Below are 56,654 nucleotides of genomic sequence, written 5' to 3'. Positions count from 1 at the left end.
GGACGGTCGAACGCCTGACGGCGGCGGCGTTCGGGCAGCGGCGCAAGATGCTGCGGCAGTCGCTGAAATCGGTGCCGGGCGCGGTCGAGGCGCTGGTCGGCCTCGGGATCGACCCGACCCGGCGGGCGGAGACCCTGCCGGTCGCGGACTTCGTGGCGCTGGCGCGGGTACTCGACGGTGCCTCGGCGTGAGCTTTTAAGTTTAGGGCCTACCCCACCCGTTTGGTTCGAGCCTGTCGAGAACTCGGCGCGGAGTTCTCGACAGGCTCGAACCAAACGGGTCAGCGTATGGGTAGACGGTCACATTAAGGTTTGACGGTCGCCGCTTCCTTGCTCTTCGGCGGGACGACGGTGGTGGCCTGCGCCATGGCAACGGCCGGCGGCGGGCCCTTGGTGATCGCCGCAGCGAGCGTCGTGGCCGGCGCACAGGGGGCGGCCTTGCAAATCGTCCGGATCTTGGCGAGGTTCAGCTTGGCGCGTTCGACGGCACCCTTCTGGACCATCGCCTCGCCCTGCCCGCCCAGCGCGGTGACGTCGTTCGGTTCGAGCACGAGCGCCTCGCGGTAGAGGCGGATCGCCTTGCCGGGCAGCGCCTGCGCCTGCGCGACGCGGGCGAGTGCCACATAGGCGCCGCGGTTGCGCGGGTCGACGGCGAGTGCAGTTTCGATCAGGTCGCTTGCGCCGGTCAGGTTGCCCGCCCGCCGTGCCGCTTCGCCGGCCTGCATCAGCGCGATGGAGCGCGGGTTGATCTGATCGTCGGGCTTCTGGCCGGATCCCATGCTGGACACCAGGCCGAGGACGACCGCCAGGGCAATGGCAGGGCCGGAGAAACGCATGAGGATATCCTTAAAACTGGCGCGTCGTGACGCTAGCACGGCGCCCGGGCTCTCGCGACGAAAAATCCGTCGGTGCCGTCGTGCAGCGGCGTCAGGCGGCGGCCTTTCCCGTGCGCCACGCCCGCAGGGATCGTGACCGGATCGACCGTCCACTTCGGGTGGCGGGTCAGGAACGCATCGAAGCCCCCCGCCCCCTCGTCGTCGATGAGCGAGCAGACCGCATAGACCAAGGCACCGCCTGGTTTGACCATCGATGCCGCGATGTCGAGGACATGCTGTTGAAGCATGACAAGCTTCTCGACCCGCGCCCGCGTCAGCCGCCAGCGCGCCTCCGGATTGCGCCGCCACGTGCCGGTGCCGGAACAGGGTGCATCGACCAGCACGATATCGGCCTGCTTGACGAAGTCCGCCAGCGCCTCGCGCTCCCGATCCGGATCGAGCAGCTTGGGTTCGACGATGGTCACCCCGGCCCGCACGGCGCGCGGGGCAAGGTTGCCGAGCCGGCGACGGTCGGTGTCGCAGGCGATCAGCCGGCCGTCATTTTTCATCGCCGCGGCCAGCGCCAGTGTCTTGCCGCCCGCACCCGCGCAGAGGTCGATCACCATCATGCCGGCACGCGCCTCGCAGGCCAGCGCGAGCAGCTGGCTGCCCTCGTCCTGAACCTCGATACGCCCTTCGGCATAGGCCGTTAGAGCTTCAAGTTGCGTCCCTTCCGGCATGCGCAGCCCATCCGGCGCGTGCGGTGTCGGTTCCGCGCCGGGAAGTTCGGCGAGCATGGTCTCGCGGTCGGTCTTGAGCCGGTTCACACGCAGGTCGAGCGGCGCGCGGCCGAGCAGCGCCTGCTGTTCCGCGCTGTCGAGCGTATCGAGCTTGGCGACGAGCCAGGCTGGCGCGACACCAGCGCGGGCGACGAGTTCACCGGGATCGATCGTAGCCGGAGCGTGATCGCTGCCGTCGAACAGGTCGCGGATCTCGGGTTGGTCGACCGCAAGACCCAGCATCGCGGCGCGACCCGACACCGGACGCTCGCCCGCGCGGCGGATCGCGGCGTAGACGAGGTCGCGGACGGCGCGACGGTCCTTCGACCCGGCGTAGCGCCGCGTCTTGAAGTAGCGCGCGATCAGCGTGTCGGCGGCGGCTCCCCCCGCCCCGGCCGCCGCGATGGTCTCGTTCAGCAGGTCGATCGCGGCCTGGACGCGCGCGGCGGGGGTCACCGATCAGCCCCGGGTCGGATAATTGGGTGCTTCGCGCGTGATCGCGACGTCGTGGACATGGCTTTCGCGAAGCCCGGCGTTGCTGATCCGCACGAACTTGGCCTTCTTCAGGTCGGCCAGCGTCTGCGACCCGGTATAGCCCATCGCCGCCTTCACGCCGCCGACCAGCTGGTGAATCACGTCACGCGCAGGACCCTTGAACGGGACCTGCCCTTCGATCCCTTCGGGAACAAGCTTCAGCGAGTCCTTGATTTCCTGCTGGAAATAGCGATCCGCCGAACCGCGTGCCATGGCGCCGACCGACCCCATGCCGCGGTAGGATTTGTAGGCCCGGCCCTGGAACAGGAACGTCTCGCCCGGCGCTTCCTCGGTCCCGGCTAGCAGCGATCCGATCATGACGCAGCTTGCCCCGGCGGCAAGCGCCTTGGCGACGTCGCCCGAGGTGCGCAGGCCACCGTCGGCGATCACCGGAACGTCGGACTTGGCGGCTTCCTCCGCCGCCTCCTTGATGGCGGTCAGCTGGGGCACGCCCACGCCGGCGACGATCCGCGTGGTGCAGATCGATCCGGGGCCGATGCCGACCTTGACGGCGTCCGCACCGGCATCGATCAGCGCGCGGGTCGCCTCGGCCGTGGCGACGTTGCCGGCGACGATCTGAACGTTGTTGGAAATCGCCCGCACGCGTTCCACCGCGCGACTTACTTCGCGGTTATGGCCGTGTGCGGTATCGATGACGATCAGGTCGCAACCCGCGTCGATCAACGCCTGCGTCCGTTCCCAGCCCAGGTCGCCGACCGTAGTTGCGGCGGCGACGCGCAGGCGGCCCGCTTCGTCCTTCGTCGCGGTGGGATAGGTGACGGCCTTCTCGATATCCTTGACGGTAATCAGGCCGACGCAGCGATATTCCTCGTCCACGACGAGCAGCTTCTCGATCCGGCGCTGGTGCAGCAGGCGGCGGGCGCCTTCCTGGTCGACGTCGGCCGGCACGACCGCGAGGTTGTCGTGCGTCATGAGCTCAGACACGGGCTGGTTCGGGTTCTCCGCGAAACGCACGTCGCGGTTGGTCAGGATGCCGACCAGGCGACCGGATGCCTCGACCACCGGGATGCCGGAGATCCGGTGCCGCGCCATCAGCGCCTGCGCGTCGGCCAGCGTCGCATCGGGCGCGATCGTGATCGGGTTGACGACCATGCCGCTTTCGAAGCGCTTGACCTGCCGCACGGCCGCCGCCTGTTCCGCGACGGTCAGGTTACGGTGGAGCACGCCCAGGCCGCCGAGCTGCGCCATGACGATCGCCATGTCGGCTTCGGTCACGGTATCCATCGCGGCGGACATCATCGGGATGTTGAGCGCGATCGACCGCGTCACCTGCGTACTGGTGTCGGCCTGCCCCGGCATCACGTCCGACGCGGCCGGGCGGAGCAGAACATCGTCGAAGGTGAGGCCGAGCGGGATATCCATCATGATCCTGGAGCAAGGGGAGTCGGGTGCGACCCTATAGGGCGAATGGCGGGGAGAGACCAGAGCGCGGGCACCGTGCCGTAGCGACACGCGGCAGGATGGGCATCGTCAGCGTGCCGGATAGGCGGCTGGATCGACGAGCGTGCGCGCCACCGCGACCGTCAGATCGGCATCCTCCGCCGCCCCGCCGAGGACGACGGACTTCCCCGGCGCGTCCGCAGGTCCGTGATAGACGCTGCCAAGGAAAGCCTCCAACCGTTTCAGATCACTGAATGATCCGCCAATCATGACCGCCGGCACACCGCGCCGGACCAGTACCGCGCCGTCCTGCCGATCGGTGAAGGCGTTCGCCTCCAGATCGGTGTCGACCTTCCGGCCCAGTCGGCGGGCGGCGCGATCGACGACGCGGTCGAGCCGGGTCAGGCCGCGCCCAACGATCGCCACGGGAAGGCCGCGCGGGGCGATTGCGACGGTGTCGACATTGATCGCCGCGACCACATCGGTCAGCGGAACCGTCGGTGCATCCGCCCATGCCTCCATGCCCAGCAAGCCCAGTTCCTCGGCGGTGGTGGCGATGAAGACCTCGTCCCGCACCGGCTTGGCACCGGTGCCGAGTTCGCGCGCGGTTTCGATCATGCTGGCGATGCCGCTGGCGTTGTCGACCGCGCCGTTGCAGATCCGGTCCGTGGCGCCTTCCGGGCGGCAGATGCCGAGATGGTCCCAATGTCCGGTGAACAGGACCGCCTGCCCCATCGCGGCGGTGCCGGCGCGGCGGCCGATGACGTTCCACGAGGTGAACGGACGGATCGTCGTTTCGACCGTGAGGCTCATCCGTCCCGGCAACGGGACCGTGCGGAAACCGGCAGTATCGGTGGCGGCGAGCAGCGCGTCGGCGTTCGGGGCCAATCGCCGAAACGCGGCCTGGCTCATCGTGCCCTGCACGGACGGGCGGCGCACGGTCGCCAAGGTCGTGGCCGGGCGGGTCCGCTGTGCGGTCTGATCGGCCCATGGTGTGGTTGCGGACGTCACGGTCAGGATGGCCGCCACACCGCGCGCCTGCAACGTGGCAATGCGCTCCGCCGTGCGCGGGGCCTGAGCCATGCCGGCGGGTGTCCCGCTGCGGATCACGACCACCGCCCCTGTCAGGGCGACGCCGGCCAGGTCGTCGCGACCCTGTCCGACGATGCCGTAGCCCGCGAAGACAATCGGGGCGTTCGCGATCCGGACCTGCGGATCGAGTCCGGTCGCGGTCACCTCGGCTTCGTGCCGCGTCCCGACGCGCATGTCCGTCGTGACGGGCGTCCGTTCGGTGAAGGCGATGGCTTGGTACCAGCCGCCGTCCGCGGCGCCCGGGGTCAGGCCGGCGTCGCGGAATGCGCCGGCGATGTAAGTGACGGCCTTGATCGCACCGGGCGTTCCGGGCTTCCGCCCCTCATAGGCGTCGCTCGCCAGCACATCGATATGGCGGGCCAGCGCGGCCTCGCGGATCGGCGCGGTGATCGACGGTGTCGAAACGACAAGCAGCGGAAGCAGGAGAGCGGTGCGGAGATGATTCATACAGCCCGATATCAAGCGACCGACCGGCTGCAAAGCGGGCGCCGCTTTTCATTTGTCGCCGACCACCGGGAGGTCGAGACTGAGACGCTAACGGGGATGGGGTTGGATATGGCGGCGATTGTTTTCGGGGTGTTCGCATTATTGGTCGTCGTCTTCATCGGCGCGGGTGTCACGGTGGTCCGGCAGGGCTACCAATATACGATCGAGCGGTTCGGCCGCTTCACGGCCGTCGCCCGGCCCGGCTTCACCTTCATCGTCCCGTTCGTCGACAGGATCGGTCGCAAGGTCAACATGATGGAGCAGGTTCTGGACATTCCAGGGCAGGAAATCATCACGCGCGACAATGCGATGGTGTCGGTCGACGGCGTCGTGTTCTTCCAGGTGCTGGACGCGGCGAAGGCTGCCTATGAGGTGAGCGAACTGTATGTCGCGATCATGCAGCTGACGACCACCAACCTGCGCACCGTGATGGGATCGATGGATCTTGACGAGACGCTGTCCAAGCGTGACGAGATCAATGCACGGTTGCTGTCGGTCGTCGATCACGCGACCAATGCGTGGGGGATCAAGATCACACGGGTCGAGGTGAAGGACATCCGCCCGCCGGCCGACATCGTGAACGCCATGGGGCGGCAGATGAAGGCGGAACGCGAGAAGCGCGCCCAGATCCTGGAAGCGGAGGGCAGCCGCGCGTCGGAGATCCTGCGTGCCGAGGGGCAGAAGCAGTCGCAGATCCTGGAGGCCGAGGGCCGGCGCGAAGCCGCGTTCCGCGACGCCGAGGGCCGCGAGCGCGAAGCAGAGGCGGAAGCGCGTGCCACCGAGACGGTGTCGACAGCGATCGGCACGGGCGGAACACAGGCGATCAACTATTTCGTCGCGCAGAAATATGTCGAGGCGATCGGCAAGTTCGCGACCAGCCCGAACGCGAAGACGATCCTGTTCCCGGTCGAGGCGACGCAGTTGATGGGCACTCTTGGCGGCATCGGCGAACTGACCCGCGAGATCATGGGCGACCGCGATCGTCCGCGGCCGGAAGCGCCGCTGAAACCGCGGGCGTCGGATAATGCCGCGCCGTCGGTGCCGCGCGTCACCGGTCCGGAGAGCTGAGGCATGCCGACGATCGATCCGGAAATGCTGTGGATCGTGCTGGGACTGGTACTGGCGATCGCCGAGATTGCGCTGCCCGGCATCTTCCTGATCTGGCTGGGGATTGCGGCGCTGCTGACCGGGTTGGCGACTTTGGCGACCGGCATGGCGCTGGCCGCACAACTGGGCACGTTCGCGGTCGCGGCGCTGGCAACGGTGCAGGCCGGGCGCAGCGTGATCAAACGGAATCCGCCAAAAAGCGCCGATCCGTTGCTGAACGACCGGCTGGCGCGGCTGGTGGGCGAACAGGTGGTCGTCGTCGAGGCGATCGAGGACGGTCTTGGGCGTGTCCGGGTCGGCGACGGAGTGTGGACAGCGTGCGGGCCGGACACGCCAGCCGGCACGCGCATGCATGTGATCGGGCATGACCAGGGGCGACTGGTGGTGGCGCGGTCTGGGTGAGGCCGGGCAAGCTTTCGTTCGCGGCTCTAACCGTGGGCGATGGTGCGTCCCGACCAACCAGGTTTGGCGGCCTGAGCATGTTGCCGAACGCTCCGGGTAGAGTATCCCCAACGCACGACCACCTGAAAAAATCGTCGTTCGAGAATGGCTGATCTAGTCAGCAGCGTGCCGGGACAACGGCGACCGCTCTGCTGTGACAACGGCGGAACAGCCGGCTTGGACATTTGCAGGACATATCGTCCCGCCAAAGCTCTATCTCGATGATGACGGGAGTGGCAACCAATGACCGTCCGCTGCTGCGCGGGGCGCGTCGTGCGGACATGCGGGACCGCATGTTCGGCCATCGACGGGCGTGGCCGCATGGGCGGCGAACGGTCGGTTGGGCAACTCTCCTGCACATGAGCCTGGCTCGTCCCGGCTGGGGGATCGGCTTGCTTCCTGTGTATCCGGCGATAGCGCAAGCGCGCCATGGCGGCAATATCACCGACAGCGTTGACAGGACTGGCCGTGCGTCCGCGTTGCCCTTATCCAGCCTATCCGCTAACCGGTGGCCTTGCCGGATGTGGAGGAAAGGCCCGGGATGTCCGCTTCCATCGCGCTCGTCGACGACGATCGCAACATACTGGCGTCCGTATCGATCGCACTGCAATCCGAAGGGTTCGCGGTGCGCGTCTATTCGGACGGCGACACCGCGTTGAAGGCGCTGATCGACTCGCCGCCCGACCTGGCCGTGCTCGACATCAAGATGCCGCGGATGGACGGGATGGAGCTGCTCCGTCGGCTGCGCGAGAAGAGTGCCGTGCCGGTCATCTTCCTGACATCGAAGGACGACGAGCTGGACGAAGCGCTCGGCTTGGCGATGGGCGCCGACGACTACATCACGAAACCGTTCTCACAGCGGCTGCTGATCGCCCGCATCCGCGCGATCCTGCGCCGATCCGAGGCCCGCGCCGTGCCCGATGCCGAAGGCGAGCCCGCTCCGGCCGCCGAGCGTATCGTACGCGGCCGGCTAACGATGGATCCCGCCCGGCACCGCGTCCAATGGGCGGGCGCGGAGGTCGTGCTGACCGTCACCGAGTTCCTGATCCTCGAGGCGCTGGCGCAGCGCCCCGGGTTCGTGAAGTCGCGCGACGCGTTGATGGACACGGCGTATCAGGACGACGTCTATGTCGACGATCGTACGATCGACAGCCACATCAAGCGCCTGCGCCGCAAGTTCCGGCAGGTGGACGGTGAATTCAAGGCGATCGAGACGCTGTACGGCGTCGGCTATCGTTTTTCCGAGGAATAGGATGTCGACATTCCGGCCCCGCGGCAAAAGCACGGGCAATCACGAACTGGACCGCGACCTGGCGCTTGCCTGGTCCGGGCGCTGGACGCTGGTCACGCGCATCCTGGCGGTCAACATCTTCGCGCTGGCGTTGCTGGCGGGCGGCTTCTTCTATCTCGACAGCTACCGGTCGCGGCTGATCGATCAGCGGATCGATCAATCGACGGTGCAGGCTACGCTGATCGGTGAGGCGATCGACGCCGCGCGGCCAACCGATCGTTCCGCCCTGATCGCGCGGCTGGGCCAGTCGACGAAGCTGCGGTTGCGGCTGTACGGCCCCGACGGGCGGTTGATGGACGATAGCTGGCGGCACGAGGCGCCGACCTACGAACTGCGCGATCCGTCGACCGAGGGCTGGCGGCGGCAGGTGGCGCGCGCGCTGGATCGCGGCGTCGACATGGTCGTGGGCGCGGACGTGCCGGAGATGTTCGTGGAGCCCGAGTACGACCGCGCCGCCGCCTGGCCAGAGGTCCGCGCCGTGCTGGCCGGTGACCTGGTGGAGGCGCATGTACGGCGGGCACCGGACCGGACGCTGGTCGTGTCGGTGGCGAGCCCGCTGCCGATGCGCGGCCGCGGCGTACTGTTCATCACCGGCAATGCGCGCGACATCACGCGCATCGTGCGGGAGGAACGGCTGCGGCTGGGCATCGTCCTGGCGGTTGTCATCCTCACGTCGATCGTCTTGTCCGTGTTCCTGGCGCGGACGATCGCGCGGCCGCTCCGCCACCTCGCCATTGCGGCGCAGCGCGTGCGGCTCGGCCGGTCACGCGAGGTGCAGGTGCCCCGCCTGCCAAGCCGTCGCGACGAGATCGGTATGCTGGCGCGTGCGTTGTCCGACATGACTCAGGCGCTGCGCCAACGGATCGACGCGACCGAGGCCTTCGCCGCAGACGTGACGCATGAGTTGAAGAACCCGCTCGCCTCGCTCCGGTCGGCGATCGACAGCCTGGACGTGGTGACCGACGTGGAGTTGCGCGCCCGGCTGATCGCGATCGTCCATGACGATGTCCGTCGGCTGGACCGGCTGATCACCGACATCTCGGAGGCATCACGCGTCGACTCCGAACTGGCGCGCGCGAAGTTCGAGTTCGTCGATCTGGGCACCATGATCGAAGGTCTGACCCGGTCACGCGAAGATCGCGGGATCGACGGCGGCGTGCGGATCGCCTTTGCCCGCCCGCACCGCGGCAGCGCCGTTGTGCTGGGCGATGGATCGCGGCTGACGCGTGTGGTCGAGAACCTGATCGACAATGCCGTGTCCTTCTCACCGCGCGACGGGCTCGTGCAGATCGGCGCGACGCGGATCGGCGACCGGGTGACGGTCTGGGTGGAGGACGAAGGACCGGGCGTCCCAGCCGCATCGCGCGAGGATATCTTCCGGCGTTTCCACTCGGTGCGGCCGGAGGGCGAGACGTTCGGACGGCACAGCGGCCTTGGGCTTGCGATCGCCAAGGCGACCGTCGAGGGGCATCAGGGCTGGATCACGGTGCGCGACCGCGACAGTGGGGCGAGCGGCGCGCGGTTCGTCATCGACTTGCCGGCCGCGGAGCTGTGAATCAGGCAGACAGCGAAACCGTTCACGCGACCGCGGTAGCGCGGGATGGGCGGGCGGTCCTGCTGTTCGGACGGTCGGGCGCCGGCAAGTCTGACCTTGCGTTGCGGCTGATCGATCGCGGGTGGGTGCTGGTCAGCGACGACTATACGGCGGTCCGGCGCGAGCGCGGTGTGGCGGTGGCGGAGCCGCCCGTAACGATTGCGGGTCGGATCGAGGTGCGCGGTGTCGGGATCATGGAGATGCCGCACGTCGCGTCGGTGCCGGTGGCGTTGATCTGCGATCTCGACGCGGTGGTCGAACGCATGCCGGACAGCGCCGAGCGGGCGGTGGCGGGTGTCGCCCTGCCCTACATCGCGCTTGCCGCATTCGAAGCCTCCGCGCCGATCAAACTCGAACTCGCGCTCGCAAGGATATCGTCATGACCGAACCGAGCCGCATCATCCTGGTCACCGGCATGTCGGGGGCGGGCAAGACGACCGCGCTCAAGACGTTCGAGGACATGGGCTGGGAAACGGTCGACAATTTCCCGCTGGCGCTGCTCGATCGGCTGCTCGGGGCGCCCAGTGCGCCGGGCGCGGAGGATGAGGACCGACCGCTGGCGATCGGCATCGACATGCGGACGCGCGGGTTCGACGCGGATCAGATCGTTGCGCGGATCGCCCGGTTGCGGGTTGAGCGCGGCGGCACCGCGGAGATCCTGTTCCTCGATTGCGGCGGGCCGGAGCTGGTCCGGCGCTTTTCAGAGACGCGGCGGCGACATCCGCTGGCGCTCGACCGGCCGGCGGCGGACGGCATCCTGCGCGAACGTGATCTGATCGCGGCGGTTCGGCGCGGGGCGGATCACCTGATCGACACGACCGAGCTGTCGACCAACGCGTTGCAGGCCGAGGTCCGCGGGCGGTTCGGCGCGACGGACGAGACGCCGACGCTGACCGTCATGTCGTTCGGTTTTTCGCGCGGGGTGCCGCGCAACGCCGACCTGCTGTTCGACATGCGGTTCCTGCGCAACCCGCATTGGGACCGCGCGCTGCGTCCGATGACCGGGCAGGACCAGCCGGTGATCGACCATATCGCCGGCGATCCGGCCTATGCCGACGTGGTCGGGCGGATTGAGGATCTGCTGCTCACGCTGTTGCCGCGATACCATGCGGAGGGAAAATCCTACGTCACGGTGGCATTCGGATGCACCGGGGGGCGTCACCGCTCGGTTCACGTGGCCGAACGGGTCGGCCAGCGGTTGCACGATGCTGGCTTTTCGCCCACGGTTCTGCACCGAGACCTGGGCGATGCCGCCCGTGAGTCCGCTGGCGACGGGGCTGCGAAGAAGGCATGATGCGACAATGATCGGACTGGTTCTGGTGACGCACGGCCGGCTGGCCGCGGAGTTCGTGACGGCGATGGAGCATGTCGTCGGGCCGCAGGAAGCGATCGTGCCGATCTGCATCGGGCCGGACGACGACATGGAGGCCCGCCGCGCGGACATTGCGCTTGCCGTGGCGGAGGTCGATCGCGGCAAGGGTGTCATCCTGCTGACGGATCTGTTCGGCGGCACGCCGTCGAACCTGGCGATTTCGCTGATGGAGCCGGGCCGGGTCGAGGTGATCGCAGGCGTCAACCTGCCGATGCTGATCCGGCTGGAGGGCGCGCGCAAGACGTTGAAGGTTCAGCCTGCCGTCGCCGCCGCGCGCGATGCCGGCCGCAAATATATCTCGGTCGCGTCCGAGGTCCTGGGGGTCGCGGCGGCATGAGCGACTGCACGCGCACCGTCCAGGTCACCAACCGTCGCGGTCTGCACGCGAGGGCCAGCGCCAAGTTCGTGACGCTCGCCAGCCAGCAGGAAGCGGCGATCAAGGTCGAGAAGGACGGGTCGAGCGTGACCGGTACGTCGATCATGGGGCTGATGATGCTTGGCGCCGCGATGGGCGACAGCGTGACGATCTCCGCCGAGGGACCGGGTGCGGAACGCTCGCTGGATCTGCTGGTGGCGCTGGTCGAGAACAAGTTCGGCGAGGACTGAGACTGGGTTCGAGCGGGCAACGAGTCCTTTAAAAAGCCCCAGCCTGGGCTGATCCAAGCCCCGCGGCGTTTGGTTCGAGCCTGTCGAGAACCCTCCGCTGAGTTTTCGACAGGCTCGAACCAAACGGATTTGGGGGCGGTTTGATCGAAGGTCATCCAACCGAGTATGCCTGGCACGGCTAAGCCGAGCCGCCGCCGTTCTAAGGGCTGACGAGCGAACACCGCCAGCAAGCCCCACCGAAAGCCTCCACCATGCCCCGCACAATAACCGCCTTCTCCAATCCCCTCATCAAGCGCGTGCGATCGTTGCGTGAGAAGAAGGGCCGGCGGCTGGAGCGACTGTTCCTGGCGGAGGGACTGCGCATCCTGACCGAAGCGCGCGAGATGGGACGCGTGCCGAATTGGGTGTTCTACGCGCCGGAGGGGGCGACGCATCCGCTGGTCGATGCATTGATCGCCGCGGTCGAAGGCGCGGGCGGCGAGGCGATCCAGACCGATCGCGACATCCTGTCCAAGCTGAGCGGCAAGGACAATCCGCAGGCGGTGCTGGGGGTGTTCGATGAGCCCGCGACAGACCTCGACCGGATCGATCGCGGGTCGGCGGACCTGTGGATCGTGGCGCAGGCGCTCCGCGATCCCGGCAATATCGGCACGATCCTCAGGACTGGCGACGCGGTGGGAGCCGGCGGGCTGATCCTCATCGACGATTGCGCGGATCCCTTCTCGGTCGAGGCGGTGCGTGCGTCGATGGGCGCGATCTTCACGCAGAAGCTGGCGACCGCGCGCTGGCCGGACTTCCTGACCTGGCTCCGCGCCGGCCCCGGCCACCTCGTCGCGACCGCGCTGGACGGCGCGGTCGATTACCAGTCGCCGACCTACCCGACCCCCTGCTTCCTGATGGTCGGCAACGAATCGCAGGGTCTGCCCGCCGACTATGCCGCCGCCGCCGACCTCCGCGTGAAGATCCCGATGCTGGGCAAGGCGGACAGCCTGAACGCGGCCGTCGCGACTGCGGTGGCCGCATACGAGATCCGCAACCAGTGGCGGCGCGGCTGAGCCTCTACTCCGCCGCCTCGCTGTAGCGTGGGAGGGCCTCGACCGGGACCGAATCCTCGATCGCCTTCGATCCGGTTTCGATGTTCAGGTCGCGGAACTTGCGACCGGTGACGAGCACGCGGCCTTCGAACGAACTGACGAACTTGTTATAGTTGTTGACCGCAGTCGACAGCCCGCCGCCGACCGTCTTTAGGTGACCGGCCGCCACGGCCAGCCGGTCGTACATCTCCTTGCCCAGCTCGCCGATCTGCTGCGCTTCGGCCGCCAGCTTCTCCTGCCGCCAGACGGCCGACACGGTCCGGGCGATCGCGATCAGGTTGGTCGGCGTGGCGAGCAGCACGCGCTTGTCGAACGCGAAGTCCCAGAGCGTCGGGTCGTGTTCAAGCGCGGCGGTCAGGAAATGCTCGCCCGGCACGAACATGATGACATAGTCGGGCGCGTCGCTGAACTGCGACCAATAGGCCTTGTTGCCCAGCCCGTTAACGTGCGCGCGCATCGACGCGGCGTGTGCCGCAAGGCCCAGCGTGCGTTCGCGGTCATCGACCGCGCCGAACGCGTCCTGATAGGCGTTCAGCGATACCTTCGCATCGATCACCAGCGCCCGGCCGCCCGGCACGCGGACGATCGCGTCGGGGCGCATGCGGCCGCCCTCCCCTTCGCCGTCGGCGATGCTGACCTCCATCTGGAAGTCTGTATGTTCGGCGAGGCCGCAGCTTTCGAGCACGTTGCGGAGTTGCTGTTCGCCCCAGCGGCCGCGCGCCTTGGGGGCGGAGCGGAGCGAGTTGACGAGCTTGGCCGCCTCGCTGCGCACCGCGTCCTGCCCGTCGCGCATCGATGCGATCAGGCCGGTCAGCGTGCCATATTCCTGCCGTCGGTCCTGTTCGACCTTGGTCACGGTCTCCTCATAGCGTTGCAACCGCTCGCGGACCGGTTGCAGCAGTGCCTTCAGCTCGACGCCGCTCTTCTCCTCCGACTGGCGGAACCGCGCGTCGGCGCGTTCTAAGAACACCTTCTGCGCGTCGCCCAGCGCTTTGCCAGCCAGTTCGCCGAAGCGGGCGTCGAGCCGCGCTTCGAGTTCGCCAAGCCGGGCGGTCTGCTCTTCGTAAGCACGCGCCCGTTCCGCCTCGCCGCGGACGAAGGCGGCGCGTTCACCGGCCAGCGTCTCGACGCGCTGTACCGCCTCGGCCAGCCGTGCCTCGAGCGTCGGGACGCGCGAAGCGGTCGCTTCGGCGGTCGCCAGCGCCTGCCGCGCGTCGTCGCGTTCGCGCGTGACCTCGGTCAGCATCTGCCGGACCAGCCCCGCATCGCGCGCTCGTTCCTGCGCCACCGCCAGCCCCTGTTCGGCGACGCGGCCGCGTTCAACCGCCGCATCGCGCTCCGTCCGCAGGGCTGCGGTCGCACGGCCGAACAGCAGCCAGCCCAGCATCACGCCGACAGCCAGCGCCACCAGCAGCAGGAGTATCAGTTGACCGTCCATTTACGCACACCCCGGGAAGAACATTCTGGCAACAATGCCGCGTCCGGACCGCGATGGCAACGCGGAACGGGCCAGGGTGCGACCCGTTGAACGGGCAAGGAGACCGAACATGTCGATCAGCAAGATGATATCGCTTCACCCGGACGTCGGTGACGACCTGAATGAGCCGCTTGCCACAGCCATCCGCCACGCGATGTTTTGCGCGGTTATCGCGACGTCCTGCGCGGATGCCTGCGCCGCCGAACCGGGCGACATGAGCCAGTGCATCCGGGTGTGTTCGGACACGGCGAGCATCTGTACCGCAACCGCCGCGGTCGCCACGCGCCGGACGGGTCAGAATGTTGCAGTGCTGCGCACGATGCTCGAAACCTGCATCCTAGCGTGTGAGACCAGCGCCGCCGAATGCGAGTCGCATGATCACGAACATTGCCAGTGGTGCGCGAAGATGTGCCGCGAATGCGCCGCCGATTGCCGGGCCGCGCTGCCGACCGTCAACTGACCGGAGGGGTCAGCGGCGGAGTCGCTGGCCCTTCAGGACCTTCTTCAACGCCATGTCACGTTTCAGCTTGGACAGATGGTCTGTGAACAGCACGCCGTTCAGATGGTCCATCTCATGCTGGACGCAGGTTGCGAGCATGCCGTCGATCCGCTCATCATGCGTGGCGCCGGTCTCGTCGGTCCACTGAGCCCGGACGCTGGCGGGGCGGATCACCTCGGCATAATATTCCGGGATCGACAGGCAGCCTTCGTTGTAGGCCGAGACCTCCTCCGACGGTTCGCTGATCACCGGGTTGATGAACACGCGCGGCTGGCGGATCGGTTTTTCGTCCTCGTCCTGCTCTTCCTGCAGGTCGATCACCATCACGCGCTTCGCCACGCCGATCTGGATCGCGGCGAGGCCGATGCCGGGCGCGTCGTACATCGTTTCGAACATGTCGGCGATCAGCTGCGGCAGCGACGCGTCGTCGGGGGCGACCGGTGCGGAGATGTCGCGCAGGATCGGATCGGGAATTTCGAGGATCGGGAGAATGGCCATGCCGCGCAGCTAGGATTTGGCGGCGGACGGGTCAAGGCTCACACGATGGGCCGGCGCGCGCGCAACGCCTGCGCCAGCGTGCCTTCGTCCATATAATCGAGCTCCCCACCGACCGGCAGGCCGTGGGCGAGCTGTGTCAGGCGGACGGGAAACGCCTCGATCCGCTCCGCAAGATAATGCGCCGTCGTCTGGCCCTCCAGCGTGGCGTTCATCGCCAGCACGACCTCGTCGATGCCGCCGGCCGCCACGCGGCGGAGCAGCGCGTCGATGGTCAAGTCCTCCGGACGGATCCCCTCCAGCGCGGACAGCCGACCGCCGAGCACGTGGAACCGACCGGGAAACAGCCGCGACCGATCGAGCGCCCACAGGTCGGCGACATCCTCCACGACGCAGAGCATCCGCGGGTCGCGGCGATCGTCGCGGCAGATCGCGCACGGATCGCTGGTGTCGACATTGCCACACACCCCGCAGGTCGCGAGCCGATCGGCCACCGCACCCAGCGCCTGCAACAACGGCGCGAGCGCGCTTTCCCGCTTTTTCAGCAGGTGGAGCGCGGCGCGGCGGGCGGAGCGCGGGCCGAGGCCGGGGAGGCGGGCGAGCGCCTGGACGAGCCCCTCGATTTCGGTGGATGCCATGCGGATAGCGATATGGGCTTGCATCGCGGCTTGCCAAGCGTTTCAGGGGGTGGATGCGTATCATCTTCATGGGAACCCCCGATTTCGCCGTGCCGACGCTCGACGCGCTGGTCGCGGCCGGGCACGACATCGTCGCGGTCTACAGCCAGCCCCCCCGCCCCGCCGGCCGCGGCAAGGCGTTGCGGGCCGGCGCGGTGCAGGCGCGGGCGGAGGCACTTGGCCTGCCCGTCCGCTGCCCGCTGTCGCTGCGCGATGCGGAGGCGCAGGCGGCGTTCGCGGCCCTCGAAGCCGATGTCGGGGTGGTCGCGGCCTATGGGCTGATCCTGCCGCAGGCGGTGCTGGAAGCGCCGCGGCTGGGGTGCCTGAACGTCCACGGGTCGTTGCTGCCGCGCTGGCGGGGGGCGGCGCCGGTGCAGCGCGCGATCCTGGCCGGCGATGCGGAGACGGGCGTCGGCATCATGCAGATGGAGCGCGGGCTCGATACCGGGCCGGTGCGGCTGGAGGGGCGGACGCCGATCAACGGCAAGGACGCGGGCGTGCTGACCGCGGAACTGGCCGCGATGGGCGCGGCGCTGATGGTGCGGGTGCTCGGCGATATCGAGGCCTATCCACCGGTAGGCCAGGTCGGCGAGACGACTTACGCGCCGAAGATCGACAAGGCGGAGACGCGGCTGGACCTGAGCGCCAGCGCACCGGCGGTCGAGCGGCAGGTGCGCGCGTTTGCACCGGCGCCCGGGGCCTGGTTCGAACATGCGGGCGACCGGGTACGGGTCATGGCGGCGGAGGTGGTCGACATGGACGGGCCGCCGGGGACCGTGCTCGACGATCGGCTGACGATCGCCTGCGGCACGGGCGCGATCCAGCCGACCGCGGTGCAGCGTGCGGGCCGCGGCGTGATGACGACCGGCGAACTGCTCCGCGGCTTTGCCGTGCCGGTCGGTGCGCGGATCGCATGACGCGGTTCCGGCTGACCGTGGAGTTTGACGGGCGGCCCTATATGGGCTGGCAGCGGCAGCCGCATGGGCCGAGCGTGCAGGCCGCGATCGAGGCGGCGGTGCTGGCCATCACGCGCGAACCCGCCGCCGTGACCGCGGCAGGACGCACCGATGCGGGCGTCCATGCCGAGGCGATGACCGCGCATGTCGACATCGCGCGGCCGTTCGATCCGTTCCGGCTGGGCGAGGGACTGAACGCGCTGCTCCGCCCGCAGCCGGTGGCGATCCTGTCGACCGTGGCTGTGGCGGACGACTGGCATGCGCGCTTTTCCTGTATCGGGCGGCGCTATCGCTACCGGATCGTCAATCGGCGCGCGCCGCTGGCGCTCGACGCCGGGCGGGCGTGGCATGTCCGCGCACCGCTCGATACCGACGCGATGGCGGCGGCGGCGCGGGTCCTGGTCGGGCGGCACGACTTCACGACGTTTCGCTCCGCGCACTGCCAGGCGGACAGCCCGGTCCGGACGCTCGAACGGCTGGAGTTGACCGCGACCGCCGACGGTATCGACATCCACGCGGAGGCGCGGTCGTTCCTGCATCATCAGGTCCGGTCGATGGTCGGTTGCCTGATGCTCGTCGGGCGCGGCCGCTGGTCGGTGGCCGACATGGCGGACGCGTTGGAGGCGCGGGATCGGACTAGGCTCGGCCTGAACGCGCCGCCGGACGGGCTGTATTTTACCGGGGCGGTCTATCCGGACTGAGCCGTATCAGACCCGCGTACGGAACGGCGTAAAGTCGGTGTCGTCGTCGTACACGTCGATCCCCTCGCGACGCTTCAGGAACCCGACCGCTGCGTAGGTGGCGGGGGTCAGCACGACCTCCCACGCCACCTTCAGCACGAACTGGCTGAGCATGACCATCAGCAGCGCGTCGGCGGACCAGCCGACCGCGCCGTAGAAGGCGAGCGGGTAGAAGATGAGGCTGTCGACGCCCTGCCCCACCACCGTGCTGCCGATCGTCCGCAGCCAGAGGTACCGGCCGCGGGTGCGGAGCTTCAGCCGGGCAAGGACCAGCGCGTTGGCGAACTCGCCCGCCCAGAAGGCGCAGATCGAGGCGAACACGATGCGCGGGACCTGTCCGAACACCTGTTCGTACGCGGCCTGCCCCGTCCAGCCGGCGTCGGGCGGCATCCGCACGACGATCCACGACATCGCCGCCATGAACAGCAGCGCCGCGGTCCCCGCCCAGATGCAGCGCCGCGCGCGGGCATAGCCGTAGACCTCGGTCAAAACGTCGCCGATGACGTAGGAGATCGGGAAGAACAGCAGTCCCGCGCCGAAGGGCCAGGGTCCGATCAGCGGCAGGTCGACGACCGCGCGCTTCCCCGCGCCGATGACGTTGCTGAGCAGCAGGATCGTGACGAACGCGACCATGACGAGGTCGTAGTAGCGGAACGGGCGGTCGCCGAGCGTGGTCGCGGAGGTGGCGGCGGGCTGGTCTGTCACGATGGGTCTCGCGGGTCCGTGGGCAGTGGTGCCTCTATTAGGCGACGCCGAACAGGCGGGTCAGCGATTTTTCGAGCATCAGCAGCTGCCACAGCAGGCGGCCATGATCGGCGCGGCCGCTGCGGTGGTCGTCGGCGACCGACTTCAGCCGCGCGCCGTCGAACCAGCCGGTCGCGGACAGTGCCGAACCCTCGCCAATCCGCTGCGCCTCGGCCGCCAGCGGGCCGCGGAACCAGGCGGTGATCGGCGTCACGAACCCCATCTTGCGGCGATACAGGATCTCGTCCGGCAGGCGGCGGGCGAGCGCCTTCTTGAGCAGCCACTTCCCCTGCCCGCGGTGCAGCCGCATCGATGCGGGCAGCCGGGCGGCGAATTCGACCAACCGGTGGTCGAGCAACGGTTCGCGCGCCTCCAGGCTGACAGCCATGCTGGCGCGGTCGACCTTGGTGAGGATGTCGCCGGGCAGCCAGATCTGCATGTCGGCATATTGCGCGCGGTCGATCGGGTCGCGCGCCGGGGCGTCGGTCATCGCCTTGACATAGCGGTCCTCCGCGCGGTGGCCGGACAGGCTGCGCGCGAAGCCGGGGGCGTAGAGCGCGTGGCGATCGGCATGGGAAGTGATGCCGACCGCGGTGGCGTAGGCCTCCGCCCCGCTCTGCCCCAGCGATTGCAGCGTCGATTTGGCGCGCAGAACCTGCGGCGCCCAAGCGAGCTTCGGATAGGCGGCGCCCAGCCGGCCGAACACCGGTTCGCGCAGGCGGGCGGGGATCAGCCCGCGAACGCGCTCCTCCGCGGCGTGGAAGGCGTGGCGGCGATAACCGGCGAACGCCTCGTCGGCGCCGTCGCCCGACAGCGCCACCGTCACCGTCTCGCGCGCCAGTTCGCAGACGCGGTAGGTCGGCAGCGCGGAGGCATCCGCGAACGGTTCGTCATAGGCCGCGACCAGCGTATCGATCAGGCCGAAGTCGCCCGCCGCAACGGTCCGTTCGCGGTGGTCGGTGGCGAACCGGTCGGCCACGATGCGGGCATAGCGCGTCTCGTCATAGCCCGCGCTGTCGAACCCGATCGAACAGGTCTGGACGGCGTGCGGGCTCGCCTCCGCCATCATCGCCACGACGCCCGACGAATCGACCCCGCCGGACAGGAACGCGCCGAGCGGCACGTCCGCCACCATCCGCGATCGGACCGCGTCGCGCAGGCGGGCGTCGAGTTCCTCGGTCAGCGCGGCGACGCTGCCGGTCGCGCGGTCGGCGAAGCTCAGCTGATACCATTTGGTCGGCGCGGGCAGCGGCTGCCCGCGGCGGACGAGCATATGGTGCCCGGCGGGCAGCTTGCTGACCCCCGCCACGATGCAGGCGTCGTCGGGGACATAGCCATAGGCCAGATAGTCGTCGATCGCGGTCAGGTCGGGCACCGCGCGGAACAGCGGGTGGGCCAGGATCGCCTTCAGTTCGGACGCGAACAGCAGCGCACCGTCGGACAGAGTCGCGTAGAACAGCGGTTTCACCCCGAACCGGTCGCGTGCCAGGAACAGCGTGTTCTCGGCCGCATCGTGCAGCGCGAAGGCGAACATGCCGTTGAACCGGTCGAGGCACGCCGGTCCCCACTTCCGATACGCGTGCAGGATGACCTCGGTATCGCAATCGGTGTGGAAGCGGTGGCCGGCCAGCGACAGTTCGGCGCGGACCTCCGCGAAATTGTAGATCTCGCCGTTGAACACGATCGTCAGATGGTCGAGCAGCATCGGCTGCGCGCCGGCCGGGGTCGGATCGATGATGGCGAGGCGGCGATGGCCGAGCCCGACGCCGCTGCCGGTCCACACCCCCGCCCCGTCCGGCCCGCGATGCGCGATCGCGTCGGTCATGCCGCGGACGCGCGCCGGATCGACCGGCTTGGCCGTTTCGCGGTGGAAGATGCCGGCGATGCCGCACATCAGCGCGTCGCCCGGTCGGCAAGCGCATCGATCGGGCCGATCGCGGCGCGGAACCGGTCGAGCGCCGGGCGGGCGGTGCCGCCGCGCGGGGCCTGCGCGGAAAGGATGACCGCGACGGCGCGCTGCGGTGCGCCGGTCAGCCGGGCACGAAGGGTTTCCAGTTTCACGCGAGTCTCGCTGCCGGTGGTGAGGGTGCCGATGCGGTAGAAGATCAGGACGTCGCGCGGCGTATCGCCCGGCCCGACGATCCGCATCGCCCGGCCATCCGCGACCTTTGCGCCGTCCGCGCCCCATGTCCAGCGGCTCTGCGGATCGACCGCGCCGATGCCGTAGCCGACGACCTCGTGGCCCTCCTCCTGATCGCCGTACGCCGCGATCGCGAGGTCGACGACGGTGCCGTCCGCCGCGCGGTAATGCGCCAGCGCGAACCGGTCCGCGCCGGGGAAGCGCGGTGCCCAGGGCAGGCCGTTCGTGGCAGGCACCGGCGTCCAGCCGGTCGGGCTGGGCAGCGCGATGACGGCCGGGGCGAGGCGGCCGCCGGACGCGGCAAGCTCGGTCCAGGCGGCGGGTGCGGCGGCGATCAGCACGGCCGTTACCGCGACGACAACGCGGCGGCGCGGATCGGCGTGCGGCGGGATCGGTTCGATCCGGGCGGGGTCGAAGGCGGGATCGTCGGGCGCGCGATCGAAGAAGCGCCAGCTGAGGCCGAGCAGCAGTCCGATCACGACGGCGAAGAACACCCAGCCGTAGACGACATGGTCGAAGCTGCCGGCGACATCGGTGTCGGTATAGTTCGCGACCAGGATGGTGCCGAACGCCCGCACGCCGTTGGCGAGCACAGGGATGACGATCGCCAGTGCCATGAACGCAATGCGGCGTCGGATGCTGCGGAAACAGACGTTTGCCGCGAGCGCGCCAAGCGCCACCATCGCGATCAGGAACTTCGCGCCGGAACAGGCCTCCGCCACCTCGAACCAGCCATGCGCCGTGGTGATGAAGATGCCGTCGAGCCGCGCCGCAATGCCGAACAGATGGAGCAACGCCATGCACATTTGCGCGGTGATCGCCTGGAGCGGCGGCACCAGCCCCTCCCCCGCCGGCACGAGGAAGAAGGCGTAGCAGAGCGGGAACAGCAGCCCGCGTGCGACCGCCGGGCCGAGCGTCGCAACGATCGCGCCCTGCAGCATTAGCACGAGCCCAAAATGCCGCGCGATCGCAACCCCGGCGGCCTGGCCGAGCAGCCAGCCGGCGGCCCCCGCAGCAACGATCAGCAGCCCCGGGGCCCAGCCGCGTGGGCAGAGGCGTGCCAGTTCGGGCGCGCGCTGCCACACCAGCCAGCCGATCAGCGGGAGGATGAACAGGCAATGTTCGAAGGTGGAACTTGTCCACCAGATCCGCGCCATGTCTGCCGCGTCGCCGTGGAATAGCAGCAGGACGGCGAGCATCCCGCCGATCAAGACCGGGACGGCGGCCGCCCACGCGTCACGGGTGTCGGTTGTTTCCGGCGCGACCGGCACCGCAAGCGTCGCGGTCATTCGGCCGCGATCGCGCGTGCGTCCCCGCCCGCCACCATCGCCGCCAGCGGGGCGAGCACGCGGTCCCAGCCGTAGCGCTCCACCATCCGTGCACGGGCGGCGCGGCCGAGCGTAGCGCGGCGAACGGGATCGGCGATCAGCGCGCGGACGACGTCGGCCTGGCGATCCGGCCCCGCGACAATCAGGTGGCGACCGGGTTCGGCGTCGATCCCCTCATGCGCGGACGGGCTGGCAACGACCGCCTTGCCCATCGCCATCGCCTCCAGCACCTTGTTCTGGATGCCGCGCGCGAGTTTCAACGGGGCCACCACGACATCGGCGGCGGCGAGCCAGGGGCGGACGTCCGGAACCTCGCCGACGACCATGACGCCCGGCAGAGTCGCCAGCGCACGCACCGCCGGGACCGGGGCTCGGCCGACGATGGCGAAGCGCGCCGTGGGATACGCGCCGCGGACGGCGGGCAGGATGTCGCGTGCGAACCCGTCGACCGCCTCGACATTGGGGGCGTAGTCCATCTGGCCGGTGAACAGGATCAGCGAACCGTCGCCCGCCGAAACCGGGATGATGTCCGCGTCCGGGTCGAAGGTGGCGAGATCAATGCCGTTTTCCAGCGCGGCGACGCGGCCGGAGACGGCGGGATGACGATGGGCGAAGACGTCCGCCTCCGCCCGGCTGACGAACAGCGACAGATCCGCGCGCTCGGCGACCTTGCCTTCGAAGTCCGCCAGAAGCCGGCCTTCGCGGGCGTTCACCTGCCGCCAGAGCAGCCCGGCGGTGGCCGCGTAGCCGTCGAACTTGGCGCTGTCGACATCGACAAAATCCATCAGGAAACGCGCGGTGATGTCATGCGGTACGAACTGCGCCATCTGGCCGGAGAAGGCGTAGACCGTATCGATCCGCACGCGGCCCAGCAGGCCGTTCGCCGCGCGGCGCATCGCGGGATCGTCGAACATCGCGAGCGACACTGGGCGCCGCGACGCCAGCGCCGCAACCGCCCCGAACGCCCGCCCGCGCCGACGGACGATGACCTTGGACGACGACACCCACGGCGCCAGCCCGGCGACGTGCGCGGCGTCGGCTTCATCGTCGGCAAAGGTCAGCAGGTGGACGCGGCCGAGCGCGGACAGCGCCTTCAGGATGTGGAACGAGCGGATCTTGTCGCCGCGATCGGGGGGAAACGGGACGCGGTGGCAGAGGAACAGGATGTCGCGGCTCACCCCAGCCCCCGCGAAATCCATGGGCCGATCAGGTTCGCGACCGGCAACGGCAGCTTTTTCCAAAGCGCTATCTTCGCCTGATATTTCGGATCGAGCGGGTTGATCTCGCGCGGGGCGTCCCCGTGGACCGCGTAGGACAGTGGCTGCGGATCGAAGCCCCAGTTGCGCTTGAACGCAGCGGCACCGGTGCCGACCTTCGACCGGCCGTAGTCGAACCGCGTGCATCCGCGCGCGCGGGCATGGCCCATCAACGCATAATACATCAGGTCGTTGGCGCGCATGGCCCGGGCCTCCGTCGTCCCGCCGCCCCAATATGGCATCACCGTACCGCGATGATAGAGGCTGAGCACCGAGGCGATTGGCCGCCCGTCGTGGCGGACGGTCAGGATGTCGGCGTCGTCCCCGAACCGGTCCAGCACCGCTGCGAACAGCCTGGCCGGGAACACCGGCGTGCCGAGATTGTGGACGCTGGAGGCGTAGACCGCATGGTGGTCGGCGCGTTCCTCGGCATCGCGGCCGGTGGTGACGGTCATGCCGTTGCCGAGCGCGCGGCGGACCTCGGCGCGCTGCTTGCGCGGGATTGCGAGCAGTTCGTTCGCGTCGTCCGCCGCGATCGGGCGGGTGAAGCCGACATAGGTCGTGTCGTCGCGGTGCCAGTCGGCGGGGAGCCAGCCGCCGCGGAGTTCGACCGATGGGCAGGATGAGCGTGCGGCCAGCGCGACCGCGGCGTCGGCAAGGGCCTGTGCGGCGGTGTCGTCGTCCGCGAGGATGCCGCCGGCGACCGCGAACCCGGTGGCGGCGAGTGCGCGGCCGAACAGGGGAGAGTGGACTTCGGTCAGCGGCAGGATGCCGACGAGTGTTTCGCCGCGATAGGCGGCGAGGAGGTGCGGAGTTTGCTTGCAGCCTGCGCAGACAGCGAGGTTCCAGGCGGAGAGGTGGAACGGCGTGCCGTCGGTGTGCTGGCGGGCGTAGTCGTCGCAGCGTGCGACCTGCGCGGCGTCGGCGACAACGTTGCGCACAGACAGGACGGTGGCGGCGGGCAGCGCTGCCTGCGGCGTAGTCGGATGCGTCTGAGACAAGACTGTGTCTAGGCCCCGGCCTGCGCCGGGGAGCCATTCGAGGTGGTGTCGGTCACAATGTTGCGGCCTGGCGGGCGACGACGTGGTCGGTGCGGTCCCAGGCGAATTCCTTGAGGAGCCGTTCGAGCTTGCCTTCCATCGCGGACAGCCGGCTGTAGTGGCGCAGTTTGGAGCGGAGCGGCGCGTGCGCGACACGCGGCTGCTCGGGGTCGATCTCCCACGGGTGGAAGTAGAACACCGCCGGGCGCCCTTCCATCCCGTTCGCGCGACCGATCGCCCAGCGTGAAAAGGCGTAGGGCAGCATGCGGAAGAAGCCCCCGCCTCCGGCCGCCAGCGTCCGGCCACCGATCCGCGCGGTGGTGACGGGCAATTCGATCAGCGGACTGTCCGCCAGCGGCCGCCAGATGTGGCGCGGCGATTCGGGCCAGCCATAATGATCGTGCCGGACCGGCGCGACGCTGGACGAATACGTGTAGCCCGCCTCGGCCAGCACGGGATGCGCCCAGGGCGTGCGCGCGTCGATCGAGAAGCTGGGGGCACGGTAGCCCGTTACGCGGGCGCCGCCGGCATCCTCGATCGCGGCGCGTGCCTGTTCCAGGTCGGCACGGAACTGCTCGGGCGTCAGGGTGAAGACGCGCTTGTGGTCCCAGCCGTGGCTGGCGATCTCGTGCCCCGCCGCGACGATCTTGCGGATCAGTCCGGGATGCTGCGCCGCGACGCAGCCCAGCGTGAAGAAGGTGCTCTTCACGCCCACCCGATCGAACAGCGCCAGCACCGCATCGCCGTTCCGCGCGACGCGGTCCTCGCAACCCGCCCAGTCCGAACGCGGAATCACGTTCTCGAACGCGCCGACGTGGAACCAGTCCTCCAGATCGACGGACATCGCGTTGCGCATGGGCATGGGCTGTGCGTCGGGCATGAGACGATCAGGCCGCGTTGTGGCGCGAACGATCGGAGCGCAGCGGCGCATCGCTCTCGACCCAGTCGATCAGCAGGCCAAGCACGCGGCGCAGCGACGACTCCAGTTCGTCCTGGCGCGCCTCGATCGCGTTCAGCCGGGCGTCGTATGCGGGTTCGGCCCGCAGCGGCGTGACCGACGCGCTGCGCAGGCGCGGTTCGTTTTCGGCGGCGGCGCGTGGGCGGTTGGCATCGCCGTCCATCTCCGACGCCACGCTGTCGACCAGCGCCGCATCGATGACGGTCCGATCCTCGACCGCGGCGGCGAGCAGGACGCGCCCGGCGATCTGGTTCAGCTTGCGGGGCACGCCGCCCGAATGGCTGAAAAAGGCGTCGTACGCGGCGGGCTCGAAATCCGGATTGCCCGCCCAGCCGACCCGCGCGAGGCGGTGCAGCATATAGGGCTCGACCTCGTTCGCGGTCATCGGATCGAGGTGATGCGTCGCGATCACCCGCTGGCGCAGCTGCTCCAGCCGGTCCGACTGTTGCAGCAGTTCACGGAATTCCGGCTGGCCGAGCAGGAAGATCTGAAGCAGCGGCTGGTTGCCGGTCTGGAAATTCGACAGCATCCGCAGCTCTTCGAGCGCCCCGAGTGACAGCGTCTGCGCCTCGTCGACGATCAGGAGCGTGCGGCGGCCGGAGCGCGCCTCGTTGACCAAATGGCGTTCGATCCGGTCGATCAGTGCCGCCTTGTCATGCGCGCCGCCGCCGACGCCGAACGCCTGCGCCACCAGCGCGACGAGCTGGTCGGCGTCGGCCTGCGTCGACACCAGCCGGACCGCGGTCAGGCGTTGCGGATCGACCGTTTCCATCAGGTGCGCGACCAGCGTGGTCTTGCCCGCGCCGATGTCGCCGGTGATGACGATGAAGCCCTCCCCCTGCGCCAAGCCATAGCCCAGATAGGCCATCGCCTTGCGGTGGGTGGCGCTTTCGAACCAGAAACGTGGGTCGGGCGTCAGCTGGAACGGGCGATCGGTCAGCCCATAATGGTCTTGGTACATAGTGGCGTCTCCTGCGCGGCACTGTATCCGCGCAATCCTTAACGTTGGCCTAGAATGCGTAACGCGCTCCGACGAGCAACTGCCCCGTTATGTCGGTATCATATTCCTGCTGGTCGGTCGCGAAGATCGCGAGCGTGGCGTTGCCGCTCAACCGGTCGGTCAGGCGACGGTAATAGCTGCTCGATGCACCGCCGGTCAGCACGCCGTCCGCGCCCGGTAGCCCGCTTTCAAACCAGCCGACGTAGATCTGGTTCGACAGGCTCGACCGTTCGTCCAGGGTGATCGTGGCGTTGGCCTGCGCCGTCACGCTGCGGTCGGTGACATTGTCGTACGAAATCCCGTTGGAGGCCAGCACAGGCCCGAGATAGCGCCGTTCGTCGTAACCAGCGCCCAGCCCGAACGTCAGCGCGCCGCGGCGGTTGGTGTAGAGCGCGTTGATTCCGCGCGCCCGGTAGTTGGACGTGCTGGCCGACTGCAGCGAGTCGTTGAAGCAACCGCCCGTGCCCTGGTTGCCGAACACGCACCCATCGAATCGGTTGTTCAGGCCGTTGCGCGGCACGGAGAACTGCGTCGGCAAAGCGGACAGGTTGTTGCCGATCGACCGGCCGAAACTGTCGATGCCGTTATAGACACCGATCGTCACCCCGCTGCGCGACGTGATCTGGTGGCTGAACGATCCGGTGACCGCCAGCTGGCCATAACGCCGGCCCACGGACGCCACGAGTGTCGTCCGCCGGCTGGGTCGCCAGATCACGCCCGCGTCGAAGAACAGCCCATCAAAGTCGTACGCGATCTGTCGCGGGGCGGACCGATCGCCAACGAACCGGCCGTTGCTGTCCACCACCGGCAGGCCCGCCGCGGTTCGTTGCACCGCCTGCTGCGAGACGCGGATATCCTCATATCCAACGCCGGCAGTCAGCGCGAGCGTGGGCGCGACCGGAACCAGCACTTCCGCACGCACGAACTTGTTTACGAACCGCTGGTCAAGCGGCTTGGCATCCTCGCGCGAGTAGGAGCCGGACAGCGTCCAGCCGAACGGTAGCTGTCCCGGCTTCATCCCAACGCTGGCGTTCGCCAGATGGCTGACGGAGCTGTCGTAGCGGTTCAATCCGAACTGGTTGGTCCCGAGATCGTCGCCGTTGCTGGACCCATCGTCGGTCCTGACGTAACCAAAGCGGTAGCTTGCGTTGACGTCCAGCGCACCCACGCGCGTCGTAAGGCTCGGGCCGATGTAGCCGCCATAGACCTGCGCGACATTGTTGCCGCGGCCAAGGAAATCCACTCCTCCGCCGCGCGCATCGACGCGCGTTCGGGTGGCGATGCCACCGGCCTGGAGCGTCAGGAAATTGGGCACAAGCTGAAAGCTGCCGCGCGCAATTCCGTTATGCGTATCGCTCGGCACCCCGCCGTCGCCGCCCCAAGGGAAGCGTCGTTCGTAGCGGTAGCTGAGTGTGCCTTCGAGGCGCCGTCCGCTCGCGCCAGCATCCACCCCGGCGGCGAGCACACTGTAGGTCAGCACGTCGCGCCCGCCGGTGATCGGCACGTCGAGCACCTGCAACGCCTCGATATACGGCGTGACATAGGTGGTTCGCGGCGCTGCGACCGCCGCGCCGCCGGGCATGCCGACGCCGACGATTGCCGTGGCCAGGATGGTCGTCGAACGCATTCAGCCGACCTGTCCGTAATAGGACCCGAAGCGCCGGCCACCCGACGCCAGCGCCGCCGCGTTCAGCAACAGCCGGATGTCGTCGCACCCGGACAGCAGGGCAACGGCCTCGCGCAGTTCCGTCTCGCCGGTGCGGTCCGCACGGACCACCATCACGACGCGGCCGACATGATGAGCGATTTCAGACGCTGGCGATGCCGCGAGCGCGGGGGGCGAATCGAACAGGACGATGCGGTTCGTACGCTGCGTCGCGATCCGGTCGAGCACCACGCGGGTGCTGTCGGATGCCAGCAACTCCGTCGCGTCGTTGCGGATGCTGCCGGCCGGCAGGACCGACAGATTGCCGATGTCGGTCCGGATGATACAGCCTTCGACATCGAGCCGCGGGTCAGCGATCGCGTCCATCAGACCGGGACCGTCCTCCAGACCCAGCAGCGCGGGGATCGTCGGCTTGGCGACGTCGGCATCGACCAGCAGGACCTCAAAATCCTTCTCGGCCGCGATCGACAGCGCCAGGTTGACCGCGCAGAACGTCTTGCCCTCGGCCGGCAACGCCGACGCGACGAGCAGCATCCGATCGCGCGGCGTGGCATCGGGTGCCGTGGCGGCCTGAAGCAGCTGGCGTTTCACCAGGCGGAACTCCTCGGCGATCGCCGTGACGCCGCCGTCGGGCATGACGAAACCGGCCGCGGTCAATGCATCGCGCGCCACCGATCCGCGACGATTCGGCATCGTAGGACGAGCCGTGTCAGTAGAACGGCGGCCGCCGTCCAGCGGTGGGCGCGTGTTGGTCTCGGGACCGGGTAAACGCGCACGCGCCGCGGCATTGAAGTCGTAAACGTCGGCGGCGCGCTCGAACAACGATCGGCGGGGTTCGGTCATCGGGGCGTTCCTCATGCTACCAGCCCCCGCTGGATGAATTCGATGGTCATCAGCAACAGGAAGCAGCCGACCAGACCGGCGACGCCCCCGGCGAACCGCAGCGTATGCTTGCGGCGCACCGACTGTTGCGCCGGGGTGACCACCTCCGACACCGAGCCGAGGACCGGCAGGCCCGTCGCCGACGCCAGCTTGCCCGCGGTCGGGTACGTCGTCGTCAGCTGACCGCGCGCGAACGCGACCCCTGCCCCGGCACCCAGCGCGACGACCAGGATCCCGGCCAGAAGCAGTGGCCGCTTCGGCGCAACCGGCACCTGTGGCGCGGACGGCGGATCCATGACCTGTACGCGGACGGCATCGGTCTTGGTGCTGACGTCGGCCCGCAACTGAACCTGCTCGCGATCGGCCAGCAGCTTGTCATATTGCGTTTTCAGGACGTCGTAACCGCGGTTGAGCCGATCCTGTTCCGCCGCCACGCTTGGTTCCGATGCCTGGCGCGACGAGAGCGAGCCGATCTCGGCCTGCAATGCCGCGCGGCGCTGCGACAGGCCGGATACGGTCCCCTGCCGATCCGCCTGGAGCGAACGGATCGAGGCATAGGCCGGGTTCTGCACCGTCCCGGCGCCGCCGCCGCCCGAGGCAGGTTCGCGGGCAACGTCGGACCGCGTCCGGGTGATCTGCGACCGCAGGGCGATCACGTCGGGATGCTGGTCGGTCAGGCCGCGTGCCATCGCCTCGCTCAGCTGCCCTTCGAGCGCCGAGAGCCGGCCGCGTGCGCCGCCGACAGCCCCACCGCCGCCATAATAAGGCGCGGCGATCGTCGCAGGCGTACTCGCCAGTTGCCCACCCATCGCTGCCAGCGCGCTTTGTGCGGACACCAGTTCGGTTTCGACCTGGCTCAGTTCGGCGCGCTTCTGCTCCGCGCGCTGCTCGAACGATCCGACGCCAGGAAGAAGACCCATATATTTCTGCTGGAACGCAACACGCCGTGCCTCCGCCTCCGACAGCTGCGCCGCACGCCGGGCCAGTTCCTGGTTCAGGAAAGTCAGCGTCTCGCCGGCTTCCTCGCGGCCGCCCATGACGTTTTCGGTGGAGAAGATCGTGACGAGCTGCTCCACCACGCGACGCGCCAGAACGGCGTTATGCGCGTCGCTGTTACCACCGGCGGAGATCCGCGCACTGATCTCGAACATGTTGTCGGGCAGCGCCTTTACGGTGACTGCATCGCGCAATGTTGAGATGTGCCCGTCGATCGTGCCGTCGTCGGCACCGACCGCGGCCATACCGCTGCCCAGCACGACCTTGCGCAGGTTGGCGGCGGACAGCAGCGCGGAGCGGACGCGGTCGATGTCGCCCTGCTGATCGTTGGGGCTGATCCCCATCGTGTCGCTCAGCATCGACTGGTTCTGCACCTGGACGCGTGCAGTGCTTTCATAGCTGTTGGGAATCAGCGCGATGACCAGCCAGCCGAGCAACGCCACGGCCCACGCTACACCCAGCGCGAGCCAGCGTTGCCGCCAGACCGAATGCAGCGCGATCTTCACTTCGTCGTAGAGGCCGTTCATCTTTACCTGCCGTTCCCGTCCGGTTCCGGTTCGTTGCCGCGCGTGCGGATCAGAACATGCTTTCCGGGATGATGATGACATCGCCCGGCTGCAGCGCGACGTTCGCCTTGGCATCGCCCTGCTTCAGCAGGCGGCCGATGCGCAGGCTGTATTCCGTCTGCTTGCCCGTCGCGCGGTCGAACCGAACGAGGCGCGCCTTGTTGCCCGACGCGAACTCGCTTAGCCCGCCGACCGCGATCATCGCGTCGAGCAGCGTCATGTTGGCGCGGTACGGGATCGATGCCGGCTTCTCGGTGGCGCCGACGATGCGGACCTGTTGCGAGAAGGTGCCCGAAAAATTGTCGACGATGACCGAGACCAGCGGTTCGCGCACAAAGGTGGCGAGCCGGTTCTTGATGTCGTCCGCCAGCTGCGCCGGGGTGCGGCCGACCGCGGGCAGATCGGCGATCAGCGGCGTTGTAATACGCCCGTCGGGACGAACCTGAACCTTGCCGCCGAGTTCCGGGTTGCGCCAGACGAAGATCGTCAGGCTGTCGAGCGGCCCGATGACATAATCCTCGCTTGGCCCCTGGGTGGACGAAACGAACGCCGCGGGCGGAAGCTGCGGCGCGGCCGGACCGCCGCCTGCGCAACCGGTAATGGCGGTGGCGACCAGCGCCAGGGTCAGGACGGTTGCACGCGTGTCGATCATCTTGGTCACCTTGGGCTTTTTGCAGGGGCGATACGGATCGCTCGGTTATTGGACCTGCATCGCCGATACAGGTGAAGATACGGTTAGGAACGCCACAGGGTTCGGGTCTTTACCGAAAATTTACCATCATTCGGGACAGATTGCAGCATCCCCGTCGACCAGTCGTTCCATCGGTGCGGGGTGCCCGAGAAAGGCGGCCGGGCTGGCGGTGGCGCCGTACGCGCCCGCCATGAAGATGGCGACGAGATCGCCGACCTCCGCCCGGGGCAGCGCGACGCGGTCCGCCAACCGATCGAGCGGCGTGCAAAGGCAACCGACGATGCTGGCGGTCTCGGTCGGCTCCGCCCCGAACCGCGTCGCGATAACCGCCGGATAGTTGCGCCGTACGACCGTGCCGAAATTGCCGGATGCCGCCAGCTGATGATGCAGCCCGCCGTCGGTCACGAGGAAGGTCTCGCCGTGACTCTCCTTCCGGTCGACGATCCGAGTGAGGTAGACCCCCGCCTCCCCGACCAGCCATCGGCCGAGTTCGATCGCGAACCGCGTCTCGGCCAGTACCGGATCGCGTACCGCAAGCGCATCGGTCAGCCGTCTGCCGATCACCGTGAGATCAAGCGGCGTCTCATGCGGGAAATAGGCGATACCGAACCCGCCGCCCAGGTTGACCAGCGGCGGCATCGTCTCGCTGTCCCGGCTCACCCGCGCCGCCAGCGCCATCGCGGACGCCTGCGCATCGGCGATCGCATCCGGGTCGAGCGCTTGCGATCCGGCAAAGATATGGAGCCCGCGATAGTCCGCGCCGCTCGCCACGATCCGCCGGACGAGCGCCGCCGCACGGTCCGCATCGACTCCGAACGGCTTGGCCCCGCCGCCCATCTTCATCCCCGACCCGCGCAGGTCGAAGTCCGGGTTCACCCGCACCGCCAGCCGTGGGCGGACCCCCTCGTCGGCCGCTATGCCGATCGCACGCTCTGCCTCGCCTTCCGACTCGAGGTTCAGCGTCGCGCCCGCCAGGATCGCAGCGCGCAGTTCGCGGTCGCGCTTGCCGGGTCCGGCGAAGCTGATGTGCGTCGCCCCCGCCGCGACCGCCAACGCGAGTTCACCCCCCGACGCGACGTCGATCCCGTCCACCATCGGCACCATTCGCGCGAGCAGCGGCGCCCACGGATTGGCCTTCATCGCATAATGAAGCGACACGCCCGGCGGCATGTGCGCGCGGAACGCCGCGACTTGCGCCCGGATGCGGGCGAGATCGTAGACGAACAGCGGCGTATCGCCGGCGGCCGCGACATGGGCGGTGACGCCCTGCCCCGCGATCCGCAGCTCGCCGTCCACCGCGCCGAACTCGGCCGGGACCGTGCCCATCGCCTTCATGCGCCGGCCTCCTGCACATATTCCGATTTCAGCGCGACGCGGTCGAGCTTGCCGTTCGCGTTGCGCGGCAGGGCGTCGCGCCAGATCACGCGGTGCGGCACCATGAAATTGGGCAGGTCGCGCTTCATTGCCGACAATAGCCGGTCGTGGTCGCCGTCCCCGCGGGCGACGAGCAAAACGCTTTGGCCGAGCCGTTCGTCGGCGATGCCGAGTGCCACCGCCTCCGCCGCGCCGGCCGCGACCGCCGCTTCCTCGACCTCGGTCGGGCTGATCCGGTTGCCGGCAGACTTGATCATCTCGTCGTCGCGCCCAACAAAGCGCAGCAGGCCGTCCGCGCCGCGCATCACCGTGTCGCCGGACCAGACCGCCATGCCGCCGAGAGCCGACGCCGCCGGAGCCGGCCGGAACCGCAGCGCCGTCCGTTCGGCGTCCTGCCAATAGCCCTGCGCCACCAGCGGCCCGGCATGGACCAGTTCGCCCGGCTGTCCGTCCGCGGCGATCGTGCCGTCCGGGGTGACGACCAGGATTTCGGCAAACGGGATGGCGGTGCCGATTGAGTCCGGGTGTCGGTCGATCAGTTCGGGGTCGAGATAGGTAGAGCGGAACGCCTCGGTCAGCCCGTACATCGAAAACAGTCGCGCGTCCGGGAACAACGTCCGCAGTCGGCGGACGAGCGGGACGGACAGCCGCCCGCCGGTGTTTGTGATCCGGCGCAACGTCGGCGCGCCGTCGGTCGGCCACTTCGCCTCGACCAGCTGGACCCACAGTGGCGGCACACCGGCCAGCGTGGTGATGCCCGCCTTCACGACGGCCTTCACCGCGTCGGCCGGCGTCAGGTAATCGAGCGGGTACGCGCACCCGCCCGCGGCCCAGGTGGCGAGCAGCTGGCTCTGGCCATAGTCGAAACTGAGCGGGAGCAGCGCCAAGACGCGGTCATCCCCCGCCAGCCCGAAATAGTGGGCGACGGAAACCGCGCCCAACCACAGGTTCGCATGGCTGAGCATTACCCCCTTGGGTCGCCCGGTCGATCCGGATGTGTAGAGGATCTGGGCCAGCGTTTGCGGGTCGGCGTCCAAAGCGGAGGGGGCAAGCCCCGCACCGTCCAGCGAGATCGCCAGCGCGTCGATAGCCTCGGCGGACCCAAGGTCGCCCGGTTGAAGCGTGTCTAGCCTCGCCGGCTGCGTGATGAGCAGGACCGCGCCGCTGTCCGCCAGGATGTGGGCGACCTGCGCACGTTTCAGTAGCGGGTTGATCGGCACATGGACCAGCCCCGCCCGCGCGCAGGCGAGCGGCAGCAGGCAGGCGATCCGCGTCTTGGGCAGCCAGCAGGCGATCCGGTCCCCTGTCGCCGCCCGGTCGAGCAAAGCGGCAGCCAGCATGCCGACCGCTTCATCGAACCCCGCGTAGTTCAGCGTCCCGTCGCGATCGACGAGCGCGGGCGCGCGCGGATCGCCGCGCAGCGTCAGCCGGTCGAGCCGTTGCGGGACGGGATCGGGTCCATTAACCGGAACTTGCACTCTACCTCCCTACACTCAGCAGCGGCGCTTTTGCCGGGGATAGCGCAATGCTCGTTAACGTTCACCTCTACGACGATCTGGATGCCGTCGCGACCGATGCGGCGGGCGCGCTGGATCGCGACGCACAACCGGTGCTGTTCGACCGGATCGACTGGTTCCGCTTGATCGCCGCCCATTTGCCGGATCTGCACCCGGTCGTGATCCGTGCCGAATGCAACGGCAGTCGGGCCTGGCTGTTCCTGACCGACCGCGGCGGCGGGCGGGCGGAGGCGCTGGCCTGCTGGTACACGCTCGGTTTCGCGCCGGTGTTCGGCGGTGAGGGACCGCACGACGTGCTGCTCGCCGCCTGCGCGAAGAAGGCCCGGGCGCGGTTCGGCTCGATCACGCTGGCCCCGCTGGCGGACGACGATCGCGCGCTGGTCGAACGGGCGTTCGGCGCCACCGGTTGGGGCACGATTGCAACGCCCGCGACGATCCGGCGCACGACGGCGGTCCAGGGTGACTTCGCCGCATGGTGGGCGGCTCGCCCGGGAAAGTTGCGCAACACCGCCAAGCGCAAGGCAAAGGCGACGCCGTTCCGGATCGCGATCGCGTACGGCTTCGATCCGGAACTATGGGCGGCGTACGAGCGGGTCTATGCCGACAGCTGGAAAGGCGCTGAAGGATCGCCTGCCCTCCTGCGGACGCTTGTCGAGCAGGAAGGCGCGGCCGGCACGTTGCGGCTGGGCGTCGCCTGGTTGGCGGATGAACCCGTCGCGGCCCAGTGGTGGCTGGTCGAACGCGGGCATGCGACGATCCACAAGCTGGCCTATGTCGAGTCGGCCCGGCCCTTGTCGCCCGGCACCGTGCTGACCGCTGCGATGTTCCGCCACGTGATCGACCGTGATCGACCAGCGACGGTCGATTTTGGCACTGGCGACGATCCGTACAAGGCGGACTGGATGGACGGCCGCGAGGTCCTGTGGCGCGTCAAGCTGTTCCGGTTGAGCAGCCCGTCCGCACTGTTGCGCTATGTCCGTGCCCGGGCGGCGGCGCTTGTCCGTACCGCCAAGGGCGGGTAGTGCCGGCCACCCGATTGGAGAAGACCATGAGCCAGGATGCCGCGATCATCGAGACCACCCTGCGATCGGTGCTGACCGACATATTGGGGATCGACGCCGCCCGCGTCGCGACGTTCGTGTCCACCACGCCGCTGTTCGGCGCGCTGCCTGAACTCGACTCGATGGCGGTCGCTGGTCTGCTGACCGAGCTGGAGGACCGGCTCGGCATCGTCGTCGAGGATGACGAGGTCGATGGCGAGATGATGGAGACGTTCGGCAGTCTGCTGCACTTCCTCCGGAACAAAGCTCTTTGAGCAATCCCGTCGCCGACGTCGCGCGCCTGACGATCCACGGCCGCGAGGAATATCTGCGCATCGTCGGTTCGGGCGATACCGCCGCCGTCCTGCTTGTCCCGCCGTTGTTCGGCGAGGCGAACCGGTGCCGGCGGTTGCTCGCCGACGTGATGGCCGAACTGGCGGTGCTCGGCCGCGGCAGCGCGCTGCCCGATCTGCCGGGCACCGGCGAGAGCCTGACGCCGTTCGCCGCCGTGACGCTGGCCGACTGGCGGGCGATGGTCGCCGCCAGTGCCGCGCTGCTGCACGTGGCGACGGGTCGACCGGCGATGATCGCGTCGTTCCGCGGCGGCGCGTTGCTCGACGATGCACCGGACCCCGCCGATGTCGCGGGTTGCTGGCGCATGACGCCGGTCGAAGGCGCGACCGTGCTGCGCGAACTGGGCCGGGCACAGCGGATGGCCGCGACGTCTGGCGCGCCGATTTCCGGGCCGGTGTTCGCCGGGACCGCATTGGCGGCAGGTCTTGCCGGGGCGCTGGCCGCCGCGTTGCCAGACGGGGCCGCGCGGGTCGTGCGGTTAGCGGGGGACGGCAAGGGTGCGGACGAGCGCTTGCCCGGATCGCCCATGTGGCGTCGCGCGGAGCCGGGGCGCGACCGTGCCATGGCGAAGGCCATTGCGCAGGATATTGATCGGATGGCGGCGACATGCGCGAATTCCTGACCATCGACTGCGCGGGCGACCCGATCGCCGCGACCCTCGATACCGGCGATGAAAGTGCCCCCGCCGGCCTGCTGATCGTCGGCGGCGGGACGGAGATCCGCGCGGGTGCGCATGGCGGCATGGCGCAACTTGCGGCCGCGGTGGCGGCGGCTGGCTGGCCGGTGCTGCGCTACGACCGACGCGGCGTCGGTGACAGTGGCGGCGAGGATCCGGGCTTCGCCGACAGCGGTCCGGACATCACGGCGGCGGCGGATGCGTTGCGCGCGCGGCTTGGTCCGGGCGGACGGGTCGTCGGCTTCGGCCTGTGCGACGGTGCGACGGCTTTGGCACTGCATCACGCCCCGGCGAAACTGGATGCTCTGCTGCTTGCCAATCCTTGGGTTGTCGAGCCGGCGGGCGACCTGCCCCCGCCGGCGGCGGTGAGAGCGCATTATCTGGCGCGGCTGACCGACGGGGCGTTCTGGAAGCGCCTGCTGACGGGCGGCGTCGACCTGCGCAAGGCGGCGCGCGGTGTCGCGAGCCTGGGTGCGGTTGCGGACGACAATCTGCCGACCCGGATTGCCTCTGCGCTGGGTGCTGGGCGACGGCCGCTGGCGATCCTGCTGGCGAAGGGTGATGGGACCGCGATCGCGTTCGATGACGCCTGGGCCGGGCGCGCCTTTGCGAACGTGCGCGACGGGGTCGAGGTCGTGCGGATCGATAGTCCGTCGCACACCTTCGCAGCGGACGATGCCGCGATGCTGGCGGCGTTTGTCGTGGCAGGGATGGAACGGTTCGCGACGGACGCCCCCTGAGTTCCCCGGCGTAGGCCGGGGCCTGGGTAGTAGCGTTTCACCTGGGCCCCGGCCTTCGCCGGGGAACGCATCCTAACCAGAGCGGAGCAAGCCCACCGCGGCATCACGTTCGAACAGGTAGAGCGCCACCCGCGCAGCCTGCCCCCGTGGCCCGTCCAGCCCGCCATCGCGGTCGACCAGCAAGCGTGCGTCAGCGGTCGCAGTCTCGATCAGCGCGGCAGTCTTCTCCGGACTGGCAATCCGGAACTGCGCCTCCCCCGACTGACGAGTGCCAAGCATTTCACCCGCACCGCGCAGTCGCAGATCCTCCTCGGCGATGCGGAAGCCGTCGTTGCTCTCCCGCATCAGCGCCAACCGTGCCCTGCTCGTCTCGCTCAGGCCGTCGCCGCGCAGCAGCAGGCAGGTCGACTTGCCCGTCCCCCGCCCCACGCGTCCGCGCAACTGGTGCAGCTGCGCCAGCCCGAACCTGTCCGCCGCCTCAATGATCATCAGTGTTGCGTTGGGCACATCGACGCCGACCTCGATCACCGTCGTCGCCACCAGAACCTGCGTTTCGGCGCGCTGGAACGCGGCCATAACGGCGTCCTTTTCCGGACCCTTCATCCGCCCGTGGATCAGCCCGACCTTGTCGCCGAACCGCTCGCGCAACGTCGCGGCGCGGCTTTCCGCCGCGGTCAGGTCGCTGACCTCGCTCTCCTCGACCAGCGGGCACACCCAATAGGCCTGGCCGCCGGACGTAACGTGCCGGCCCAGCGCGTCCGCGATCTCGTCGATCCGCGCGCCGGACAGGACGCGGGTCTCGATCGGCTGGCGGCCGGGCGGCATCTCGTCCAGCCGGCTGACGTCCATCTCGCCATATTGGCTGAGCGTCAGCGTGCGTGGGATCGGGGTCGCGGTCATGACGAGCAGGTGCGGCGGGCGTTCGGCCTTCGCCTGCAACAGGATGCGCTGCGCCACGCCGAAGCGGTGCTGTTCGTCCACCACCACCAGCCCGAGCCGGCGATAGGCGACCGCCTCCTGAAAGATCGCATGCGTGCCGATCAGGATATCGATCGATCCGTCCGCCAGCCCCATGAGCGTCGATTCGCGCACGCGGCCCTTGTCGCGCCCGGTCAGGATCGCGACGTTTACCGGCAGGCCAGCCAGCGTTTTCACGAACGTCGCATGATGTTGCCGCGCCAGGATCTCGGTCGGTGCCAGCAACGCGCCCTGCGCACCGGCCTCGACCGCCGCCAACAACGCCATCGTCGCGACCAGCGTCTTGCCCGACCCGACATCGCCCTGCAGCAGGCGGGTCATCGGTCGCGGCTGGGCCAGGTCGCCCTCGATTTCCGCGATCGACCGCGCCTGCGCCCCGGTCGGCGCATAGGGCAGCTTGAGCGCGCCTCGCAGGCGCCCGTCGCCCTGCAACGGCACGCCCTTCCGCCGACGCGACGACGCGCGCAGCAGCATCAGCGCAAGTTGATTGGCGAACACCTCGTCATAGGCGAGGCGGTCCTTCGCCATCGCATCGGTCGGGTCGGCATGCGCGCGGACCAGCGCGTCGCGCCACGCCGGCCAGTCGTTCTTGGCCAGCAGCGTCGGCTCGATCCATTCGGGCAACTCCGGCGCGCGCGCCACCGCTTGCGCCACCAGTGCCTGCAACCGTCGGTTCGTGAGGCCGGCGGTCAGCGCATAGACCGGGTCGCGCGGCGGCAGCGCGGCCGCTTCCTCCGGCGTCATCACGTCCGGGTGCACGATCTGCAGCCACTGGTCGTAATGTTCGAGCTTGCCCGACACGGCGCGCGTCTCGCCGATCGGGAGCAGCGCCTTGGCCATCCCGGCATTGGCGCGGAAGAAAACCAATGCCACGATATTCCCGGCCGGGTCGGTCGCGATCACCCGCGACGGGCTGCGCGGGCCGTTGCCGATGCGGTGTTCGGTCGGGGTCACCACCACCGTCACCACGCGCCCGACATCGACTACGTCGAGCTCGGGCACCGCGGTGCGGTCGATATATCCGGTCGGCAGATCGAACAGCAGGTCGACCGGGCGCGACAGGCCGAGCTTCGCCAGCGGCTTGGATAAGGCCGCGCCGACGCCCTTGAGCGACTCTACATCTGTGAACAGCGGATTGAGTATATCGGGTCGCATGACTATCTGCGTGCCCATAGACCCCGCCGAGGACGTTCGCCAAGACGTCCGCCGGCTTATTCGCGTTGGGACCAGCATGGACGTCACCACCCGCATCAAGCGCCAGCGGTTCCGCGCATGGCATCGTGGCACGAAGGAGGCCGACATGCTGATCGGCGGATTCTTCGACCGCGAGCATGCCGGCTGGACGCTGGAGGAGATCGACTGGTTCGAGGCGCTGCTCGACGAGGAGGATGTCGAGATCATGGGCTGGGCGCTGGGCACGATCGCGGTGCCGACGCGGTACGAGGGCCCGATGCTCGAACGGATGCGCAAGCTGGACTACATCCCCGTCTCGGAGTGATGCCCGAATGACTTCCCTCCCTTTCACGGGAGGGGCTGGGGGTGGGCCGGCACGCAAAGACGTGTCGTCCGGCCTCCGAAGCTGGAGCCGCCGTCTGCGCGGCGGCACCCACCCCCGGCCCTTCCCTTGAAAGGGAGGGGGGAGGTTCACGAAAGTCCCGAATGCCCGACCTGAAGACGATACTTACCGCGACCCATCCCCTCACCCTGTCGGGCGTGCCGACCGGGTTCCTGCCCTCGCTGGTCGCCGATCTTGCTCGGGCGGCCAAGGGGCGCGCCGTGCTGGTGACGTCGGACGAGGCGGCGATGCGCGCGGTGGGTGATGCCGCGACGTGGTTCGCGCCGGAACTCGAGGTTATCCAGTATCCGGCGTGGGACTGCCTGCCCTACGACCGCGCCTCGCCCTCACTGCGGTCCACCTCCGAACGGCTGGCGGCGCTCTACGCATTGCAGGAGAAGACGACCAAGCCGCAGCTGCTCGTTACCACCGCCAACGCCGCGACGCAGCGGACGCTGACCCCGTTCCGCGTGCGGCAACTGGTCGCCAAGCTCGCACCCGGCGAGCGGATCGGGCGCGACCGGTTGGCGGCGTTGTTGCAGGCCAACGGCTATGTCCGCACCGATACGGTCGCGGATGCCGGTGAATATGCGGTCCGCGGTGGGCTGGTCGATCTCATGCCGGCCGGCGCGCCGCACGCGTTGCGGCTCGACTTCTTCGGGGACGAGATCGAGAGCGTCCGGCAGTTCGATATCACCGACCAACGCACGATCGGCCGGATCGACGGCTTCACGCTGTTGCCCGCATCCGAAACGTTGCTGGACGAGGAGACCATCAAGCGGTTCCGCGGCGCCTATCGTGAGCGGTTCGGCGCCAGTGCGACCGGCGATCCGCTCTACCAGGCGATCAGCGAAGGCCGGCGGCTGGCGGGCATGGAACATTGGCTGCCGATGTTCGAAGAACGGTTGTCGACGCTGTTCGATCACCTGTCCGACGACGACATCGTCGTGCGCGATGCCTCCGCCGATCCCTCGGTCGAGACGCGGTTCGAGGCGATCTCGGACTATCACACCAACCGTGTCCGGGCGCAGTCGTCCGATCCAGGGAGCTACCGCCCGCTCGCGCCCAACACGCTGTATCTCAGCCCCAAGGACTTGCAGGCCGCGATTGCCGAGCGTCCGGTCCACCTGATCGCGCCGTTCCACGAACCGGAAAGTGGCAGCGTCCTGGACTTCGGCGTCGATCCGGCCCGCGACTTCGCACCGGAGCGGTCGCAGCAGGTCAACATCTACGACGCGGTCGTCGACCATCTGGCGGCACTGCGGAAGCAGAAGCGCAAGGTCGTGCTGGCGAGCTACACCAAGGGGTCGCGCGACCGCTTCTCCGGTCTGCTGCGCGATCATGGGCTGGAGACATTCTCGCTGGCCGAAAGCTGGCAGGAGGCGCTGGGCAAGGCGAAGGGTGGCGTGTCGCTCGCCGTCGTGCCCCTCGATCACGGTTTCACGACGCCCGACGTCGCGGTCCTGACCGAGCAGGACATGCTGGGCGACCGGCTCGTCCGACGGCCGAAGCGCAAGAAGTCGGCCGACGCGTTCCTTGCCGAACTCGCCACGCTGACGCCGGGCGACCTGGTCGTCCACATGGACCACGGCATCGGGCGCTACGAGGGGCTGACCTCGATCCCGGTCGGCGCGTCGCCGCATGATTGCGTGATGCTGAGCTACGCCGGCGGCGACAAGCTGTACGTGCCGGTCGAGAATATCGACATCTTGTCACGCTATGGCAATGCGGAGGACGGCGTCGGGCTGGACCGACTCGGCGGCGTCGCGTGGCAGGCGCGCAAGAGCCGGATGAAGGAGCGCATTCGCGAGATTGCGGGTGACCTGATGGCAACCGCCGCCGCCCGCGCGCTCCGCCCCGCCGACGTGCTGGAGGTCGATCCCGGCGGCTATGCCGAGTTCACCGCGCGCTTCCCGTATCAGGAGACCGAGGACCAGGACGCCGCGATCGTCGACGTGCTGGCAGATCTGTCCGCCGGCCGCCCGATGGACCGGCTGATCTGCGGCGACGTCGGGTTCGGCAAGACCGAGGTCGCGTTGCGCGCTGCGTTCGTCGCCGCGCTGGCCGGCATGCAGGTCGCGGTCGTGTGCCCGACCACGCTGCTCGCGCGCCAGCACTTCATGAACTTCGTCGACCGGTTCCAGGGTTTCCCGATGAACATCGGCCGGCTGTCACGCCTCGTGACCGCGAAGGAGGTGCGCCAGACCAAGGAAGGGCTGGCCAACGGCACGGTCGATATCGTGATCGGCACCCACGCGCTGCTCGCCAAGAACATCGATTTCAAGCGGCTCGGCCTCGTCATCGTCGACGAGGAACAGCGGTTCGGCGTGACCCACAAGGAACGGCTGAAGGCGCTCAAGACCAACGTCCACCAGCTGACGCTGACCGCCACGCCAATCCCGCGCACCTTGCAGATGGCGATGTCGGGCCTGCGCGAACTGTCCGTCATCCAGACGCCGCCGGTCGATCGGCTCGCGGTGCGGACCTATGTCATGCCGTGGGATCCGGTCGTGGTGCGCGAGGCGTTGCTGCGCGAGCATTATCGCGGCGGGCAGAGCTTCTTCGTCACGCCGCGCGTCGCGGACCTACCCGATATCGAGGATTTCCTGCGCCGCGAGGTACCCGAGGTCCGCTACGTGATCGCGCACGGCCAGATGGCGGCAAGCGACGTCGAGGAGCGGATGTCCGCCTTCTACGACCGCAAGTTCGAGGTGTTGGTGTCGACCACCATCATCGAGTCGGGGCTCGACATCCCGTCCGCCAACACGATGATCGTCCACCGCGCGGACCGCTTCGGGCTGGCGCAGCTGTACCAGATCCGCGGCCGCGTGGGTCGGGCCAAGACGCGCGCCTACGCCTATCTCACGACGCCTGCCACGCGGACCATCACCGATACGGCGGAGAAGCGGCTGCACATCCTGTCGAACCTCGACACGCTCGGCGCCGGGTTCCAGCTGGCAAGTCATGATCTCGACATCCGCGGCGCGGGCAACCTCCTCGGTGACGAGCAGTCGGGGCACATCAAGGAGGTCGGGTTCGAACTCTACCAGTCGATGCTGGAGGAGGCGATCGTCGAAGCGAAAGCCGGATCGCTGCGCGACGACCGTGTGCGCGACCATTTCTCGCCGCAGATCACAATCGACGCGCCGATCCTGCTGCCCGACGACTATGTCATCGATCTCGACCTGCGGATGGGTCTGTACCGCCGCATGAACGAGCTGGACGACAAGACCGCGATCGAGGCGTTCGCAGCCGAGCTGATCGACCGGTTCGGGCCGTTGCCGGACGCGACGCAGAACCTGCTGACGGTGATCGAGACCAAGCTGAACTGCCGCAAGGCGTGCGTGGCCAAGCTCGACGCCGGGCCGCGTGGTGCGCTGGTCAGCTTCCACGACGATCGCTTCCCGGACATTCCGGGGCTGCTCGCCTATGTCGATCGGCTGAAGGGGACGGCCAAGCTGCGCCCCGACAACAAGCTGGTCATCACTCGCCCCTGGCCGGACCCGAAGGCGCGCCTGCATGGGGCGTTGCAACTGTCCAAGGGTTTGGCGAAGATCCTCACCATCTGACGGGAGTGAAGCTGATGAAACCGATACTTGGTCTGGCCGCCATGCTGGTCTTGGCGACGCCCGCGGTCGCGCAGCGGCCGGTGGCCAACCCGTTCAGCGACAAGCTGGCGTCGTTGAAGGACATCCCACGCCGCGCCGTGCTGCGCCGGGCGATCCTCGACAGCAACCTGTGGTGCGACCGCGTATCGCAGGATCTGCGCCGGGGCACGTGGCGCAACCTGTCGGTCTGGAACGCGCGCTGCGGCCGCGGGGCGGACTATGGCGTGTTTATCGGGCAGGACCAGTCGGTGCAGGTTCGGCCGTGCAAGGACCTCGCGTCGTTGAAACTGCCGCGCTGCGCGCTGCCGCCGCGCGCCGTCGTGCAGAACACGGGCGTGCGGCAGACCCGCTAAGCTACTCGGTCGCCGCCGTTACGCGGCGACCGTATCGTTCGTCAGGGCCGCACGGACGGCGTCGATCGCGGCCGGGGCTGCGGCGCCATCCGGCCCACCGCCCTGCGCCATGTCGGCACGGCCACCGCCACCCTGCCCGCCCAACGCCGCGACCGCGGCCTTGACCAGCACGACGCTGCTGAACCGATCGACGAGATCGGCGGTCACGCCGACTGCGACCGTGGCGCGGCCGTCCTTTTCCGCGACGATCGTGACGATGCCCGACCCGATCCGCTGCTTTGCCTCGTCGACCAGCCCGCGAAGGCCCTTCGGATCGAAGTCCTGCAGCGTCTGGGCGACGAACGGCACACCCGCGACCGTCTCGGTCGGGGCCGCGTCTGCTGTAGCGCCGCCGCCGGTTGCCAGCGCCTTTTTCGCCTCCGCCAGTTCGCGCTCGAGTCGCTTACGGTCGTCGATCAGCCCCTGGACACGTGCCGCAAGGTCATCCGGCCCGGTCCGCAGGGTCGTCGCGATCTCGCGCAGTCGTTCGTCGCGGGCGGTCAGCCAGAGGCGTGCGGCCTCGCCGGTCAGCGCCTCGATGCGGCGGATGCCGGACGATACGGCGGTTTCGCCGATGATCTTGAACAGGCCGATATTGCCGAGTGCCGCGACATGCGTGCCGCCGCACAGCTCGATCGAATAGATCCCGTCCTCGGTGCGGCCCATCGACAGGACGCGGACCTCATCGCCATATTTCTCGCCGAACAGCGCCATCGCGCCCTCCGCGATTGCCTCGTCCGGCGTCATCAGGCGCGTCGTGACGACGTCGTTCTCGCGGATGTGGCGGTTCACGTCGGCTTCGACGACCGCGATGTCCTCGGGCGCCAGCGGGCGGGGCTGCGAGAAATCGAACCGCAGGCGTTCCGGCGCGACGAGGCTGCCGCGCTGGGCGACATGGCCGCCGAGCCGGTCGCGGAGCGCGGCGTGGAGGAGATGCGTCGCGCTGTGGTTGGCGCGGATCCGACCGCGACGCGCCACGTCGACCGCCAGCCGGACGGTATCGCCGACCGCGACGCTGCCGCCCTCGATCCGGGCGCGGTGCGCGTGCAGGCGGCCGAGCGGCTTGCCGGTGTCGGCGACCGCGGCGTGCAGGCCGGTATCGGACGTGATCGTGCCGGTGTCGCCCACTTGCCCGCCGCTTTCGGCATAGAACGGTGTCTGGTTGGTCAGGATGGTGACGGCGTCGCCGGTCTCGGCGCGCGGAACCCGCTCGCCTTCGCGCAGAATCGCGACGACCTTAGCCTCGCCTGCGTGGTTGCTGTAGCCGGTGAACTCGGTTCCGCCGAGCTCCTCGACGATGTCGAACCAGATCTCGTCCGATGCTTTCTCGCCGGAGCCCTTCCAGGCTGCACGGGCGGCGGCCTTCTGCTCGGCCATCGCGCTGTCGAAACCGGCGCGGTCGACGGTGCGGCCCTGGGCGCGGAGCGCGTCCTCGGTCAGGTCGTAGGGAAAGCCGAACGTGTCGTAGAGCTTGAACGCGACCTGGCCGGGCAGTTCGCCGTCGGCCGCCATGTCGGCGGTCGCGTCGTCGAGCAGGCGGAGCCCGTTGGCGAGCGTCTGGCGGAAGCGGGTCTCTTCCAGCCTCAGCGTCTCCTCGATCAGCGGCTGGGCGCGGACCAGTTCTGGATAGGCGACGCCCATTTCAGCGACCAGGCTGGGCACCAGGCGGTGCATAAGCGGTTCGGCCGCGCCGAGCAGATGGGCGTGGCGCATCGCGCGGCGCATGATGCGGCGCAGGACGTAACCGCGCCCTTCGTTGGCGGGCAGCACGCCGTCCGCGACCAGGAAGCCCGCGGCGCGGAGATGGTCGGCGATCACGCGGTGCGAGGCCTTGGTGTCGCCCGTCGCCGCGGTCCGGGTCAGGTCGCAGGAGGCGGCGATCAGCGCCTTGAACGTGTCGGTGTCGTAGTTGTCGGTCACGCCCTGCATCACCGCGGCGATGCGTTCCAAGCCCATGCCGGTGTCGATCGACGGGCGCGGCAGCGCGACGCGGTCGTCCTTCGTCACCTGGTCATATTGCATGAACACCAGATTCCAGATCTCGACGAACCGGTCGCCGTCCTCGTCCGGGCTGCCGGGCGGGCCGCCGGGGATGTGATCGCCATGGTCGTAGAAAATCTCGGAGCAGGGGCCGCAGGGGCCGGTATCGCCCATCGCCCAGAAATTGTCGGAGGTCGGGATGCGGATGATCCGCTGTTCCGGCAGGCCGGCGATCTTGCGCCACAGGTCGAACGCCTCGTCGTCGGTATGGTAGACGGTGGCGGTCAGGCGGTTCGGATCGAGCCCCCAGTCGCGGGTCAGCAGGGTCCAGGCGTGAGTGATCGCCTGTTCCTTGAAATAGTCGCCGAACGAGAAATTGCCGAGCATTTCGAAGAAGGTATGGTGCCGCGCCGTGTAGCCGACATTGTCGAGATCGTTGTGCTTGCCGCCGGCCCGGACGCATTTCTGCGACGATGTGGCGGTGACGTAGGGGCGCGTTTCGAGGCCGGTGAAGACGTTCTTGAACGGCACCATCCCGGCGTTGACGAACATCAGCGTCGGATCGTTCTGCGGCACGAGTGGTGCCGAGGGGACGATGCGGTGACCGGTCCCCCCGAAATAATCGAGGAAGGAACGGCGGATATCGTTGGTCGATGTCATGCCGAGCGGCTTAATCGACGACCCGCCGCTACTCAAGCAAATCGGTTAATCAGGCATAGGCATAGGGCCCGCCGCGTTCCAGCGCGCGGCCGTAAGCGGGCCGGGCATGGCAGCGTTCGAGCCAGTCGATCAGGTGCGGGCGGGTGCCGTCGAGCCCGGCGCGGGAGCGGCAGGCCTCGATCGGGAAGCTCATCATGACGTCGGCGGCGCTGAAGTCGGCACCGGCAAACCATGGGCGGGAGCCGAGTTCGGTCTCGAGCCAGTCGAGATGGGTGTCCATCATGGCCTGCATCGGCTTGCGGGCCGGAAGGCCCAGGACGCCGAGCTTGCCGAGCACCAGCAGCGCGAGAAGCGGCGGCATCATCGAGCCTTCGGCATAGTGGAGAAACTGCCGGTAGCGGAGCGCCGCGTCGCGGTTGCCGGGTGCGCCGAGCCGTCCCCCTGCCCGTTCAACGATGTATTCGACGATCGCGCCGGTCTCCGCGATGACGCGGCCATTATCGACGATCACCGGGGACTTGCCGAGCGGGTGGACGGCCTTGAGTTCGGGGGGGGCCAGCATCGTCTTGGGATCGCGTTCGTAGCGCTTCACCTCGTAGGCGAGGTCGAGTTCCTCGAGCAGCCAGAGGATGCGCTGCGACCGCGAATTCTCGAGGTGGTGGACGATGATGGTCATTTTTGGCGGGCCTGTGGCTGCGGGGTGACTGCGGGGTTCGGGGGTGACGGGGCGAAGACGATGGCGATCGAAGTCCGTGTAGGACACCGAAGTCCTAAGGTTTCGCGGCCGGACGAGCCAGAGCCCCGGCGAGCCGATTTTCGCTTGTTGTCGGGGTCCGAGATTCCAGGCCGAAAAATCGGCGGGGGGGGTCTGCGGGGTGCTCGCGACACACAGATATTCGCGAGAAATTCCCGAGTCGGGTCAGCGTTTTCCGATGTTTGTGCGGACAATGACCGGTGCGCGGCAGCGATCGATGCGACGATCGACGGCGAGATAATGGTTGGCCGGGGGCAGCTCGCCGAGCTTTTGCGCCTTGCCCGATTGCGAGTCGCTGGCTTTCCGGACGTCCGTTGCCGGGCAGTGTCGGGGCTCTGCCCCGAACGACGGTGTCGGCAGGATCGGTGGGGCGGCGGTCGCGGCGATGGGGGCGAGCGTCAGAAGCAGGGGCAGAATACGCATGGCGTGTTCCTCGGGTTGGTGGCCTGAGGATGACGCGGATCGCGGACGGGTACAAGCCGGGTTCGCCCGGATACAAAACCGGCCGCGCCTCCTGTCTGGAAGCGCGGCCGGGGTCGTGATCGGTGTGTAGAGGCGATCAGTCCTCTTCGGGACCGGTCATCATCTGTTCGGCGACGCCGGCGGCGTTGTCGCGGATCGCCTTTTCGAGGCGCTCGGCGATGTCCGGATGCTCCTTCAGATAGGTCTTCGAGTTTTCGCGGCCCTGACCGATGCGGATCGAATCGTAGCTGAACCAGGCGCCGGACTTCTCGACGACGCCGGCCTTGACGCCGATGTCGAGCAGTTCGCCCATCTTGGACACGCCCTCGCCATACATGATGTCGAACTCGACCTGCTTGAACGGCGGCGCGACCTTGTTCTTCACGACCTTCACGCGGGTCGTGTTTCCGACGATCTCGTCGCGGTCCTTGATCTGGCCGATGCGGCGGATGTCGAGCCGGACCGACGCGTAGAATTTCAGCGCGTTGCCGCCGGTGGTTGTCTCGGGCGAGCCGTACATGACGCCGATCTTCATGCGGATCTGGTTGATGAAGATAACAAGCGTCTTCGACCGGCTGATCGAGCCGGTGATCTTGCGCAGTGCCTGGCTCATGAGACGCGCCTGGAGGCCGACATGGCTGTCGCCCATCTCGCCCTCGATTTCGGCACGCGGCACGAGTGCGGCGACCGAATCGACGACGAGCACGTCGATCGCGTTCGAGCGGATCAGCGTGTCGGTGATCTCGAGCGCCTGCTCGCCGTTGTCCGGCTGCGACACGATCAGTTCGTTCGTGTCGACACCGAGCTTGCGGGCGTAGCTGGGGTCGAGCGCATGTTCGGCGTCGACGAACGCGGCGGTGCCGCCCGCCTTCTGCGACTCCGCGATGACGTGGAGTGCCAGCGTGGTCTTGCCCGACGATTCGGGACCGTAGATCTCGATCACGCGGCCCTTGGGCAGACCGCCGATGCCGAGCGCGATGTCGAGCCCGAGCGAACCGGTGGAGACGGCCTCGATTTCGACCGCTTCCTTGCTGCCCAGCTTCATCGCCGAGCCCTTGCCGAATGCGCGATCGATCTGCGCCAGCGCGGCGTCGAGCGCCTTCTGCCTGTCCATGTCGGCCTTTTCCTTCTCGGATCCGATAAGCTTCAGTTGCGCCGCCATGGTGTCGATCCCCGCATGTCAGGTCCAGTCCGGACAGGACTTTCCATGTACGCGCTTTGTTCTGTTGGAACAAGTAGGGAACGGCGCCTTTCAGCGGTTTGTTGGAGTGTGGTTGCGGTTTCGTTTCGCACAGTCGGGCGTGGATAAGAAGCGGGATCCGGCTCCGCGTCCGGCATGACGATGTTTGGGACCTGTTCCATCGGTCGCGCGGATCGGCTAGCGGCGGCGCGAAGGAGAGCGCCGATGTCCGCCAACCGGGTTACCGCATGACGCCGCGGACGTCGCCGACGCAGCGGGCACTGGCCGCGGGCGCGCTCGGCCTGGTGTCGGCCACCGGGTTCGCGCCGCTGGGCGCCTGGCCGCTGACGATCGGTGCGCTGGCGGGGCTGCTGTACCTGCTGACCCAGGCGCGCAGCGCGCGGCAGGCGGCGGCGCTGGGCTGGTGGTTCGGGTTCGGGCAGTTCGCGCTCGGGCTGAACTGGATCGCGACGGCGTTCACCTACCAGGCGGCGATGCCGGCGTGGCTCGGCTGGCTGGCCGTGCTGCTGCTGGCGATATACCTGGCGGTGTTCCCGGCGATCGCGGCGGCGATCGCGTGGCTGGCGAGCGGACGGCGGACAATGCCGCTGATCTTCGCGTTCGCGGGGGTCTGGCCGTTGACCGAATGGGTGCGCGCGACCTTGTTCACAGGCTTTGCGTGGAACCCACTGGGCGTCGCGTGGATCGGCCTGCCGACGGCGCAGGCGGCGCGTTATGTCGGGACCTATGGGCTGTCCGCGCTGATGGTGCTGGCGGGCGGTGCGGTGCTGGCCGCCGCGCTGCGCAAGCCGGGGACGACGGCCGCGGCCGCGGTCCTGCCGCTCGCGCTGTCGCTGACCCCCACCCCGGCTGCGCGCGATACAGGGCGTGCGATCCATGTGGTGCAGCCGAACATCGACCAGGATGCCCGCAACCATGAGGATTATGCCTATAACGGGCTGCTCAAGCTCGCCCGGTTGTCCGGTCGGCCGGCGGCTGGTGCGCCGGCGCGGCTGCTGTTCTGGCCCGAGGCGGCGGTCGAATATTATCTGGAAACCGACCGGCTGGCGCGCGAGGCGCTGACCGACCTGTTGCGGCCGGCCGACCTGCTGGTGACCGGGGGCACGCGGCTGGAGCGTGACGATCGCGACAATGTGATCGGCGCGCGCAACAGCCTGTTCGTCATGGATGCGCGCGGGCGGTTGCTGCACCGCTACGACAAGGCGCATCTGGTGCCGTACGGCGAATATCTGCCGATGCGCGCGCTGCTGTCGCCGATCGGGCTGTCGCGGCTGGTGCCGGGCGATATCGATTTCTGGCCGGGCCCGGGGCCGCGGTCGTTCGCGCTGCCGGGGTTCGGGAAGATCGGCGTGCAGATCTGTTACGAGATCATCTTTTCCGGCCATGTGGTGGACCGCGCGAACCGGCCGGACTTCATCTTCAACCCATCGAACGACGCCTGGTTCGGCGGGTGGGGTCCGCCGCAGCATCTGGCGCAGGCGCGGCTGCGCGCGATCGAGGAAGGGCTGCCCGTCGTGCGTGCGACGCCGAACGGCATTTCCGCGCTGATCGATCCCGCCGGGCGGCTGCTCCGCACGATCCCGACGCACCGCGCGGGGGCGATCGATACCACCCTACCCGCCCCGTTCGCGGCGACGCCATTCGCACGGTTCGGCAACCTGTTGCCGCTCGTGGTGGCATTGGCACTGTTGGCCATTGCCGCGATTGCGCGGCGGTCGAAGCGCGGCTAAGGCAGATATAAGGATAGCTTTATATCTTTATATGCGGTGTCCTCTACGACGCCCGTTCTACTGGAAAGGCTGCTTTTACCCATGCGCGATACGTTCCTGTTCACTTCCGAAAGTGTCTCCGAAGGCCATCCCGACAAGGTTGCCGACCAGATCTCGGATGCGGTCGTCGACCTGTTCCTGGGCAAGGACGCGCAGGCGCGTGTCGCGTGCGAGACGATGGTGACGACGCAGCGCATCATCCTGGCCGGCGAAGTCCGCGGCGAAGGCATGATCGACACGGCGGGCAATTGGTCCGCCGGCGCGCTCGACGAGATCGAGGCCGCCGCGCGCGAGACCGTGAAGCGGATCGGGTACGAGCAGGAAGGGTTCCACTGGCAGACCGCCGATTTCGCGAACCACCTGCATCCGCAGTCGGCGCACATCGCGCAGGGCGTGGACGAGAGTGGCAACAAGGACGAAGGCGCCGGCGACCAGGGCATTATGTTCGGTTACGCGACCGACGAGACGCCGGACCTGATGCCCGCGACGCTGTATTACGCGCACCGCATCCTGGAGAAGATGGCGGAGGATCGCCACAGCGGTGCAGCACCGTTCCTGGAGCCGGACGCCAAGAGCCAGGTGACGCTCGAATATCAGAACGAGAAGCCGGTCCGCGCGACCGCGCTGGTTGTGTCGACACAGCACGGCAAGGGCGCCGACCAGGCGATGCTGCGTGACTATGCCAAGGGCGTGATGGCCGGGATCCTGCCCGAGGGCTGGATGCCGGGCGACGAGTCGATCTTCGTCAACCCGACCGGGCTGTTCGAAATCGGCGGGCCGGACGGCGACGCGGGCCTGACCGGGCGCAAGATCATCGTCGACACCTACGGCGGCGCATCCCCGCATGGCGGCGGCGCGTTCTCCGGCAAGGATCCGACGAAGGTCGATCGCTCGGCTGCCTATGTCACGCGCTACATGGCGAAGAACATCGTGGCGGCGGGCCTGGCGCGTCGCGTGACGATCCAGCTGAGCTATGCGATCGGCGTGGCCGAGCCGCTGTCGCTCTATGTCGACACGCACGGCACCGGCCAGGTGGACGAAGCGGCGATCGAGCGCATCCTGCCGCAGCTCGTGCGCCTGACGCCGAAGGGCATCCGCACGCATCTGAAGCTCAACGCGCCGATCTATGCGCGGACCGCGGCCTACGGTCACTTCGGTCGTCAGCCGGACGGCGACTTCTTCACGTGGGAGAAGACCGACCTGGTGGAAGAGCTGAAGCGCGCTTTCTAAGGCCGACTTCATTGCGGACCTAATGCGGGATCCGGGGTTGCGGGCTTTGGCCTGTCACTCCGGGTCCCGTTTCGTTTCGGGCGAAGTCGGACGCGCCTTCCCCTCGCCCTCCCCGTCGGCTAACCGGCGCGGTCATGGAAGATCCCACGACGCTTCGCCGGCTGTACGGCCGCCGCACCGGACATAAATTGCGCGAAGGCCAGGCCGGACTGGTCGAGCGGATGCTGCCGGAGCTGGCGGTGCCGGAGACCGGGCCGATCGATGCGGCCATGCTGTTCGGCGACGATCGGCCGATGCAGGTCGAGATCGGGTTCGGCAAGGGCGAACATCTGGCGGGCCAGGCGGCGATGCGGCCCGACCACGGCTTCATCGGGTGCGAGCCGTTCCTGGACGGCGTCGTCGGTGCGCTGATGAAGATCGATGCGGACGGGATCGAGAATGTTCGGCTGCACATGGGCGATGCGCTCGACGTGCTTGAGCGGTTGCCGGATGCCTCGCTGGAGCGGGTGTATCTGCTCCACCCCGATCCGTGGCCGAAGGCGCGGCATGCCAAGCGGCGCTTCATGAACGCCGGGCCGGTCGACCGGATCGCACGCAAGCTGAAGCCGGGTGGCGAGTTCCGGTTCGGGACCGACCACCCCGTCTATGTCCGCTGGGCCATGATGATCATGGGCGAGAGCCCGGATTTCGAATGGCTGATCGACGGACCTCAGGATTTCCTCGTCCGCCCGGACGACTGGCCGGAGACACGCTATGAGCAGAAAGCCCGCAGCAAGGGACACGAGGTCTGGTACTTCCGGTACCGGCGACGGTAATCGCCGCGCTTCGCCACTGGCGGGCGAAGCGCGAGCCGGGTATCGCGGCGGCATGAAGACCTTCGTGACTGTTCTACTTGCCGCCCTGATCGGTGCGGTGGGGTTCCATCTCTATTATTTGTCCGCTTCGCGGGACGAGCGTTGCACGATCGATCATCGCTTCGGTTGGCGATCGAGCGATGCGTGCCGGATGCATGCGGCGCCGGCGCAATATGATCGCGACGCGCAGAAGCGGCTGGATGCGCTGATCGACGACGTTCAGTAGCTGTCGTCATCCCGGACCTGCCCGGGATGACGGCTTGGCGCGACTTCAGGGCTTCGGCGTCAGGCGCAGCAGGCGGGCGTTAGGGCCGTCTTCCAGGACGTAAACCGCACCGTCCGGGCCCTGTTCCACCTCGCGGATGCGGGCGCCCATGTCGTAGCGCGCGGCCTCGCGAGCGGTGGTGCCGTCGATCGCGACGCGGACGAGTGCCTTCGACGACAGCCCGCCGATGAAGGCGTTGCCGCGCCACGCGGGGAACAGCGCACCGGAATAGATCATGAGGCCGGCGGGCGAGATGACCGGGTTCCAGCTGGCCTTGGGTGCCTCAAGGTCCGGGCGGGTCGGATGGTCGGGGATCGGGCGGCCGTCATAATGATCGCCGTTCGACACGAGTGGGTAGCCGTAGTTTCGGCCAGGCAGAATGAGGTTCAACTCGTCGCCGCCCTTCGGCCCCATCTCCTGCTCCCACAGATTGCCCTTCGCATCGAATGCGATGCCGAGCAGGTTGCGGTGGCCGTAGGTCCAGACCGCGGGGTCGAAGCCCTTGGTGGCGAGCGGGTTGCCCGGCGCGGGCTTGCCGTCTGCGGTCAGGCGCAGGACCTTGCCGAGCGTCAGCTTCGGGTCCTGCGCGGGATCGAACTTCTGCCGTTCGCCGGCGGTGAAGAACAGGTGCCCGTCGGGCGCGAACGCGATACGGCCGGAATAATGGCCGTTGCCGTCGACCTTCGGCGTGCGGAACAACGTTTCGACATTATCGAGCCGTGGGCCGGTCTTCGCATCCTGCACGAAGCGCGCCCGGGCGAGCACAACGCCCTTCCCGCCGGCGCCGCCCTCCGAATAGCTGAGATAGAGCATATCGGTGCCGGGGCGGAACACGACGTCCATCAGCCCGCCCTGCCCCGCGGCGTCGACCTTGGGCACCCCGACGACCGTGCGCGCCAAGGCGTTTGCGCCGGCGGGGAGATATTTGAGCGTGCCGGCCTTTTCGGTGACGAGGAAACCGCCGCCGGGCGCCGGGGTCATTGCCCAGGGGCTGTCGAACCGGGCGACCTGCGTTTCGATGAAGTCCTTCGCGGCGAACGGCTGTTCCGCGGTGATCGGGGCCTGCGCGGACGCGCCCTGCGCTACGGCTTCGCCCACGTCGGTCGCGGCGGTGCCGCAGGCGACGAGGAGCAACGCGAGGGTGAAGCTGGTGGTCGGTATGCGCATGACTGTCTCCCGGCAGTTTCGTTTGGTGCAAAACTCCGCAGCCCGGCTTTATGTTGCAGTCTTGCCGCCCCCGGCCGTTTGGCGTAGAGGAAATGCATCTTCTCGACATTGGTAACTTTGGCGAGGTCGGATCCCCCCGGGTCCGGCGATACGGACGCATGCATGACGCATGAAGAGCGCAGGAGCATCGATGGCGGATATCGCCTTGTTGAACAGTCTGATCGAACCGGAGGCGCAGGCCTTGGGTCTCGCATTGGTGCGCGTGCAGATGAACGGTGGCAAGTCCGACCCGACGCTGCAGATCATGGCCGAGCGGCCCGACACCCGCCAGCTGGACCTGACGGATTGCGAGGCGCTGAGCCGCCGCATCTCCGACATGCTGGACGAGAAGGACCCGATCGAGGAGGCGTACCGGCTCGAGGTATCGTCCCCCGGCATCGACCGGCCGCTGACCCGCCTCAAGGATTTCCAGGACTGGGCGGGCTTCGATGCGCGCATCAAGCTGGTCGAGCCGCGCGACGGGCGGAAGCAGTATGAGGCGTCGCTGAAGGGCGTCGATGGCGACGACGTGCTGTTGTATGTCGAGCGCGTCGGTGAACTGACGCTGCCTTTCACGGGCATTGCGTCCGCCAAACTTATCTTGACCGACGCGCTCCTCAAGGCCACGGCCCCGCTGAACGCGGACGGCGCCGACGAGATCGTCGAACTGGACGCCGATGACGGCGTCGAACCCACGCAGGAAGGATAGTCCGATGGCCACTGCCATTTCCGCCAACAAGGCCGAGCTGCTCGCCATCGCCGATGCGGTCGCCAAGGAAAAGCTGATCGATCGCGAGATCGTGATCGAGGCGATGGAAGACGCCATCCAGCGCGCCGCCCGCACCCGCTACGGCGCGGAGAACGACATCCGCGCGAAGATCGACACCACCGCGGGCGACCTTCGCCTGTGGCGCGTCGTCGAGGTCGTCGAGCTGGTCGAGGATTATTTCAAGCAGGTGAGCGTCGCCGACGCGCAGAAGCTGCAGGCCGGCGCGGTCGTGGGCGACTTCATCGTCGATCCGCTGCCGAACATCGAATTCGGCCGCATCGCGGCACAGGCCGCCAAGCAGGTCATCTTCCAGAAGGTGCGCGATGCCGAGCGCGACCGCCAGTATGAAGAGTTCAAGGACCGCGCGGGCGAGATCATCACCGGCGTCGTCAAGCGTGTCGAGTTCGGCCATGTCGTCGTCGACCTGGGCCGTGCCGAAGGCGTCGTGCGCCGCGATGCGCAGATCCCGCGCGAAGTCGTCCGCGTCGGCGACCGGATCCGTTCGCTGATCCTGCGCGTCGCCCGTGAAACGCGTGGCCCGCAGATCTTCCTGAGCCGCGCGCACCCCGATTTCATGAAGAAGCTGTTCGCGCAGGAAGTGCCCGAAATCTACGACGGGGTGATCGAGATCAAGGCCGCCGCGCGCGATCCGGGCAGCCGTGCGAAGATCGGCGTCATCAGCCACGACAGCTCGATCGATCCGGTCGGTGCCTGCGTCGGCATGAAGGGCAGCCGCGTGCAGGCCGTCGTGCAGGAGATGCAGGGCGAGAAGATCGACATCATCCCCTGGTCGCCCGACACCGCGACGTTCGTGGTGAACGCGTTGCAGCCGGCGCAGGTCAGCCGCGTCGTGATCGACGAGGAGGACAGCCGCATCGAAGTGGTGGTGCCCGACGATCAGCTGTCGCTCGCCATCGGTCGCCGCGGCCAGAATGTGCGGCTCGCGTCGCAGCTGACCGGTTCGGCGATCGACATCATGACCGAGGCGGATGCTTCGGAGAAGCGCCAGAAGGAATTCGTCGAGAATAGCGGCCTGTTCGAGAAGGAACTGGACGTCGACGAGACGCTGGCCCAGCTGCTGGTCGCCGAGGGCTTCTCCAGCCTGGAAGAAGTGGCCTATGTCGAGGTCGACGAGATCGCCGCGATCGAAGGTTTCGACGAGGAACTGGCCGCGGAGCTGCAGAACCGCGCGCAAGAAGCGCTGGACCGGCGCGAGCAGGCCAACCGCGAAGAGCGGCAGGGCATGGGCGTCGAGGACGCACTGGCCGACCTGCCGTATCTGACCGAGGCGATGCTGGTGACGTTGGGCAAGGCGGGCATCAAGACGCTCGACGACCTGGCCGATCTGGCGACCGATGAGCTGATCCTGAAGAAGCGTGTCGAACCGCGCCGCCGCACGCCGAGCACCGATCCGGAGAAGAGCGGCATCCTGTCGGAATATGGCCTGACCGAAGATCAGGGCAACGAGATCATCATGGCGGCACGCGCGCACTGGTTCGAGGACGAGGCGCCTGCCGCCGAGGCTTCGGACGAAGCGCCTGCGAACACCGCCGCGGAGGACGAAGCCTGATGCCGTTCGTCGACATCAAGGTCGCAGGGCCGCTGACCACCGAGCAGAAGCGCGGTCTGGTCGAGGACGTGACGCGCTCGCTGGTCGAGCGTTGCGGCAAGAACCCGGCGACGACGCACATCGTCATCACCGAGGTCGCGACCGAGAATTGGGGCAACAACGCCATGCTCGTCATGGATCGCAAGCCGCGGGAGGACGCAACCGCGGATGTCCCACGATGATCGCCCCGAATTCGTAGATAATCGCGATGCGCCCCCGCCCGATGCGGCGGGGGATGTGCGTGCGCCTTCCCCTGAAACGGGAACGGAGTCCGGTGACCCGGACGCCGACAGCCTGGTCGTGCCCGGAGCTTCGTTTACCACGGACGTGGGTTCAGATGCCGAGCCCGAAGAAGATACCAAGGCCAACAAGCATGATCCCGAGCGGCGCTGCATCCTGTCGGGTGTGCGCGCGTCGCGGGAGAAGCTGATCCGGCTGGCGCTCGGCCCCGACGGGTCGATCGCGCCGGATGTGCGGGCGCGGGCGCCGGGGCGTGGGGCGTGGATCGGGGTGGACCGGGCGACGCTGGAGACGGCGCTGTCCAAGGGCAAGCTGAAGGGGGCGCTGTACCGCGCGTTCAAGACGCAGGCGCTGACCATCCCGGACGACCTGCCCGCACGCATAGCCGCAGCGCTGGAGCGCGATGCGCTCGACCGGCTGGGGCTGGAGGCGCGCTCGGGCACGTTGCTGACCGGATCGGACAAGATCGCGGAGAGCGCGCGCAAGGGCGTCGCCAGGCTGCTGCTGCACGCCGCGGATGCCGGCACCGACGGCAATCGCAAGCTGGATCAGGCGCTCCGCGTCGGCCGCGGCGAAGAGGGCAGCGATCTTCGCGGTCTGGTAATCCCGGCGGGCCGTGCCATATTGTCGATGGCGCTGGGCCGCGAAAACGTGGTACATATTGCGCTGATAACGCCGGCTGCTGCCGCGCGAGTCACG

The 56,654-nt window shown here is 68.3% G+C and carries 54 protein-coding genes (2 of these 54 cut by a window edge); 28 read left to right on the top strand and 26 right to left on the bottom strand.

The genetic code is table 11. The features are described from left to right. A protein-coding gene (gene rsmA / locus IEX50_RS00755; RefSeq protein ID WP_157177561.1) for a 16S rRNA (adenine(1518)-N(6)/adenine(1519)-N(6))-dimethyltransferase RsmA crosses the window boundary here: on the top strand, window positions 1–191 show its 3' end. Its footprint begins 658 nt before the window's first position; only the last 191 of its 849 coding nucleotides appear in the window; the start codon falls outside the window, past its left edge; the stop codon is at window positions 189–191. Window positions 192–304: 113 nt separating this feature from the next. Here the strand turns inward: rsmA and IEX50_RS00750 are convergent, their stop codons facing one another. From IEX50_RS00750 to IEX50_RS00735, 4 genes are all read right to left on the bottom strand, one after another. Next, window positions 305–835, bottom strand: a complete 531-nt coding sequence (locus IEX50_RS00750; RefSeq protein ID WP_157177560.1) for a tetratricopeptide repeat protein — start codon at window positions 833–835, stop codon at window positions 305–307. A 32-nt stretch (window positions 836–867) separates the two neighbouring features. Further along, on the bottom strand, window positions 868–2,049 hold the full coding sequence (locus IEX50_RS00745; RefSeq protein WP_157177559.1) for an RsmB/NOP family class I SAM-dependent RNA methyltransferase: 1,182 nt from the start codon (window positions 2,047–2,049) through the stop codon (window positions 868–870). 3 nt (window positions 2,050–2,052) lie between these two features. Continuing rightward, the gene (gene guaB / locus IEX50_RS00740) at window positions 2,053–3,510 is read right to left on the bottom strand and encodes an IMP dehydrogenase (RefSeq protein ID WP_157177558.1); all 1,458 of its coding nucleotides are present in this window, start codon (window positions 3,508–3,510) and stop codon (window positions 2,053–2,055) included. A gap of 108 nt (window positions 3,511–3,618) precedes the next feature. Beyond that, window positions 3,619–5,067 carry a M28 family peptidase gene (locus IEX50_RS00735; protein ID WP_157177557.1) on the bottom strand — a complete coding sequence of 483 codons (1,449 nt, stop codon included), beginning with the start codon at window positions 5,065–5,067 and terminating at the stop codon, window positions 3,619–3,621. Between the two features lie 108 nt (window positions 5,068–5,175). On the opposite strand from IEX50_RS00735, the gene IEX50_RS00730 reads away from it, so the two are divergent. From IEX50_RS00730 to IEX50_RS00690, 9 genes are all read left to right on the top strand, one after another. Continuing rightward, entirely contained in the window at window positions 5,176–6,174 is a 999-nt protein-coding gene (locus IEX50_RS00730; protein ID WP_157177556.1) for an SPFH domain-containing protein, read from the top strand. 3 nt (window positions 6,175–6,177) lie between these two features. Further along, window positions 6,178–6,615 carry an NfeD family protein gene (locus IEX50_RS00725; RefSeq protein ID WP_157177555.1) on the top strand — a complete coding sequence of 146 codons (438 nt, stop codon included), beginning with the start codon at window positions 6,178–6,180 and terminating at the stop codon, window positions 6,613–6,615. Window positions 6,616–7,195: 580 nt separating this feature from the next. Beyond that, a complete protein-coding gene (locus IEX50_RS00720; protein WP_157177554.1) occupies window positions 7,196–7,906 on the top strand; it encodes a response regulator transcription factor in 711 nt (236 codons plus the stop codon). A 1-nt stretch (window position 7,907) separates the two neighbouring features. Then, window positions 7,908–9,500: a sensor histidine kinase gene (locus tag IEX50_RS00715; RefSeq protein ID WP_157177553.1), complete on the top strand. Its 1,593-nt coding sequence runs from the start codon at window positions 7,908–7,910 to the stop codon at window positions 9,498–9,500. Then, window positions 9,497–9,922 (top strand): HPr kinase/phosphorylase, encoded by a 426-nt coding sequence (locus IEX50_RS00710; protein WP_157177552.1) that lies wholly within the window; start codon window positions 9,497–9,499, stop codon window positions 9,920–9,922. The genes IEX50_RS00715 and IEX50_RS00710 overlap by 4 nt, the downstream gene beginning before the upstream one ends. Further along, window positions 9,919–10,833, top strand: a complete 915-nt coding sequence (gene rapZ, locus IEX50_RS00705) for an RNase adapter RapZ (RefSeq protein ID WP_157177551.1) — start codon at window positions 9,919–9,921, stop codon at window positions 10,831–10,833. Before IEX50_RS00710 ends, rapZ begins: the two co-directional genes overlap by 4 nt. Before the next feature lie 7 nt (window positions 10,834–10,840). Further along, window positions 10,841–11,248, top strand: a complete 408-nt coding sequence (locus IEX50_RS00700; protein ID WP_157177550.1) for a PTS sugar transporter subunit IIA — start codon at window positions 10,841–10,843, stop codon at window positions 11,246–11,248. After that, on the top strand, window positions 11,245–11,517 hold the full coding sequence (locus IEX50_RS00695; protein ID WP_157177549.1) for an HPr family phosphocarrier protein: 273 nt from the start codon (window positions 11,245–11,247) through the stop codon (window positions 11,515–11,517). The genes IEX50_RS00700 and IEX50_RS00695 overlap by 4 nt, the downstream gene beginning before the upstream one ends. Window positions 11,518–11,768: 251 nt before the next feature. Next, a complete protein-coding gene (locus IEX50_RS00690) occupies window positions 11,769–12,572 on the top strand; it encodes a TrmH family RNA methyltransferase (protein ID WP_157177548.1) in 804 nt (267 codons plus the stop codon). Between the two features lie 4 nt (window positions 12,573–12,576). Here the strand turns inward: IEX50_RS00690 and IEX50_RS00685 are convergent, their stop codons facing one another. After that, entirely contained in the window at window positions 12,577–14,049 is a 1,473-nt protein-coding gene (locus tag IEX50_RS00685; RefSeq protein ID WP_157177547.1) for a DNA recombination protein RmuC, read from the bottom strand. Between the two features lie 109 nt (window positions 14,050–14,158). Between IEX50_RS00685 and IEX50_RS00680 the strand changes: the two genes are divergently transcribed. Continuing rightward, a complete protein-coding gene (locus IEX50_RS00680) occupies window positions 14,159–14,548 on the top strand; it encodes a four-helix bundle copper-binding protein (protein ID WP_157177546.1) in 390 nt (129 codons plus the stop codon). 9 nt (window positions 14,549–14,557) lie between these two features. Here IEX50_RS00680 and def read toward each other — a convergent pair whose 3' ends face one another. Together def and recR are read right to left on the bottom strand one after the other, a co-directional pair. After that, window positions 14,558–15,085, bottom strand: a complete 528-nt coding sequence (gene def, locus IEX50_RS00675; protein WP_157177545.1) for a peptide deformylase — start codon at window positions 15,083–15,085, stop codon at window positions 14,558–14,560. A 38-nt stretch (window positions 15,086–15,123) separates the two neighbouring features. Continuing rightward, entirely contained in the window at window positions 15,124–15,720 is a 597-nt protein-coding gene (gene recR / locus IEX50_RS00670; protein ID WP_157177544.1) for a recombination mediator RecR, read from the bottom strand. A 53-nt stretch (window positions 15,721–15,773) separates the two neighbouring features. Here recR and fmt point away from each other — a divergent pair, with 53 nt between their 5' ends. Together fmt and truA are read left to right on the top strand one after the other, a co-directional pair. Continuing rightward, the gene (fmt, locus tag IEX50_RS00665) at window positions 15,774–16,676 is read left to right on the top strand and encodes a methionyl-tRNA formyltransferase (protein WP_157177543.1); all 903 of its coding nucleotides are present in this window, start codon (window positions 15,774–15,776) and stop codon (window positions 16,674–16,676) included. Next, window positions 16,673–17,416 (top strand): tRNA pseudouridine(38-40) synthase TruA, encoded by a 744-nt coding sequence (gene truA / locus IEX50_RS00660; protein WP_157177542.1) that lies wholly within the window; start codon window positions 16,673–16,675, stop codon window positions 17,414–17,416. Before fmt ends, truA begins: the two co-directional genes overlap by 4 nt. 6 nt (window positions 17,417–17,422) lie before the next feature. Here the strand turns inward: truA and IEX50_RS00655 are convergent, their stop codons facing one another. From IEX50_RS00655 to IEX50_RS00595, 13 genes are all read right to left on the bottom strand, one after another. Then, window positions 17,423–18,160, bottom strand: coding sequence for a queuosine precursor transporter (locus IEX50_RS00655; protein WP_229673555.1), 738 nt, complete (start codon window positions 18,158–18,160; stop codon window positions 17,423–17,425). 37 nt (window positions 18,161–18,197) lie between these two features. Next, window positions 18,198–20,093: an XrtA/PEP-CTERM system amidotransferase gene (locus tag IEX50_RS00650; RefSeq protein ID WP_157177541.1), complete on the bottom strand. Its 1,896-nt coding sequence runs from the start codon at window positions 20,091–20,093 to the stop codon at window positions 18,198–18,200. Then, window positions 20,093–21,628 carry an exosortase A gene (gene xrtA / locus IEX50_RS00645; RefSeq protein ID WP_157177540.1) on the bottom strand — a complete coding sequence of 512 codons (1,536 nt, stop codon included), beginning with the start codon at window positions 21,626–21,628 and terminating at the stop codon, window positions 20,093–20,095. The genes IEX50_RS00650 and xrtA overlap by 1 nt, the downstream gene beginning before the upstream one ends. Beyond that, window positions 21,625–22,845, bottom strand: coding sequence for a TIGR03087 family PEP-CTERM/XrtA system glycosyltransferase (locus IEX50_RS00640; RefSeq protein WP_229673552.1), 1,221 nt, complete (start codon window positions 22,843–22,845; stop codon window positions 21,625–21,627). The genes xrtA and IEX50_RS00640 overlap by 4 nt, the downstream gene beginning before the upstream one ends. Further along, window positions 22,842–23,888, bottom strand: coding sequence for a FemAB family XrtA/PEP-CTERM system-associated protein (locus IEX50_RS00635; RefSeq protein ID WP_157177667.1), 1,047 nt, complete (start codon window positions 23,886–23,888; stop codon window positions 22,842–22,844). The genes IEX50_RS00640 and IEX50_RS00635 overlap by 4 nt, the downstream gene beginning before the upstream one ends. 88 nt (window positions 23,889–23,976) lie before the next feature. After that, window positions 23,977–24,819: an XrtA system polysaccharide deacetylase gene (locus IEX50_RS00630; protein ID WP_157177666.1), complete on the bottom strand. Its 843-nt coding sequence runs from the start codon at window positions 24,817–24,819 to the stop codon at window positions 23,977–23,979. 31 nt (window positions 24,820–24,850) lie between these two features. Beyond that, window positions 24,851–25,882: an XrtA/PEP-CTERM system-associated ATPase gene (locus tag IEX50_RS00625; protein WP_157177538.1), complete on the bottom strand. Its 1,032-nt coding sequence runs from the start codon at window positions 25,880–25,882 to the stop codon at window positions 24,851–24,853. Window positions 25,883–25,931: 49 nt separating this feature from the next. After that, complete coding sequence (locus tag IEX50_RS00620; RefSeq protein ID WP_157177537.1) at window positions 25,932–27,548, bottom strand: porin family protein; 1,617 nt, start codon at window positions 27,546–27,548, stop codon at window positions 25,932–25,934. Continuing rightward, window positions 27,549–28,280: an AAA family ATPase gene (locus IEX50_RS00615; protein ID WP_308419279.1), complete on the bottom strand. Its 732-nt coding sequence runs from the start codon at window positions 28,278–28,280 to the stop codon at window positions 27,549–27,551. It lies immediately after the preceding gene. A 161-nt stretch (window positions 28,281–28,441) separates the two neighbouring features. Next, window positions 28,442–29,992, bottom strand: a complete 1,551-nt coding sequence (locus tag IEX50_RS00610; protein ID WP_157177535.1) for an XrtA system polysaccharide chain length determinant — start codon at window positions 29,990–29,992, stop codon at window positions 28,442–28,444. A 49-nt stretch (window positions 29,993–30,041) separates the two neighbouring features. Further along, window positions 30,042–30,683, bottom strand: coding sequence for an XrtA/PEP-CTERM system exopolysaccharide export protein (locus IEX50_RS00605; protein WP_157177534.1), 642 nt, complete (start codon window positions 30,681–30,683; stop codon window positions 30,042–30,044). Between the two features lie 126 nt (window positions 30,684–30,809). Beyond that, window positions 30,810–32,057, bottom strand: coding sequence for a pyridoxal-dependent decarboxylase, exosortase A system-associated (locus tag IEX50_RS00600; protein ID WP_157177533.1), 1,248 nt, complete (start codon window positions 32,055–32,057; stop codon window positions 30,810–30,812). Then, a complete protein-coding gene (locus IEX50_RS00595; RefSeq protein WP_157177532.1) occupies window positions 32,054–33,574 on the bottom strand; it encodes an acyl-CoA ligase (AMP-forming), exosortase A system-associated in 1,521 nt (506 codons plus the stop codon). Before IEX50_RS00595 ends, IEX50_RS00600 begins: the two co-directional genes overlap by 4 nt. Before the next feature lie 47 nt (window positions 33,575–33,621). Between IEX50_RS00595 and IEX50_RS00590 the strand changes: the two genes are divergently transcribed. From IEX50_RS00590 to IEX50_RS00575, 4 genes are read left to right on the top strand one after another with little or no spacing between them, the layout of a single operon-like run. Beyond that, window positions 33,622–34,635, top strand: coding sequence for a GNAT family N-acetyltransferase (locus tag IEX50_RS00590; RefSeq protein ID WP_157177531.1), 1,014 nt, complete (start codon window positions 33,622–33,624; stop codon window positions 34,633–34,635). 26 nt (window positions 34,636–34,661) lie between these two features. Next, window positions 34,662–34,928 (top strand): acyl carrier protein, encoded by a 267-nt coding sequence (locus IEX50_RS00585; protein ID WP_157177530.1) that lies wholly within the window; start codon window positions 34,662–34,664, stop codon window positions 34,926–34,928. Then, window positions 34,925–35,629 (top strand): alpha/beta hydrolase family protein, encoded by a 705-nt coding sequence (locus IEX50_RS00580; RefSeq protein WP_157177529.1) that lies wholly within the window; start codon window positions 34,925–34,927, stop codon window positions 35,627–35,629. The genes IEX50_RS00585 and IEX50_RS00580 overlap by 4 nt, the downstream gene beginning before the upstream one ends. After that, a complete protein-coding gene (locus IEX50_RS00575; protein WP_157177528.1) occupies window positions 35,614–36,423 on the top strand; it encodes a hydrolase 1, exosortase A system-associated in 810 nt (269 codons plus the stop codon). Before IEX50_RS00580 ends, IEX50_RS00575 begins: the two co-directional genes overlap by 16 nt. 72 nt (window positions 36,424–36,495) lie before the next feature. On the opposite strand, the gene recG is transcribed toward IEX50_RS00575, so the two are convergent. Then, window positions 36,496–38,556, bottom strand: a complete 2,061-nt coding sequence (gene recG, locus IEX50_RS00570; RefSeq protein ID WP_157177527.1) for an ATP-dependent DNA helicase RecG — start codon at window positions 38,554–38,556, stop codon at window positions 36,496–36,498. A gap of 76 nt (window positions 38,557–38,632) precedes the next feature. Between recG and IEX50_RS00565 the strand changes: the two genes are divergently transcribed. From IEX50_RS00565 to IEX50_RS00555, 3 genes are all read left to right on the top strand, one after another. Next, window positions 38,633–38,899, top strand: coding sequence for an FAD assembly factor SdhE (locus tag IEX50_RS00565; protein WP_157177526.1), 267 nt, complete (start codon window positions 38,633–38,635; stop codon window positions 38,897–38,899). A gap of 161 nt (window positions 38,900–39,060) precedes the next feature. Beyond that, window positions 39,061–42,525 carry a transcription-repair coupling factor gene (mfd, locus tag IEX50_RS00560; RefSeq protein WP_157177525.1) on the top strand — a complete coding sequence of 1,155 codons (3,465 nt, stop codon included), beginning with the start codon at window positions 39,061–39,063 and terminating at the stop codon, window positions 42,523–42,525. A gap of 14 nt (window positions 42,526–42,539) precedes the next feature. Then, entirely contained in the window at window positions 42,540–42,917 is a 378-nt protein-coding gene (locus IEX50_RS00555) for a hypothetical protein (protein WP_157177524.1), read from the top strand. Between the two features lie 18 nt (window positions 42,918–42,935). Here IEX50_RS00555 and alaS read toward each other — a convergent pair whose 3' ends face one another. From alaS to recA, 4 genes are all read right to left on the bottom strand, one after another. Then, on the bottom strand, window positions 42,936–45,596 hold the full coding sequence (alaS, locus tag IEX50_RS00550) for an alanine--tRNA ligase (protein WP_157177523.1): 2,661 nt from the start codon (window positions 45,594–45,596) through the stop codon (window positions 42,936–42,938). A gap of 49 nt (window positions 45,597–45,645) precedes the next feature. Continuing rightward, a complete protein-coding gene (locus IEX50_RS00545) occupies window positions 45,646–46,272 on the bottom strand; it encodes a glutathione S-transferase family protein (RefSeq protein ID WP_157177522.1) in 627 nt (208 codons plus the stop codon). A gap of 243 nt (window positions 46,273–46,515) precedes the next feature. Then, window positions 46,516–46,773 (bottom strand): hypothetical protein, encoded by a 258-nt coding sequence (locus tag IEX50_RS00540; RefSeq protein ID WP_157177521.1) that lies wholly within the window; start codon window positions 46,771–46,773, stop codon window positions 46,516–46,518. A gap of 136 nt (window positions 46,774–46,909) precedes the next feature. Continuing rightward, complete coding sequence (gene recA, locus IEX50_RS00535; protein ID WP_157177520.1) at window positions 46,910–47,974, bottom strand: recombinase RecA; 1,065 nt, start codon at window positions 47,972–47,974, stop codon at window positions 46,910–46,912. A gap of 266 nt (window positions 47,975–48,240) precedes the next feature. Between recA and lnt the strand changes: the two genes are divergently transcribed. The 4 genes from lnt to IEX50_RS00515 all read left to right on the top strand — a co-directional run bounded on the left by lnt (window position 48,241) and on the right by IEX50_RS00515 (window position 52,092). Continuing rightward, complete coding sequence (gene lnt / locus IEX50_RS00530) at window positions 48,241–49,743, top strand: apolipoprotein N-acyltransferase (protein WP_157177519.1); 1,503 nt, start codon at window positions 48,241–48,243, stop codon at window positions 49,741–49,743. An 81-nt stretch (window positions 49,744–49,824) separates the two neighbouring features. Continuing rightward, window positions 49,825–51,012 (top strand): methionine adenosyltransferase, encoded by a 1,188-nt coding sequence (gene metK / locus IEX50_RS00525; RefSeq protein WP_157177518.1) that lies wholly within the window; start codon window positions 49,825–49,827, stop codon window positions 51,010–51,012. Window positions 51,013–51,146: 134 nt separating this feature from the next. After that, the gene (trmB, locus tag IEX50_RS00520) at window positions 51,147–51,827 is read left to right on the top strand and encodes a tRNA (guanosine(46)-N7)-methyltransferase TrmB (protein WP_157177517.1); all 681 of its coding nucleotides are present in this window, start codon (window positions 51,147–51,149) and stop codon (window positions 51,825–51,827) included. A gap of 52 nt (window positions 51,828–51,879) precedes the next feature. Further along, the gene (locus tag IEX50_RS00515; RefSeq protein ID WP_157177516.1) at window positions 51,880–52,092 is read left to right on the top strand and encodes a hypothetical protein; all 213 of its coding nucleotides are present in this window, start codon (window positions 51,880–51,882) and stop codon (window positions 52,090–52,092) included. 45 nt (window positions 52,093–52,137) lie between these two features. Here IEX50_RS00515 and IEX50_RS00510 read toward each other — a convergent pair whose 3' ends face one another. Then, window positions 52,138–53,298, bottom strand: coding sequence for a PQQ-dependent sugar dehydrogenase (locus IEX50_RS00510; protein WP_157177515.1), 1,161 nt, complete (start codon window positions 53,296–53,298; stop codon window positions 52,138–52,140). A gap of 190 nt (window positions 53,299–53,488) precedes the next feature. On the opposite strand from IEX50_RS00510, the gene rimP reads away from it, so the two are divergent. From rimP to IEX50_RS00490, 4 genes are all read left to right on the top strand, one after another. Then, window positions 53,489–54,046 carry a ribosome maturation protein RimP gene (gene rimP / locus IEX50_RS00505; protein WP_157177514.1) on the top strand — a complete coding sequence of 186 codons (558 nt, stop codon included), beginning with the start codon at window positions 53,489–53,491 and terminating at the stop codon, window positions 54,044–54,046. A gap of 4 nt (window positions 54,047–54,050) precedes the next feature. Continuing rightward, a complete protein-coding gene (gene nusA, locus IEX50_RS00500; protein WP_157177513.1) occupies window positions 54,051–55,676 on the top strand; it encodes a transcription termination factor NusA in 1,626 nt (541 codons plus the stop codon). Continuing rightward, the gene (locus IEX50_RS00495) at window positions 55,676–55,897 is read left to right on the top strand and encodes a tautomerase family protein (protein ID WP_157177512.1); all 222 of its coding nucleotides are present in this window, start codon (window positions 55,676–55,678) and stop codon (window positions 55,895–55,897) included. The genes nusA and IEX50_RS00495 overlap by 1 nt, the downstream gene beginning before the upstream one ends. Before the next feature lie 145 nt (window positions 55,898–56,042). Beyond that, on the top strand, window positions 56,043–56,654 hold the 5' portion of the coding sequence (locus IEX50_RS00490; RefSeq protein ID WP_229673546.1) for a DUF448 domain-containing protein. 105 nt of this gene lie beyond the right edge of the window; the window shows 612 of its 717 coding nt (coding positions 1–612); the start codon lies at window positions 56,043–56,045; its stop codon lies beyond the right edge, outside the window.

The sequence above is a fragment of the Sphingomonas prati genome (assembly GCF_014643515.1).
GTDB classification, from domain to species: domain Bacteria; phylum Pseudomonadota; class Alphaproteobacteria; order Sphingomonadales; family Sphingomonadaceae; genus Sphingomonas_R; species Sphingomonas_R prati.
Note: the sequence above shows the minus strand (reverse complement) of the source record. Positions and strands in the feature narration are given on the sequence as shown.

Coding starts and splice junctions, on each gene's coding strand:
- recG (WP_157177527.1), bottom strand. CDS start 38,556: ATGCGACCCGATATACTCAATCCGCTGTTCACAGATGTAGAGTCGCTC.
- IEX50_RS00620 (WP_157177537.1), bottom strand. CDS start 27,548: ATGCGTTCGACGACCATCCTGGCCACGGCAATCGTCGGCGTCGGCATG.
- IEX50_RS00610 (WP_157177535.1), bottom strand. CDS start 29,992: ATGAACGGCCTCTACGACGAAGTGAAGATCGCGCTGCATTCGGTCTGG.
- recA (WP_157177520.1), bottom strand. CDS start 47,974: ATGGCGGCGCAACTGAAGCTTATCGGATCCGAGAAGGAAAAGGCCGAC.
- lnt (WP_157177519.1), top strand. CDS start 48,241: ATGACGCCGCGGACGTCGCCGACGCAGCGGGCACTGGCCGCGGGCGCG.
- IEX50_RS00515 (WP_157177516.1), top strand. CDS start 51,880: ATGAAGACCTTCGTGACTGTTCTACTTGCCGCCCTGATCGGTGCGGTG.
- IEX50_RS00625 (WP_157177538.1), bottom strand. CDS start 25,882: ATGTACCAAGACCATTATGGGCTGACCGATCGCCCGTTCCAGCTGACG.
- IEX50_RS00590 (WP_157177531.1), top strand. CDS start 33,622: ATGCTCGTTAACGTTCACCTCTACGACGATCTGGATGCCGTCGCGACC.
- IEX50_RS00725 (WP_157177555.1), top strand. CDS start 6,178: ATGCCGACGATCGATCCGGAAATGCTGTGGATCGTGCTGGGACTGGTA.
- IEX50_RS00690 (WP_157177548.1), top strand. CDS start 11,769: ATGCCCCGCACAATAACCGCCTTCTCCAATCCCCTCATCAAGCGCGTG.
- IEX50_RS00750 (WP_157177560.1), bottom strand. CDS start 835: ATGCGTTTCTCCGGCCCTGCCATTGCCCTGGCGGTCGTCCTCGGCCTG.
- IEX50_RS00545 (WP_157177522.1), bottom strand. CDS start 46,272: ATGACCATCATCGTCCACCACCTCGAGAATTCGCGGTCGCAGCGCATC.
- recR (WP_157177544.1), bottom strand. CDS start 15,720: ATGGCATCCACCGAAATCGAGGGGCTCGTCCAGGCGCTCGCCCGCCTC.
- IEX50_RS00695 (WP_157177549.1), top strand. CDS start 11,245: ATGAGCGACTGCACGCGCACCGTCCAGGTCACCAACCGTCGCGGTCTG.
- IEX50_RS00495 (WP_157177512.1), top strand. CDS start 55,676: ATGCCGTTCGTCGACATCAAGGTCGCAGGGCCGCTGACCACCGAGCAG.
- IEX50_RS00735 (WP_157177557.1), bottom strand. CDS start 5,067: ATGAATCATCTCCGCACCGCTCTCCTGCTTCCGCTGCTTGTCGTTTCG.
- IEX50_RS00540 (WP_157177521.1), bottom strand. CDS start 46,773: ATGCGTATTCTGCCCCTGCTTCTGACGCTCGCCCCCATCGCCGCGACC.
- guaB (WP_157177558.1), bottom strand. CDS start 3,510: ATGGATATCCCGCTCGGCCTCACCTTCGACGATGTTCTGCTCCGCCCG.
- alaS (WP_157177523.1), bottom strand. CDS start 45,596: ATGACATCGACCAACGATATCCGCCGTTCCTTCCTCGATTATTTCGGG.
- IEX50_RS00700 (WP_157177550.1), top strand. CDS start 10,841: ATGATCGGACTGGTTCTGGTGACGCACGGCCGGCTGGCCGCGGAGTTC.
- mfd (WP_157177525.1), top strand. CDS start 39,061: ATGCCCGACCTGAAGACGATACTTACCGCGACCCATCCCCTCACCCTG.
- IEX50_RS00720 (WP_157177554.1), top strand. CDS start 7,196: ATGTCCGCTTCCATCGCGCTCGTCGACGACGATCGCAACATACTGGCG.
- IEX50_RS00630 (WP_157177666.1), bottom strand. CDS start 24,819: ATGCGCAACGCGATGTCCGTCGATCTGGAGGACTGGTTCCACGTCGGC.
- metK (WP_157177518.1), top strand. CDS start 49,825: ATGCGCGATACGTTCCTGTTCACTTCCGAAAGTGTCTCCGAAGGCCAT.
- truA (WP_157177542.1), top strand. CDS start 16,673: ATGACGCGGTTCCGGCTGACCGTGGAGTTTGACGGGCGGCCCTATATG.
- IEX50_RS00615 (WP_308419279.1), bottom strand. CDS start 28,280: ATGCCGAATCGTCGCGGATCGGTGGCGCGCGATGCATTGACCGCGGCC.
- IEX50_RS00715 (WP_157177553.1), top strand. CDS start 7,908: ATGTCGACATTCCGGCCCCGCGGCAAAAGCACGGGCAATCACGAACTG.
- rapZ (WP_157177551.1), top strand. CDS start 9,919: ATGACCGAACCGAGCCGCATCATCCTGGTCACCGGCATGTCGGGGGCG.
- IEX50_RS00605 (WP_157177534.1), bottom strand. CDS start 30,683: ATGATCGACACGCGTGCAACCGTCCTGACCCTGGCGCTGGTCGCCACC.
- IEX50_RS00685 (WP_157177547.1), bottom strand. CDS start 14,049: ATGGACGGTCAACTGATACTCCTGCTGCTGGTGGCGCTGGCTGTCGGC.
- IEX50_RS00575 (WP_157177528.1), top strand. CDS start 35,614: ATGCGCGAATTCCTGACCATCGACTGCGCGGGCGACCCGATCGCCGCG.
- def (WP_157177545.1), bottom strand. CDS start 15,085: ATGGCCATTCTCCCGATCCTCGAAATTCCCGATCCGATCCTGCGCGAC.
- IEX50_RS00650 (WP_157177541.1), bottom strand. CDS start 20,093: ATGTGCGGCATCGCCGGCATCTTCCACCGCGAAACGGCCAAGCCGGTC.
- fmt (WP_157177543.1), top strand. CDS start 15,774: ATGCGTATCATCTTCATGGGAACCCCCGATTTCGCCGTGCCGACGCTC.
- IEX50_RS00565 (WP_157177526.1), top strand. CDS start 38,633: ATGGACGTCACCACCCGCATCAAGCGCCAGCGGTTCCGCGCATGGCAT.
- IEX50_RS00680 (WP_157177546.1), top strand. CDS start 14,159: ATGTCGATCAGCAAGATGATATCGCTTCACCCGGACGTCGGTGACGAC.
- IEX50_RS00585 (WP_157177530.1), top strand. CDS start 34,662: ATGAGCCAGGATGCCGCGATCATCGAGACCACCCTGCGATCGGTGCTG.
- IEX50_RS00510 (WP_157177515.1), bottom strand. CDS start 53,298: ATGCGCATACCGACCACCAGCTTCACCCTCGCGTTGCTCCTCGTCGCC.
- IEX50_RS00730 (WP_157177556.1), top strand. CDS start 5,176: ATGGCGGCGATTGTTTTCGGGGTGTTCGCATTATTGGTCGTCGTCTTC.
- rimP (WP_157177514.1), top strand. CDS start 53,489: ATGGCGGATATCGCCTTGTTGAACAGTCTGATCGAACCGGAGGCGCAG.
- IEX50_RS00600 (WP_157177533.1), bottom strand. CDS start 32,057: ATGAAGGCGATGGGCACGGTCCCGGCCGAGTTCGGCGCGGTGGACGGC.
- xrtA (WP_157177540.1), bottom strand. CDS start 21,628: ATGACCGCGACGCTTGCGGTGCCGGTCGCGCCGGAAACAACCGACACC.
- IEX50_RS00555 (WP_157177524.1), top strand. CDS start 42,540: ATGAAACCGATACTTGGTCTGGCCGCCATGCTGGTCTTGGCGACGCCC.
- nusA (WP_157177513.1), top strand. CDS start 54,051: ATGGCCACTGCCATTTCCGCCAACAAGGCCGAGCTGCTCGCCATCGCC.
- trmB (WP_157177517.1), top strand. CDS start 51,147: ATGGAAGATCCCACGACGCTTCGCCGGCTGTACGGCCGCCGCACCGGA.